The following is a 56531-nucleotide window of genomic DNA, read 5'->3' as shown; positions in this document are numbered from 1 at the left end:
ACGCGGCTGACACTGCCGCGACGCGCACGGCGATCCCGATGACCGAGCGTCGAGAGGCGAGGCGATCCGCGTCCTGGTCCGGCTCGCGACGGAGCGACCAACGTGCAACGGCATCGACGAGTCGATGCCATGTGGTGCCGATCATGCGGTCGCTCCGTCCCTTCCCGCGAAGCCGACCAGATCGGTCCACCGGGATTTCTTGGTGAAGTCTTGCAGGCCCCTTCGTACCGTCGTCAAACCGAACCGGGCAGCAGGCCCACGGCACGACGAGGAGCACGCCATGACCCATCTGACCGCCAGGCCCCGCCCGCTGCGCAACAAGGTCCCCGACCCGACCCCGTCGTTCTGGATCATCAAGGTCCTCGCCACGACCGTCGGTGAAACCGCAGCCGATCTGCTCAGCGACACCCTCGGGTTCGGTCTCCCGCTGACGACGGCCGTGATGGCCACAGTGCTCGTCGTGTTCCTGGTGCTGCAGTTCCGGACGCGGGCCTACCGGCCGGTCACCTACTGGGTCACGGTCGTGCTGATCAGCATCGTCGGGACCTGCATCACTGACAACCTCACCGACGGGCTCGGCGTTCCGCTGGGTGTGAGCACGACCGTGTTCGCGGTCGCTCTCGCCGTGGTGTTCATCGCCTGGTACCGGACCGAGCGCACGCTCTCGATCCACGAGATCGACACCATCAGGCGGGAAGCGTTCTACTGGCTGGCGATCCTGTTCACCTTCGCGCTCGGCACCGCGGCCGGTGACCTCATCGCCGAGCAGACCGGCCTCGGCTACCTGCCGTCCCTGCTGTTGTTCGCCGCAGCGATCGCCGCAGTCACTGCCGTCTGGTTCATCGGCCGTCGCGGTGCCGTCACCTGCTTCTGGATCGCGTACATCCTCACCCGTCCGCTCGGTGCGTCGACCGGGGACCTGCTCTCCCAGCCGACACACGACGGCGGGCTCGGCATCGGGACCATCACCACGAGCATCGTCTTCCTCGCCGTCATCGCAGCGCTCATCGCATGGATCTCCGTCGGCCGCCACGAACGCGTGCGGACCGGCGCCCACGAGCAGCTGTCGTCGTGATCGCCCGGTCCCGCTGACCGAGTCCCCTTCGCCCGCACCCAGCCGGAAAGGCCACGATGCTCACCGTCCCGCTCGCCGTCCACCTGTTCGACGCCGGATCCGTCCTGCACGCGTTCGGCCCCGCCGTCCTTGCGGGGATCGCAGTCCTCATCTTCATCGAGTCCGGGGTGCTGTTCCCGTTCCTGCCCGGTGATTCGCTCCTGGTCACCGCAGCGATCACGAGCGCTGCACTGGGCATCGCGCCATGGCAGGTCGCGGTCGTCGCGTCGATCGCTGCCGTCGCCGGGGACCAGGTCGGCTACTGGATCGGTCGACGCTTCGGCCGCCGGCTCTTCCGTGCGGGTGCACGGGTACTCACGACCGCTCGGTTGGACGAGGCCGAAGCGTTCTTCACCCGGTGGGGCGGGCTCTCCCTGGTCCTCGGTCGGTTCGTTCCGGTGGTCCGGACCTACGTCCCGCTCGCGGCGGGAACAGCGGACATGCACTACCGCAGGTTCATCCTGTGGAACGTCGTCGGTGCGGTGGGCTGGGCCTGCGGACTCACGGTGGTCGGGGTGCTGCTCGGCGGGATCCCGTTCGTGGCGCACAACATCGACGTCCTCATGATCGTCGTCGTCATCGTCTCGATCCTGCCCATCCTGATCGGGGTGGTCCGAAAGCGAGCGAGCAGCCGGACCGACCGGAGCCGCCCGGACGAGCAGCCCGTGGCGAGCGACGGACGAGCGTGACCGGCACTCGGACACTCCCGAACCGGGTCGCCGAACCGTCCGGGTCGTTCTGGGTGATCAAGATCCTCACCACGGGGATGGGTGAGGCGCTGTCGGATCGGCTCGTGACCCGCTTCGCCCCGGCCCCCACGGTCCTGATCACCGGGGTCGTGTTCGTCGTGGTGCTCGCTGTCCAGTTCCGGTCTCGCCGGTTCTCGCCGTGGAAGTACTGGTCGGCGGTGGCGATGGTCGCAGTCTTCGGCACGATGATCGCCGACGTCGCGCACGTGGTGGCAGGGATTCCCTACCTCGTCTCCACACCGGTGTTCCTCGCAGTCCTCGTCATCGTGTTCGCCGCGTGGCGACGAACGGAGGGGACCCTCGACGTGCACACCGTCACCACCACCCGACGTCAGGGGTTCTACTGGGCAACCGTGATCGTGACGTTCGCCATGGGCACTGCGGCGGGTGACCTCATCGCCTCGACGCTGCACCTCGGGTACCTGCTCGGTGCCGGCGTCTTCCTGGGCGGGATGGCGGTGGTCGTCGCGCTGCGGCGGACGAGGACCCTCGGCCCAGTCGCGGCGTTCTGGACCGCGTACGTCCTGACCAGACCGCTCGGCGCATCGGTCGCGGACTGGCTGGCCGTCTCCCCGCTCCGAGGTGGACTCGGCTACGGCACCGGCATGGTCAGCGTGATCGCGATGCTCGCGATCCTCGTCGTCATCGCGATCACGAGCGACCGCCGACGTTCTGGTCCACGCACGGCAACTGACGGCTGACACCGTTCCGGCCGTACAGTGCACCAGATGAGCGAGCAGCTGACATGACCGAAGACGTCCTGGTGCGCACGGTGCTCGGCGTCCTTGCGCTCGTCGCGACGGCGACCGTCGTCCTGCTCGCTGCTCGCGCGTCGGCACCCTGGGCTCCGGCAGCGGCGATCGCGCGAGGTGTCCTGCAGCTCGCTGCCGTCAGCCTCGTGCTCACCGGTGTCATCCGATCGCCCGTCCTGATCGGTCTTGCGCTCGGGGTGATGTTCATCGTGGCGACGTGCACGTCGGCCCGTCGGCTCGGGGACCTCCGGACGATGGTGCTGCCGGTCGCCGGAGCGATGGCGTCCGGCATCCTGGTCAGCGCGGTCGTCGTCTTCGGGAGCGGAGCCATCGCGCTCTCGCCCCGCTACGCACTTGCGCTCGGCGGCATCGTCATCGGCAACGCGATGTCGATCGCGACCATCGCCGGTCGTCGCTTCCGCGAACTCGTCGACGATCGGTGGGACGAGGTCGAGGGGTGGCTCGCGCTCGGAGCGACACCCGGCCGCGCCACCGCGGACCTGGTCCGACGCGCCGTGAGTGCCGCCCTGGTGCCGACGGTCGACCAGACGAGGACGACCGGGCTCGTCACCCTGCCCGGCGCATTCGTGGGGGCCGTGTTCGGTGGCGTGTCCCCGCTCGAGGCCGGGCGCTTCCAGATCGTGGTGCTCGCCGCGATCATGGCGACCGGCAGCATCACCGCCGTGCTGCTGACCCGTTGGCTCGCCCCGGTACGGACCAGGCCGGCCGTCGAGACGACCCGCTGACCGCTTCGCGAGGCCGGCAGCGTGCGCCGGTCCGGAGCGCGAGCGGTACTGCAGCGGGAGCGCCCCGACTACTGCAGACGCAGTACGTCAGCCATGCGCCGACGTGTGTGCCGTCGTGTGCTCGAGGACTCTCACCCACTCCCAGTCCGTGCCGCGCCACGCGCCTGCTCGCCGCGCCTACGCTCCGAACGTCCGGCCATCCCCGACGGAAGCGGCCTCCGTGTCCTCGTACCTGCTCTGCGCCCCGCCCGTCTACGGCCACCTCGCACCCCTCGTCGACGTGGGGCGCGACCTCGCCGAGCGCGGCCACGAGATCACCGTGCTGACGGGGTCCAAGTACCGCGACCTCGTCGTCGGCGCCGGGCTCCGCTTCGTGGCCCTGCCGGCCGACGCCGACTTCGACGACGCCGAGCTGCAGGACCGGCTCGCCGACGCCACGGCGGCCCGCGGGGTGGCCGTCGTCCGCGAGGGCATCATCGCGATGTTCGTGCGGCCGATCCCCTCCCAGTACCGCGCGTTGACGGCCCTGCTGGCAGCGAGTCGGTTCGACGCGGTGCTCGGCGAGGCGACGTTCACCGGGCTCGCCCCGTACCTCGCGCTGCCGCCGGGCGACCGCCTGCCCGTGCTCGGGATCGCGACCACCCCGGTGACGCTCACCAGCGTCGACGCCGCACCCTTCGGCACCGCGCTCTCGCCGGGTCGCGGGCCGCTGGCGCGCGTGCGCAACCGCCTGCTCACGGCGGCGATCCACCCCGTCCTCACCCGGCCGCTGCAGCAGGCCGTCGACGTCGTGCTCGCCGAGGTGGGGGCGCCGCCGTCGCAGACCGGGACCTTCGACTTCGCCTACCGCTGCTTCGACACCCTGTTCCAGCTGAGCGTCGCGGAGCTCGAGTACCCGCGCCGCGAGCTCCCCGACTCGGTCCGGTTCGTCGGGCCGGTCGTGGCCCGCGCGGCGCCGACACCCGAGGCCGACCTGCCCGGGTGGTGGGACGACCTGGACACCGACACCCCGGTGGTGCTCGTGACCCAGGGCACGATCGACACCGTCGACCTCGGCCGGCTCATCGCGCCGACGCTCCGCGCGCTGGCGGACGAGGACGTCCTCGTCGTCGCCACCACCGGTGGCCGCCCGGTCGACCAGGTCGAACGCGCGCTCGGCACGGGGCTGCCCGCGAACGCCCGGGGGGCGACCTTCCTGCCCTACGACCAGCTCCTGCCGCGGTGCAGCGTCGTCGTCACGAACGGCGGGTTCGGCGGGGTGCAGCGTGCCCTCGCGCACGGCGTGCCACTCGTGGTCGCCGGGTCGACCGAGGACAAGCCGGAGGTCGCCGCCCGGGTCGCGTGGGCCGGGTGCGGGCGGAACCTGCGCTCCGGGACGCCGCGGCCGGCGGCGATCCGTCGAGCGGTCCGCGAGGTCCTCGCCTCGCCGACCCACCGCGCCCGCAGCCGTCAGGTCGCGGCGTCGATCGCGACCCTGCCCGACCCCGTGGACGTCATCGAGGCCGGGCTGGCGGCGGCCGTCGCCGCCGCCGCGGACGGCTCACAGCGACGCTGATCCCGCCTGCCGGCCCACGCTGTGCGGTCGAAACGAGACGGACGGGAGGCACGGTGCCAGCTGACACCGGGCCTTCCGTCCGGCTCATCCCGCGTCGTCGTGCCCGGTGCCGGTCAGCGGTGTCGGTGCTGTTGCGGACGCCGTCCGGATCCGGAGCGGCACCGTCCCGGCGACGTACCGGTCGTCGCCCGCCTCGAGCGGGCGGCCGTCCTCGGCGGTGCTGGACCGGCGCACCTGCAGGAGCGCCGCGCCGGGCCGGACCCCGAGGAGCGCGGCGTCGGCGTCGTCCGCGAGCAGCGCGTCCACGGTGGTGACGGCGGAGCCCACCCGGATGCCGAACCGGTCCTCCAGGGTCGCCGACACCGACGTCTGCCCGCCCGGGATCGTCCGGATGACGGCGGCGACCCACGGCGCGTAGGCGGTGCGCTCGAGCATGACGTCGACACCGTCGAGGGAGCGCACCCGCACGACGTGCAGGACGGGCTCGTCGTGCGCAGCGCGGAAGAGGCGCCGCTCACGCACGGTGGCCGGCCGTTCGTCGACCGCCACGACCCGACCGCCGGGCTCGTGCCCACGTGCCCTGGCCAGCTGACCGAAGGACTCGAGCGCGCCGGCGTCGTGGCCGAGCGACGTGGTGCGGACGCGCCAGCGGGACCCGGCCCGTGCCGTCAGGACCCGGCGGTCGCGGAGCAGCCCGAGCGCGTTCCGCACGGTGCCACGGGCGACGGCGTAGTCGGCCGCCAGGTCGTGCTCCGCCGGCAGGACACCGGTGTCGTCGAACTCACCGCGGAGCACCCGGTCGGCGAGGTCCTCGGCGAGGTCCCGGAACAGTGGTCGCACCCGGTGATTCTCCCCCGCAGCAAGCCGAGCTGTCCAGGTGCGTCGTGGTTCTCGTGGCAGCGACCCCGGAAGCACCGGGCCGAGCCGCGGCGCACCTGGACAGGTCGATCCCGACTCCACCGGACGCGTTCACCCCGCTGCCACGACCGGGCAAGGCACGGTTCAGCGCACCTCGTTGTCATGCTGACGGGCGCTCCTCCCCCGCAGCGCCCGCACTCCCACCGACCTGGAAGGCCTGCGATGAGCACGAGGAAGCCCGAACACGGCGCACCCGACGTCAACCTGGACGCCGCACCACCGCTGACACCGGACGCCGCGTACACCGCCGCGGTCCGACCCGGAGTCAGTCGCCGGACCGTCCTGATCGGCGGCGCGGCCGCGATCATGGCCGGTGTCGCCGCCGGCTCCGCCTTCGGTCCGGGCGCGGCCGACCGTGCCAGCGCCGCGACCGCCCGTGCCGTCCCCACCGGCACGATCGCCGACGTGAAGCACGTCGTCGTGCTCATGCAGGAGAACCGGTCCTTCGACCACTACTACGGCACGATGCCCGGGGTCCGCGGGTTCTCGGACAAGCAGGCGCTCGAGCTGCCGACCGGACACGACGTCTTCCACCAGCCGTCGGCGGCCCGCACCGACGGTGGCGCGATGCTGCCGTTCCGGCTCGACACCACCCGGTTCAACGCGCAGAACGCCGACGGCCTCGACCACTCCTGGGGCGGTGGGCACACCGCCTGGAACGGCGGTGCCTGGAACCGGTGGGTCGACGCGAAGAGCGCCCAGACGATGGGCTACTTCACGAGCGAGGACATCCCCTACCAGCGCGCACTCGCCGGCGCCTTCACGGTCTGCGACGACTACCACTGCTCGCTCAACGGTCCGACCACGCCGAACCGCCTGTACCAGTGGTCCGGCACCATCGACCCCCGCGGCACCCAGGGCGGACCGGCGACCGACAACCCGGCGGACTACGAACCGGTGTTCGCCTGGACCACCTACGCCGAACGACTGCAGGCGGCCGGCGTCACCTGGAAGACCTACGCCAACGACGAGGTCGGCGACAGCGCAGCCGACCCGTACGTCGGCGACTACGGCGACAACCCGCTCTGGCTGTTCGAGCAGTACCACCGTGCGCTCGCGTCCTCCGACCCCGCCCAGCAGGAGCTCGCCGCGCGTGCCGGGCTGCACGACGGGTGGAAGCCGAACTCGGGCAAGGGCCTCGACGTCACCCACCTGCTCAGCCAGTTCGGGCAGGACTGCGCGACCAACAGCCTGCCCACCGTGTCGTACGTCGTCGCCCCCTACGGCTGGAGCGAGCACCCGGCGGCCAGCCCGGACTACGGGGCCCACTACACGAACGCCGTCGTGCAGGCGCTCTTCAGCAACCCGGACACCTGGGCCTCGACCGTCCTGCTCGTCAACTACGACGAGAACGACGGGTACTTCGACCACGTCGTCCCCCCGTTCGCCGAACCCGGCACACCCGACGAGTACGTCGACGGGCTGCCCATCGGCATGGGTGCCCGCGTGCCGATGACCGTGGTGTCGCCGTGGAGCCGTGGCGGGTGGGTCAACTCGCAGGTGGCGGACCACACGTCCGTGATCCAGTTCCTCGAGCACGTCACAGGAGTCCGCGAGCCGAACATCTCCGACTGGCGACGGACCGTCTCCGGGGACCTGACGAGCTGCTTCGACTTCAGTGCGCCGGACCCGAGCATCCCCGGCCCAGACATCGTTCCCGGCATCGAGCAGACCCGTGCGCTGGTGGCGGCCGCCGACGCCGACCAGGCGAAGCCGCCCATCGAGGAACCGGCGATCGGTGCGCAGACCCTGCCCGTCCAGGAGCCCGGCACCGTCCGCCGCCGGAGCCTGCCCTACCGGCAGCACGCCGACGCGACCGTCGACCACCGCACCGGCCGGGTCACCGTGACGCTCGCGAACGACGGCCGTCAGGGGGTCAACTTCCTGGTCTACCCGAACACCGCGATGCTGTTCGCCGCCCACCCGAAGACCGTCCCCGTCGGCGCCACCGCCGACTGGGCATGGGACACCACGACGACCGCCGGTGCCTACGACGTCAGCGTCTACGGACCCGACCGGTTCCTCCGTCGCTTCGCCGGCACCGTCGCTGTCGGTGGTCGGGCGACCGGCGGCGTCCCGCACGTCTCGGTCGTCCGGGACACCCGCGGCCGGCGCACCCTGCAGCTCCTGCTCGAGAACACCGGCGGGGCCGAGCTCCGCTTCGTGCTCCTGGCCAACGACTTCGTCGAGCACCGCGAGACCGCACACGTCCACGGCTCCGGGCACAAGACGATGCACTGGCCGCTCGACGAGTGGGGGTACTACGACGTGGTCGTCACCGCGGACGGTGTGCCCGGGTTCCGGTACCGCTTCGCCGGACGCGCGGAGCGCTGACCCGGGCCGACCCGCGTGGGTCGGCAGGGGCGGTCAGGCCGCGTCCACGACGAACGGGAGGCCCGGTGCCAGCTGGCACCGGGCCTCCCGTCCCGTCTCGTGACCGTCTCACGTCCGTCCCGCGTGCCGTCTCGCTCGTCGTCTCACGCGTCGGCGGCGGTCCCGGCGGGTGCCACCGGTGCGACCGGTGTCGCGGCGTGAGCGGCGTCGGCGTCGGCGTCGGCTCGCGCAGCCTGCCGGGCCAGCGCCGCGTCCAGGAAGCGTTCGACGAACGGCAACGCCACCACGATCGCACCGACGACGGCCGCGACGGGGACGATCACCGTCCAGCCGCGCAGGATCGAGTAGATGGTGGCACCGAGGACGACCCACACCACGACCGTGAGCGGCCGCACCGGACCGGCGTCGGCGAGCAGGTTGACCGCGTCGACGGCCGCGGGCAGCCCTCGCCGTCCGAGCAGTGTCAGCATGACCCCGATGACGATGAGCCCCATCGCCCGGACGGTGCCGACCCACGCGACGTCGCTCGCCGGATCCGCCAGCACACGCTGGATGAACACCACCGCCGCAAGGACCCCGACGGCGAACAGGGCGACGATCACGATGACGGTCAGGAGACGGACGGAGCGGCGCACGAGGACTCAGCCTAGGGACCCGTCGCAGCGCCCCGACGCGGCGGCCCGACGCGACGCTCCGTCTCACCGGCTCGACGGCTCGACGGCTCGCTAGGCGACGACCACCTGCGCGTTGACCAGGATGTCGTGCAGGTCGGGACGGAGCGCATCCTGCGAGGTCGTCCGGACCTTCACGATGAGCGCCGCTCCGGGCTTCGCGAAGGCACGCGCGACCGTCGCCGACCAGGACCCGTCCGTGTTGTGCCCGGCGATCGACAGGAACTGCGCGGTGCCGCCGGTGATCGTCGGCAGGAGCTGCTCCTCGAGCCGGTCGGCCGGCAGCCCCGCGGCCGTGAACAGCTGCTCGGTGGCGGCGCGGTCCCCGATCGTCGGGTCGAGGTCGGTCAGCCGCTGCTGCGTGATCGTCGCCACGGAGCCGTCGGCGTTCGTGTACTCCCGCGACCCGGTGGTCGGGTCCTCGCCGGTCTGCTCCCAGCCGTCGAGCGCCGAGACCTGGAGCCCGAACGCGGGCAGCGTGCTCGCCGAGAGCGCGGCGCCGTCCTCGAACGTGAGGTCCTTCGTGGCGGAGTCGGCGGTGGCCGGCGCGGTCGGTGCGGTCGGTGCGGTCGGCGTATCCGTCGGTGCCGGTGTCGGTGCCGATGACCGCGGTGTGGCCCGCTCCGCTCCCGGTGCCGTGGTGCCGGTCCCGGCGCAGCCGGAGAGTGCGATCACGGCGATCACGGTCGCCGTCCCCGCGGTGGTGATCCTGGATGTGATGGACATGTGGTTCCCCCTCGGATCCCGCCGTGCGCCCCGTGCACCGGTGGGTCCGACTGGAGCCTACGGGTCCCGGCGGCGGAGCGCCGCTCGGGTCACACGTCCGGGTTCTGTCCAGACGCGCCGAGCGATCTCCGGAGCACGACGAAGTGCAGCCCCGCGACGCGAGCGACGTGTGCCGGGAACGGTCGGGTCTCCCCCGTCGCGATGAACCCGCTTCGTTCGTACACGCGTCGCAGTCCCTCGTGCACGCTGAGCACCTCGAGCTCGACGGACTCGCACGCCAAGGCTTCCTCGGCGTACGCGATCGCCGCGGTCCGGAGCCGCCGGGAGATACCTCGGGACTGCCACGCCGGGTCCACAGCGAGCATGCCGAGGTGCGCCGTCGCCCGGTCGGAGGCCCGCAGGTGACAGGTCGCGACGATGGTGGCGTCGTGGACCGCGACGAGCACCACCGACCGCGGGGCACGGATCATCGCACGCACCTGGTCCGGGCTCGTCCGCTCCCCGGTGACCAGCTCGGCGTCGCTCACCCAACCCTGTTCGTTGGCGTACGCACGGACGACGACCGCAGCAACGGACGCCGCGTCCGTCTCGGACGCCGACCGGATCTCGAGCAGGGGTTCGTCTGTCACGACCGCATGCTCTCACGCAGCACACAGGCCTCTCGCCGAGCTCTGCGCACGCTCATGCACTGGCCGGGCGCGGGCGTGCTCTGGGCGCCTGCGTCGGGCCGGCTACGAGTCGTCGCCTGCGTTCCGAGCACGCTTCCGCGCCTGCGCACGGGCGTAGGACACCGAGCCGATCTGCACGGCGGCGAGGATGATCCAGAGGACCGCCATCTGCGTGTGGAACCGTGACGGTTCGACGACGGCCAGGACGAGCCAGACCAGCGCGATGACCGCCCACACCCACACGAGCCACGGCAAGGGCTTGCCGATCAGCCGTTCGAGCAGACTGCGTCGCTGCATCTCGGTCATGGCGCTGACGCTACCGGACGCCAGGGTGATCGCCGAGGACCCGGGGCGACGATCGGTTGGATCCTTCCGGATCTGGTGGCTGCCGTTCCGGGAAGCGGGTCGAAGCGGTCAACCCGCCGGCAGCTCGCGGCGTCAGGGTCAGCTCTGCACCGTGCACGGTCGCGATCATCGCCACGAGCGGCAGGCCGAGTCCGTGCCCGCTCCCGTTCGTCCGCGTGCGATGGCGGCGGCGGAACGGCTCCGTCAGCTCGTGCGCCTCGACGGTCTGGATCACCTCGCCGTCGTTCTCGACCCGGAGCTCGGACGACCGATCGTCGAGGACCACCCGCAGGCTCCCGCCGGAGACGTTGTGGACCACGGCGTTGCGGATCAGGTTGCCGACGAGTTGCCCGAGCAGCGGTCGGTTGCCCAGCACGACGACGTCGTCGAGCTGGACCGACACGACGATCCGCCGGGCGAGGCGTTCCGCGTCCACTGCCAGCAGCGCGGCCGCGACCTCGTCGCGGAGCGACACCGGGCGCGCGTCGATGGGTTCGTCCCCCCGTGCCAGGTCGAGCAGCGCCGTCGTCATCCGGATCATCTGGTCCGTGGTGACGAGCAGTCGTTCGAGGGTCTGCGTCCGGTCCGGACCGTCGGGTGTGCGGAGGGCGACCTGGAGCATCGTCTTCATCGTGGCGAGCGGGGTCCGGAGCTCGTGCGAGGCGTTCGCCGCGAACCGCGACCGACTGACGAAGGCGGTCTCCAGGCGGTCGAGCATCCGGTTCAGCGTCGCACCGACGTCGCGGATCTCGTCCGGTGGCCCGGAGACGTCCACGCGGGCGTCCAGCGTCCCGGCACCGAGCCGGTCGGCGGTCGTGATGATGTCGCGCAGCGGGCGGAGGAGTCTGCCCGCGACGAGCCAGCTGACGACACCACCGATGCCCCCGACCACGAGCAGCGCCGGGACCGAGACGATGACGAAGAGGCGGAGGACGTCGTCGCGGCCGGTGATCTCGTACACGTCGTGCGTCGACCCGTAGGGGAACGGGCCTGCCGTGAACGCGTAGCCGGGCACGATGGCGAGGACCGCGAAGACGACCGCGAGCATGACGGCGCCGGTGAGCAGGATCAGGGCCGTGTAGGTCAGGGTGAGCCGCGCCCGGATCGACAGACGGTGCAGCGCGGGGATCCTCATGCTTCGTGACCCTCGCGTGCAGGACCCTGTGCGATCGCGTACCCGACACCGGGCAGCGTGCGAATGGCGTCGGGACTGCCGAGCTTCTTCCGCAGGGTCGAGATGGTCAGCCGGACCGCGTTGGTGAACGGGTCAGCATGCTCGTCCCAGACCTGTTCGAGCAGTTGCTCGGCACTCACGACGCCGCCGTCCGCACGCAGCAGGACCTCGAGGACCGCGAACTCCTTCCGCCCCAGGCGCAGGTAGCGTCCGTCGCGGTAGGCCTCACGTCGGAAGGGGTCGAGCCGGAGGCCAGCCGTCTCGAGGACCGGCGCGACCGCGCGACGTGCTCGCCGGTTGAGCGCGCGGAGCCGTGCCACGAGCTCCTCGAAGTCGAAGGGCTTGCCCAGGTAGTCGTCGGCCCCGAGCTGGAGGCCGTGGACCCGCTCCGCGAGTGTCGTCGACGCCGTCAACATGAGGACGCTCGGCGCTTCCGGGTCAGCGACGATCCGGGCACAGACCTCGTCGCCGTGCAGACCGGGGATGTCCCGGTCGAGCACGACCACGTCGTACGCATGGACGGCCAGCTGATCGAGCGCGGTGAAGCCGTCGCCCACCGTGTCGGCGGCGATCGCTTCGAGCCGCAGGCCAGCGCGGATCGCCTCCGCCAGGAACGGCTCGTCCTCCACCACCAGTACCCGCACGTCGCTCCTCGCTGCCCCGGCCGATCCGGACCCGGTCAGCACAGCAGATCGGATGTATGCGGAGCGTATGCGCTCGACCAGACGCTCGGCTGACGTGCCGACTGTTCCGATGAGGGCATGTCCAGAACCGACCCCGCGCTCGAGACCCCTGTCCTGCCGTCGTTGACCGGCCTGCGCTGGGTCGCTGCGTTCGGGGTCTTCGCCTACCACGTGCGGAACCTCGGGTACTTCGACGGGAACACGCAGACGACCCTGAGCGCTGTGGTCGGCAGCGGGGACACCGGCGTCTCGCTGTTCTTCATGCTCTCCGGCTTCGTGCTGGCCTGGTCGGACCGCACGGACGGGGACCGCGCAGGACCGCTACGAGCAGCACTGCACTTCTGGTGCCGCCGTGCCGCGCGGATCTGGCCGCTGCACCTGGTCGCCGTCCTCGCCGCGATCGTCGTGGGAGCGACACTGATGCCGAGCATCCGGACGACGTCGCCGGCAGCCCTCGTGGCGAACGTCCTGCTCGTCAACGCCTGGCACGCCCCGTGGTGGCAAGCCGGGAACCCGGTGTCGTGGTCCCTGGCCTGCGAAGCGTTCTTCTACCTGACGTTCCCGTTCCTCATCCGGCCGCTCCGACGCGCTCACCCTGCCGTGCTCGCGGCCCTCGCCGTGCTCGCAGCCGTCCTCGTCCTGGCCGCACCGGTGCTCGTGCCGCACCTCCCGGGTTCTCCCGTCCCGGCGAGCTGGCCCCCGGCACGGTTCCCCGAGTTCCTGCTCGGCGTCCTGACCGCTGCCCTGGTGCGCTCGGGGGCCTGGCGTGGACCACGACTCACGGTCCCCGTCCTGCTGACGGTCGCAGGACTCCTCGCCGCAGACCTGCATCCCACCTCGGGCTTCGCGCTGACCGGCTGCACGGTGGTGGGGTTCTCTCTGCTCCTGCCCGCGCTCGCCAGGGCGGACGCCGAAGGACGCTCCACCGGCCTGTCGTCTCCGCTGCTGGTGCGCCTGGGGACCAGGTCGTTCGCGTTCTACCTCGTCCATCTCCTGACGATCGACGCCGTGCTGCGCTTCCGACCCCAGGGTCCCGCCGGAGGCCTGACCAGCGCCCTCCTGACCCTGCTCGCGTTGGTGGTCGCGCTGGCCGTCGCGACCGTGCTGCACGACGCGGTCGAGGTGCCGGCGCGCCGACTCCTGCTGCACGGCCTCAGGAACGGCGCGGCACGCGCTGGCATCAGCTCCCCAAGCGTCCCCACCAGCATCGCCACGACCCCGTCGAGACAGTGACCGCTCGTGCCTGGATCAGGTCTGGGTGCTGTCGGAACGGACGAGCGAACGTGCTGCACGCGACGATACGGTCCCCTGCATCGACGTGCCGACGAGGACGGCTCCGAGGGCGTCCATGGCTGGTGTGAGTTCGACACCCTCCAGCTGCGCACGGAGCCAGACCCGGAACTGTTCCTTCGCCGCAGTGGCCGCCGCGGCGAGCTGCCGTCCCGCAGGCGTGCAACTGAGATGGATCCGGCGCCGATCATCCGCACTTTCCTGACGATCGACCATCCCCGCCGTGACCATGCGGTCGACGAGCCTGCTCGGGTGCCCGCCTTCGAAGAGCACCAGCCCGCCGAGCTCTCCCAACGACATCGGTCCGTGCTGATCGAGGAGTTGCAGGACCTCCGCCTGGCTGGGCGTCACGCCGAGCGGTTTGAGGAGCTCGGTCAGGCGCCTGTCCGACTCCCGCGAGACAGCCTTCGTCAGCAATCCCAGTCGTTCGAGGTCATCCATCCCCCGATCCTCCCACAGCAGGCATATGCTGTAGCACATGATGACATCGCACATGAATCTCCCTCGCCTCGCCATCACCGGCGCGAACAGTCGCACTGGTCAGCAGATGCTCGCCGAACTGCACGGAGACGCCATCGCGCTCGTTCGCCGGAGTGGCCGGGTCGATGCCGCCACGGTGATCACGGACTGGACGACGTCGACTGCCGCCGAGACCGCCCTCGGCCAGGTCGACGCCGTTGCGCACCTCGCCGGCAACTTCGGCGCGCCGCACTGGGAGGACTACCTCGCCGGCACGGTCGAGACCACCCGCCTGGTCGCGGATTCGGTCAGCGAAGGCACCCGCATCGTCTACCTCTCCCAACTCGGCGCGGACTCCTCCGCCGAGAACTGGTACGAGCGCGCCAAGGGCATGGCGGAAGAGATCCTCGCCCCGATGAACGCCACCGTGTTCCGCATCAGCGCGATCGTCGGCGGCCGAGACAACCCCCAGCCGTTCGACTTCATGGTGCGTGGCGGCACGGACGGCGATCCGGTCCCGATCGCCGGGGACGGCTCCCAGGTTTTCCGTCCGATCCACATTGACGACGTCGTCAAGGCGATCCTGCTCGCGACCCGGCCCGGTGCACCGAGTGGCGTGTTCGACCTCGTCGGGCCCCAGCAGCACACGATGCAGGAGTGGGTCGACATCGCCCACGGCGGCCCGACTCCCACGACCCGGCGGGATGATCTCCCGCCAGCGATCGACGACCTCCTCGCCAACCCGGTCACTCCTGGCGATCCCACCGCGCTGCTGGCTGCCTTCCCGGAGCTCCAGCTGACCGACTGGCGTCCCTGAGCGCGGATCACACCGGCGTCGTCAGGCACGTGACCGAGCGTTCAGCACGATGCTGGGGCCACGATGGCGTCCCGCTACGGTGATCCCATGACGCGTCGAACAGCTTCACGCCGGTGGGCGATCGGCCTCATCGCGCTGAGCGCTGTTGCACTCGTGATCTGCGTCGGAGCGACCGTCGAGGCCGGCCAGGTTGCGCCGGTGTTCTTCTGGCCCACCCCGGAAGGCACCGACGTGGTCCTGACGAAACGGCAGTACGAGTCGGCGCTCGCTGCGCGGCAGGTGGGCAGGCTTGCCGCAGCCGCAGCGGTCGTCCTCGCTCTCGCCGCGGTCACCCTTACCCACCGGGCACGCCGAGCCTCTCGCGTTCGATGAGGATCGCCGATCGAGACATGGCCCTCCCGTGGTGACGGCCACGCGTCGAGCCTCGCCCGGCGGCTCGCTGCGACACTGCGGAGCAACTCAACGCTGGGCCGCAGGCCGCACGACGATCTCGTTCACGTCGACATCGGGTCGCTCGGCCACCGCGTAGGAGACGGCGCGGGCGATCGCGTCGGCGGAGATCGACTCGGCACGGTAGACGACCATCGCTGCGGCGGCGGCGTCGGTGATCGTTGCGGCGAGCTCGGACTCGGTGACTCCGGGCGACACAGTGGTGACACGGATTCCACGCGGTGACTCCTGGCGCAGCCCCTCGGTGATCGCCCGTGCTGCGAACTTCGTGCCGCAGTAGACGGCAGCGGAGGGCGAGACGTCGTAGGCGCCGACGGATGCGATCGTCACGACGTGGCCGGTGCCCTGCGCGAGCATGGTGGGTAGGGTCGCCGTGATGCTGTGGAGGAGGCCGCGGACGTTGACGTCGATCATCCTGTCCCACTCGTCGACGAGGCCCGCGGCGAGGGGTGACAGCGGCATCGCGCCAGCGTTCGCGACGAGCACGTCGATCCGCCCGAAGCGTGCCCGGGCAGCAACCGCGAACTCCTGCACCGAGGCGAGGGCGGTGACGTCGAGCGGCACTGCCATCGCCGTACCGCCCGCCCCCTCGATCTCGGTGACGAGCTCGTCGAGCCGGTCGGTGCGCCGGGCCCCGAGCACGACGGGGTGGCCGGCCGCGGCGAGGCGGATCGCCGTCGCGCGACCGATGCCACTCGAGGCGCCCGTCACGAGGACGACCTTCCGTCGGTGCAGCACCATGCCGGCGTGGTGCAGGACGTCGTCCCTGAAGTCGCCGTCCGCGGTGAAGCCGGTGTCGTCTCGGTAGTCGATGTGGTCTCCGTCGACCTCGTAGGTGCCCACGTAGGCCGCCTCACGGTCACCTCGGGCCTCCACGTAGCGGCCGTCGGGCCGCAGCTCGTGGCGGATGCGACCATCGGCGGTGACCCAGAGGCCGAGGTAGGGGTGAACGGGCTGGGATGCGCTGCTGGTGTCCATGCTCCCAGCCTCGACGCCGCGCAGTCCCGGACCATCGCCCTGTCCTGCCGGGGTGCGGCAGGACCAGGGAGACGGAACTCCTGCCACCTACCCTGGTCCCGTGCCCGCCGACGACCTCACCCTCGCCGCGTACCTGCGCGCCGTCCGCGGCCGCCTCGCCCCGGAGTCGCTCGGACTGCCAGGCGGAGGTGTCCGCCGGGTTCCCGGGCTCCGCCGCGAGGAACTCGCGGTGCTGGGTGGCGTCAGCGTCGACTACTACACACGCCTCGAGCAAGGGCGGGAGGTGAGCCCCGGAGCCGCCGTGCTCGAGGGCATCGCCGACGGGCTCGAGCTCGAGGGCGACGAGCGCGCCCACCTGTTCGCGTTGGCAGGACTGGTTGCTTCCCCGCGAGTCCCCCGCGTGGCGACGTCGGTGACGCCGGCTCTCGGGCAGCTGCTGGACTCGTGGTCGACACACCCCGCCTTCGTGATCGACCCCGCGCACGAGGTCCTCGCCGCGAACGCCCTGGCCCGTGCGGTGTACGCACCCTTCGGACGGTTCGACAACCTCGTGCGGATGACCTTCCTCGACCCGACGGCGCGGCACTTCCACGCCGACTGGGCCCGCGCCGCCGACGCAACCGTCGCGAGCCTGCGGGCGGCGACAGCGGAGTTCGGGAGCGACCCGCGCCTCCTCCGTCTCATCGCGGGAGTGAACGACGCCAGCCCGGAGTTCGCCGAACGGTGGAGCACGCAACGGGTACGGCGCAAGACGACCACCGCGAAGCAGTTCGCGCACGGGGAGGTCGGGCGACTGGAGTTCGACGCACACACCTTCGCCGTCGAGGGGTCACCCGGCCTGCAGCTCGTCGTCTACGGCTGCGAGGCCGGCTCTGCAACGGCGCGCGCGCTGATCCTGCTCTCCATGGGCGCGGCGAGCACATCGACGATCAGCGAGTAGTGCTCCCGTCAATCGGGGCGCTCACCTGCGCGGGCGACCGTTCGGTACCGCCCGGGCGGGAGCGACCGTTCACGACTGAACGCTCGGCTGAATGCGTAGACGGAGGTGTACCCGACGTCGGCGGCGATCTTCTGGAGGCCGTCGTCGGTGTCACGGAGTCGACGCGCTGCGAGGTCCATCCTCCAGCGGGTGAGGTACTCCCCCGGCGTGGTGCCTGCGAACGTCCGGAAGCGGCGCACCAGCGTCTGCTTCGACGTCGCGATGTCACGTGCGAGCGCCTCGGTCGTCCAGGGGTGACCGGGAGCCTCGTGGATCCTCGTGACAGCCCGCATCAGGAGCGGGTCGCGGAGGACTCCCCACCACGAGGCGCCGGGTTCTGGCGAGGAGGCGAGCCAGGTCCGCAGGATCGCGACGAGGAGGACGTCGACGAGACGATCGAGGACGAGGTGGGTCGCGAGGCCGGGACGAGCGAGTTCGTGCCCGATGAGTCGGACGATGTCCGCGAGGCTCGCGTCGAGCTGCTGTGCTCGGAGGTGGATCACCGGAGGAAGCAGGGCGAAGACCGGTGTGGATCCAGCGGGGTCGTGCGAGTACGAAGCGCCCAGGATCTGCGTCTGCTCGTCCCCGTGACCCAGGCGCAGGAGGCCACCACCGCGGCGTGCCTCGTCGGCGGCCGCGACGTCGCAGGAGTGGATGCCGACGCCGGGCGCACTGGAGAGCGCATGGGCGGCGCCGGTGGTGAGGACGACGACGTCGCCCGTCGTCATGAGCCTTGGAGCCCCGCCCTCGACCGTCAGGTAGGCGACACCGGCAGTGACCGCGTAGACGACGGCGTCGCGATCCCGGACCCACTCCACGCCCCAGTCTCCGGCGGCCGCGATCCGGGCGCCGGCACTCCCTCGGACTCCGGAGACGTCGAGCACTTCGGAGAGGACGTCCACTTCGACGAATGTACGCCGGACTTCCCGGATGGACCAGGGAACGATTCCGGATGGTCCTCGCGGACATGAACCTGGTCCTCAGGGTCATTGAACGTCCCACCGGCCGCTCCTAGCGTTGGCGACGTCCCGAGCACTCGTTCGGGACGGCAACGACACGAAGGAAGCAGTCACCATGAGCACGACCGAAGACACCGTCCCCGATGGCCTGATGCCCGCTGACGTCCTGGCCTCGACGACCCCGGTGGCCGTCTACGGGTTCGCCCGCGCCCGGGCCGGCAAGGAGCAGGAACTCGAAGACGCGATCCGCGCGATCATCCCCGCGGTGCGATCCGAGCACGGCTACGAGCAGTACTCGGTGCACACCACCAAGGAGCAGCCCGGGGCGTTCGCGTTCTACGAGCGGTGGTCCTCCGGGGCGGACATCGCGCGCCACGTGCAGCAGCCGCACATGCAGGACTACTTCGGCAAGCTCGCGGACCTCGTCGAAGGCGACCTCGAAGCCGAATGGCTGTCGCCCCTCAGCGACTGACTGACCGCTGGCCGGTCCCGCTGGGAGACCGGCCAGCGGTGACTCGGTGGGCCCTGCCGGGATCGAACCGACGACATCCACGGTGTAAACGTGGCGCTCTACCAGCTGAGCTAAAGGCCCTCACCACGATCCTAGGGCGTCGGCGCTCGATCGTCGTCGAACCAAGTGGGCACGTCACGACACCCCGCACCGGGGTCGGTCGCAGCGGATCACGAGTCCTTGCACGTCCTCGTCCCGGTCCTCCGACACGCCCCCCGACAGCACGATGGGGGTGTCGTCGGCGCTGAGGCCGATCGCCAGCGTGCTGGTGCCCGACCGTTCGTCCTGCACCGGCGGGAACCGGGCGATCGTCGTCTGCTCGGATTTGGTGCACCGCGCGTCACGGCACGAGAGCAGTCCCAGAGTGCCGCGTTCCTCGTCACGGACCGCGACGAGTGGCCGCCCCGATCGGTCGATGACGAACGCCGGAAGCAGGTTCGTCGGCCCCTTCGGCGTGATGTCCGTGTGCGACGAAGACGAGCACGACGCATCCGCGCAGAACGTCAGCCGTTGGGTCGAGACACCGTTCGACCGCGCGAGCACGACCGGGTTCCCGTCGCCGCCGATCGCCACCCGCGCGTCGTACGCCTCGTCCCACTCCCGGACCGGCTCCCCCGGCGGGATCGCGTGCGACAGGTCGCGGACGACGGGCTGACCACCGTCCGGGCTGAACGACACCAGCCGAAGGGCGGTGAAGGTCGGCGAACGAGCGTCGGTCTCCGACACCAGCGAGACCACCGCGGTGCCGTCCGGCGCGACGGCGACGTCCACGCCCTGGTGGTCCAGCGGCGGGATCCACGGCAACGCCACCTGCCGAACCGTGTGTTCGACGCAGGACACGTCCTCGCAGAACACGGCGACCAGGTGCGAGCGTCCTTCCGGTTCACCGCCGCGGGCGATCCCGACCACGACCGGCCGGTCGCCGGAACTCGCGACTGCGACGTCGGTCATCCAGTAGCTGACGCGGTCCCGGTCGGTCTCAACGATGTCGACGGCGGCGACCGTGGTGCGACGCCCTTCGGGGCGATCCACGGCCGGTGCCTCGTCGGCGGAGTCGCGCTTCTCCGCCCGTCTCCCCGCGGGCCAGGCGGCACCGTCCGACTTCGGCGCCGCATCGAGTTGGTCCGCGCGTGAGTGCACGACTTCGAGCTCGTACTGCTGCGCGACCTCGTCCTCGAACCGCACCTTCCAATGGGCAGTGAGCAGCCCGCCGTCGCCGGCGCTCCCGATCGCGGAGCCGCCGGTCAGGCCGGGCATCTCCACGGGGGTGTCGCACGACGCATCCCCACACATCCGCAGACGGCTGGGCGGTGTCGACGGCGTGCTCACGACCGCCGTCCGGCCTCCGACGTCCGCGATGTCGCCGCCGAGCAGGCCGCGCGCATCGACCGACGCGGCGTCGTACTGCACAACGGCGAGCGGATTACTCGAGACGACCACCGCGAACACCACCGCCGGCACGAGCAACGCCGCTGCTCCAATGAGGCCGGGACTCGCCCGTCGTTCCCCGGCCGCCGAGTCCGCCGCCAGCGGTGACCGAAGCCGACCGCCTTCGTTCCGCGTTGCGGCGCCGCGCACCGCGATCGCGACGACGAGCAGCACCAGTCCGGTCGCGGCCATGCAGCACCAGGCGACGATGACGCTGCTCCGGAGCGCGGACGGCGGCAACAGGCGCAGCAGCAGCAGGACGCCGACCCCGAGCACCGTCGTCAGTGTCACTCCCCCGACGAGCGCGCGACGCGGCGTCGCCGTCGCCTCGTGCCCACCGCGGACGACGACCCGACCAGATCCCCAGGCGCGACGGAACGCCGATCGACGGGGCACACCGGCCACGAGCAACGCCCAGCCGAGCAGCAGGGGCGCCGCGATGACGGCACCGACCAGCAGCAGCACGACGATCACGAGGGCGCCCCATCCACCTGCCCGCCACGACACAGCGGTGACTGTCCCCGCCGCCACCGCCACCAACGCGACGAGAGCGGCTTCGGCGACGAGCCACCGGTGGTGGACCGACCACCGCCAGGCGTCGCGCGGCCCCGCCACCGCGTCGTCTGCGGCCGCGAGCATGACCACGGTGGTTGCGGTCACCCCGAAACCGAGCCCGAGCGCCGCGATGACCGTGCCCACGGCGAGCAGGGCCACGGGTACCCCGGCCCCGTCGAGCGCCACGAACGTACCGTTCACCAGGGCGACTCGACCACCAGGGACGCCGAGCAGCAGCACCACCCCGGCCAGCAGCAGCCCGGCAGCGAACGGCACGACGAAGGCGAGCACCGCGCGGCCCCCGCTCCACGCGATCAACGGCACGGGTGGCGGACCGTACTGCCGCCGCACCGCGGTCTCGGTCCGTCCCGCGCTGGCGACACCCGTCCCCGGTCGTGCACCATCCATCTGCTCGTCCCCCTCCGACAGCGTCCGCCCATGCTGTCAGGTTCAACGCCGGACGTCCAGAAGGTGACATTTCAGCCGCATTCCCGCGCGGTGGCGGGAGTGGCCGACCCGAATGGTTTAGCCCGAGGCTTACTTTCGACGATATGAAGCTCTACGCTTAACCCATGCAGTCCGAGCCCGTGATCGCCGTGATCGTCGACCTGGTCGACTCCCGCACGCTCGAGGACCGCTCCGCAGCCCAGCAGGACGTCGAGCACGCCTTCGACAGTACCGCGGACGTCACCGCGCTCGACCCCCTCCGTGCCACGGTGGGCGACGAGTTCCAGGTCATCTACGGCACGCTCACCGACGCCCTCGTGGCGACGACGGCCGCGACCCTCGCACTCCCCCCGACCGTGCAGATCCGCCTCGGCATCGGCCGCGGGCAGGTCCGGACGATCGGCACCGGCGGCACCGGACCGCTGCAGGACGGTCCGGGCTGGTGGTCGGCACGGGACGCCATCAACGAGACCCACCGGCGCGAGGACGGCCGGACCGCGTTCCTGCGGTCCTGGTACCACGACGCCGACGACCGCCACGGAACGACGGAGCGACTCGTGAACGCCTACTTCCTCAGCCGCGACCACGTCGTCTCGCGACTCGCACCCCGCGCCCGCCGGATCGCACTCGGTCTGGTGCAGGGCCGGACGCAGGCACAGATCGCCGCGGACGAGGGGATCACCCCGTCGGCGGTGTCCCAGTCCGTGCAGAAGTCGGGCGTCGCCGCCTTGGTCGAGGGCCTGCGTGTCCTCGGGGACGGGGGCCGCTGATGCTCGCCGGAGTCCTCCTGACCCTCGTCGGGCTCGCCGACGTCGTCCGCGCACGGACCGGGACCGACGCGGCACCACGGCGCGTGCTGACCACCACGGTGATCGTCCTGCTCTGGGCCGCCGTGGCGACTGTGGCGGTGCTCGGCCTCGGCCTCGCGGTCTGGTCGGTGCTGGTCGCGGTCGTCCTCGCAGCCCTGTGGGTCGCGACGACGATCCCGGTGCGGTCCGGCGGTGCACCCGGCGGTCGGGATCGGGCACTCCCCTGGCTCCGACGCTCCGGGTCCTGGCCGGCCGTCCTGCTCGCGGTCGCCGTCGCCGTGCTGCTGCTCTGGGCGCCGACTGTCGACCCCTCGGGCTTCGTGGTCGACTGGCACCGTGACGCCGGCCCGGCGTTCGTCGGAGCGGTGCCGCTCGCGGCGCTCGTCGCCGGCATTGGGTCCGCACTGTTCCTGGTCGACTCGGCCAACGTGGTCGTCGCCCAGGCGCTGCCCCCGGGGCTGTCGCCCGACGCACGGCTCGGTGCAGTGGCGGCCGAACCGACCCGCCGGAAGCGCTTCGACCGGCGCCGCACCACCCGGGCTCCCGGGGCAGACACGGACACGGACGGCACGGTCACCCTCAAGGGCGGACGCATGATCGGCCCGATCGAGCGTCTGCTCTTGGCCGGGTTCTCGTTGGCCGGCGCCTTCCCCGTCGTGGCGGCGCTGATCGCCGCGAAGGGGATCGTCCGCTTCCCCGAGATCCGCCGCGAGACGACCGGGTACCAGGCCGAGTACTTCCTGATCGGCAGCCTGGTGAGCTGGGCGATGGCGTTCGCCGCCGCCGGCATGTGCTGGTTGCTGGCACTGGGCTGACGAACAGCCCCGCCCCCGATCACCGCAGGTACGCTCTCCCCGTGAACGGTGTCGGAGTCGGTGTCCTCGACGAAGCCGGGCGGCTCCGCCTGCTCGGTGCGGGTGTGACGGGCGCGGCCTTCGCCGTCGTCCTGGTCATGCTGGTCCTGTCCTCGTGGACCGAGGCGACCACCGCCGTCCTGGTCTCGGTCGGCATCCCGACCGCTGTGGCGGGTGCCGCGATCGCCGTCGTCCTGCAGCGCCGCGCCTGGCGCGCCGAGGGCGGCTACGAGCGGTCGATCGTCGTGCGCGAGTGGATCGCCGACGGCCAGGTGCCCGACGGTGTGCCGGCCGACCAGTGGATCCCGCTCGTGCAGGCCCAGGCCGACCGTGAGGGCGCCGGCTGGGGCAAGGTCGTCCTCGGCGTGCTGTGGATCGCGATGACCTGGTCGATGCGCGACCAGCACGGCACGCTCATCACGACGATGCTCATCCTGCTGTGGAGCGCGATGGCCCTGTGGGCAGCCGTCTGGGTCATCCCCCGCGCCCGGGCGGCGCGAGCGCTCCTGCGCCGCGGCGTCACCACGATCGGCTGAACCCCGCGCGGCTGAACCCCGCTCGGCTGAACGCTCGGCTGAACCCCGCCCGTGCCCCTCTGACTACGCTCGGATCCATGCAGAGTCGCACCCTCGGCCGCACCGGCCGCTCCGTCTCCCCCATCGGTCTCGGCACCTGGCAGTTCGGCGGTGACTGGGGTCCCGTCTCCGAAGCCGACGCGAACGCCGTCATGGACGCCTCCGTCGAGTCGGGCGTCACCCTGTTCGACACCGCCGACGTCTACGGCGACGGCCGGAGCGAGCAGCTCATCGGCGCGTGGCGTGCCGCGAACCCCGACGTGCCGCTGACGATCACCACGAAGATGGGTCGTCGCGCCGACCAGGTCCCCGAGAACTACGTCGCCGCGAACTTCCGCGAGTGGGTGGACCGCTCGCGGAAGAACCTCGGGCAGGACACCCTCGACCTCGTGCAGCTGCACTGCCCGCCGACCCCGGTCTACGAGGACGACGCCGTCTACGACGCCCTCGACGCGCTCGTCGCCGACGGCTCGGTCGCCGCCTACGGCGTCAGCGTCGAGACCGCCGACCAGGCCCTCACCGCGATCGCCCGGCCCGGCGTCGCGAGCGTCCAGATCATCCTCAACGCGTTCCGCCTCAAGCCGCTCGACCGCGTGCTGCCGGCCGCCCTGGAGGCAGGGGTCGGCATCCTGGCGCGCGTCCCGTTGGCCTCGGGGTTGCTCTCGGGCAAGTACACGACCGACACGTCGTTCGCCGAGGGCGACCACCGCAACTACAACCGCCACGGCGAGGCCTTCGACCAGGGCGAGACCTTCAGCGGCGTCGACTACGACGACGGCGTGCGCGCCGCGCAGACCTTCGCGGCGTCCCTGCCGGACGCCGTCTCGGTCCCGCAGGCTGCGCTGGCGTGGATCATCGCGCAGGACGGCGTCACCGCGGCGATCCCCGGCGCACGCAACCCGGAGCAGGCGCGCTCGAACGCCGCCGCCGGCGACCTGCCGCCGATCGAGGGGCTGGACGCCACCGTGCACGACCTGTACGACACGTGGTTCCGCGCGAGCGTCCACGACCGCTGGTGAGACGCCGGAGCGTCGCGGTCGCGGTGGCCGCACTCTTGCTGCTGTCCGGGTGCGCCGCATCCGGACCGGCCACCGCCCGCGACGCTCCGCCCTGGCCACGGCCGACCGACCTGACGGCCCGCGCCGAGTCCGCAGGGCTCCGGAACGTCTGGGGCGAACGGCTGGCCGAGCACGTGCACACGCACCTGACGATCCTGGACGGCGACGAACCGGTGACCGTCCCGGCGAACGTCGGGCACTCGGACAGCCGGAAGTTCGCCGCCGAGATCCACACGCACGACACCTCGGGCATCGTGCACGTCGAGTCCCCGACGGAGCAGACGTTCACGCTCGGGCAGTTCTTCGACGAGTGGGGCGTCTCGCTCGGTCCGGAGCACGTCGGTGGCCTGCGCGGCGAACTCACGGTGTGGGTCGACGGGCACCGGAGGATCGGCAACCCGCGCTCGATCGAGCTCACGGACCTGCGCCAGATCGTCCTCGTCGTCACGACCGTCGGCGAGGTCCCGCACCTGCCGGCCCCCTTCGACTGGCCGCCGCAGTACGACTAGCGCCGGAACCGGCTCGGCTCAGGTCTCCTTCGCCGCGACCCACGACAGGTCGAGGTCCCACTGCTCGACCGATCCGGCCGGCAGCTGCCACACGTACTCGTTCTTGAGCTTCTTGCCGTCCTCGCGGAACGGCCCCGTCCGGTACGGGTAGAACGCCACCGTCGGCAGCGTGCCGGGCGGCGCCGTGCGGATCGCGTTCGAGAAGTCCTTGTTCAACCGCCGCAGCTCGGCGATCACGTCGCCCCGGGCGGCATCCGCGTCGAACCCGCCGGCACCCGAGGCGAGCTGGAACGCGATGTGCAGCTGCCGGTCACCGCGGTCGTCCTCGTAGCTGATCAGCCGGTGGTTCTCGACGGCCTCGAGCAGCTCCGGGTCGCCGTACACGACGTCCCGCACCACGTCGGGTGCGACGACGGCGCCGTTGTAGTCGACGGACAGGTCGGACCGGCCGTAGTGGAACAGCAGCGGTAGGTCGAGCTCGGCCTCGGCGGCGAGCGCCGCGTGTCCGGTCGCCCGCAGCACGGACCGCAGCTCCTTCATCCGCACCACGTGTCCGCGGTCGTGGATGTTGTAGCGGATGCGTGGGCTGATGTTCTCGGAGCGGGCGATGGTGACGACGAGTTCGCCGAGGTCGTTCGTCTCGATCAGGTAGCCGAACGGGTTGAACTGGAACACCATCGGCAGCACCCCGTACTCGCCCTGCTTGGTGAGGGCGGCGGAGAGTTCCGGTGAGGCGGCGATCGCCCGGCGCAGCTGCACGCTGAACGGGGTCTCGATGCCGAGGTTGATCTCGAGGTCGCTCGCCCCGTAGGAGCCGAGCACGGCCTGCGCGTACTGCTCGATGTGGGCGCGCATGTTCTCGCTGATGCCCTCGCCCCCGAACGCGGCGACGATCGTGTACTGGCTCCAGTCGAGCCGGTCGTCCTCGAACAGGGCCTTCAGGAACGGTGGGTAGCTGCAGATGATGTAGGTGAAGTCGGTGCCGAACTCGCGCATCGTCTGCACGATCTTGTCGCGGTCCGGGCCGATCGACTTGATCATGGAGGACTCGGTGAGCGAGGCGGTCACGTTCATCCCGGTGGCCCAGGCCCCGAGCGAGAAGGCGTTGAGCACGAACGGCTGCTTCGACAGGTCCTTGGCGGTGCGGGAGAACCCGAGCTGTAGCAGCTGTCGGGTGGCCTGGCGTTCGTCGGGGCCGCGCACCCAGCTGGTCGGGGTGCCGCTCGACCCGCTGGACTCGTCGACGACGACGCCGCGTCGGGGCAGGCGTCCGTCGATGCAGCGCTCGGGGATGCTCCAGCGCTTGACGTAGGAGTCCTTGTCCATCTCGGGCAGTCCCGAGATCGCCGCGGTGATCCCGCCACGGGTGTCGAGCCTGGAGGCCCGTCCGGACTCCGCCAGGAACGCCCGGTACGCGGGGACCCGCTTCGCAGCCCGTTCCGCGGTCCGCCAGGCGCGCCAGCGTCCGAGGGTCCAGCGGAGTGGCTCGATGCCCGGCGTGAGCAGGAGCTTGTGGGTGCCGACGCGGGGCATGAACAGTGCGACGAAGGTCTCGACCACCCACACCACCGAGAAGACCGCTGCGCGCTTCACCGGGTCCCCCCGACGGTCATCGCTGCGGCGGGTCGGCGGTGTGCCAGGGGTGGTGGGTCGCTGTGTCCGAAGCGGAACAGCATCCAGGCCATCCGCCCGTCGGACTCGTCGACGCCCGCGCGTTCGACGAACGCGGCGTGTGACCGCGGGTTGGTGATCACGGTCCCGAAGGGGTGCACGGCGATGCCGCGTGCGGAGAACTCGAGCCAGATGCGCATGAAGACCCGTCCGGCCTCGACGTACTCGGCGGGGGTGCTGAACGGTCCCTCGAGCCAGGCGAGCTGGCGGACGCCCCGCATGGTGGACAGGTACACCCTGCGGAAGACCCCGCCGATGCCCGGGGCCTGCCAGAGTCCGCGGTGCTCCATGGCGAACCGGAGCACCGGGCCGGGCATGAGCATCGTCTCGGCGGACAGCCCGTCGCCGGTGGCCGCTGCCTGTCGCTTCGAGAACCGCAGCCAGTGCAGGATCTCGTCGTGCACGGCGTCGTGCTGCAGGTCGTCGAACAGGGTCTCCTGGTTGACGCGCACGATCTCGTCGACGGTGGCCCGGTCGTCGGTGGTGCGGAAGCGTTGTCCGGCCGCCGATGCGATGGCGGACGCGGCCTCGATCGCGGTGGCGTCGACGAGCGTTGCGTCGTAGGGCCTGCGTGAGGTGCGCCGTGCGAGGAAGCCGGCCAGGGCCTCCCGGTCGTCCGTGGTGACCACGTGCGGGCGCAACGTCACCGTGCCCAGCCGGTGCAGGTGGTCGTCCGCACCGGCGTCGAGCCGACCGAAGTCCATCTCGGCGTGGTCGGGCCGTTCCTGCACGGTGAACCCGTGCGCTCGTGCCACCACGTCGAGCCCTGCCAGGAACACCCCGGCGCAGACGTGCCCGAACGGGATGCCGAACGACTCCGCCGGCAACCCCCGTCGCAGGTCGTAGAACACGGTCGCGGTGCGGTCGTCCTCGACGCGCACGACGATCGGTTGCGAGTTGTGCGGCGACGGGTAGTGCCGCGCGTCCTCGATGATGCCCGTCCACGGTGATGCCATCGTTCCCCCTCGGTGGTCCCTGGCGACGATCATACGAACCCCCTCGGCGCCCCATGCCCCTCGGGGAATGCGCTGTGGAGAACTCGTGCGTAGCCTGCTCCTCGTGATGACCATCCGCACCGGCACCGACCTCGCCGCGGTCGAGGACGTCGTCGACGCCGTGACGGCGCACGGCGAGCGGTACCTGGACCGGGTGTTCACCCTGCGGGAACGCACCGACACCGGCGACGACCCGGAGCGCCTCGCTGCCCGGTTCGCGGGCAAGGAGGCCGTCGTGAAGCTGCTCCGGCCGGCTCCGGACCAGGCGATCCCGCTGCGGGACGTCGCCGTCGTGCTCGATGCCGGCGGGGCCCCCACGGTCGAGCTGTCCGGGGCGGCCGCGGCCCTGGCGGAGTCGATCGGGTGCGGCCCGATCGCGGTCTCGTTGGCACACGAACGGGGGCTCGCGGTGGCGACGGCGGTGGCCCTCTCGGAGCGCTGACCCGGCGCTCCGGACAGGGGTGCGGTTTCCCGCACCGGCACGGCGGTTTCCCGAGGGCCGTTCCTCTTTACGGTTGCAGTCATGGAACAGGACCCGAACCCCTCCAGCACCACCGCGACGATCGCCGACCCGGCCACCGACCGGGCCGTCCGTCGCGCCCTCGCCGAGCACGGCCGGCTGACGGTCGACGCGTGGGACGTCGCGTCGATCGCCGACCTCTACGCCCTCGGCCTGACCTCGCACGCCACCGTCAACGTGATGCTCGCGGTGGAGTCGGACCTCGACGTCGAGTTCCCCGACTCCGTGCTGAACCGGTCCACCTTCGCGAGCGTCGAGTCGATCACCGCGGCCGCGGAGCTCGCGTCGTGACCCTGGTCCTGCCCGCTCCGTCGGTCATCGACCGCTTCGCCGAGCGTGCGAGCGCGGTGGCCGAGGTCGCCGCGCAGTTCGCCGACGAGGTCGACCGCGACGCCCGACCCCCGCGCGAGGCCATCGCCGCGATGCGGGAGTACGGCCTGCTCGCGGCAGCGGTGCCGACCGAGCACGGTGGCGAGGGTGCCTCCGTGGCCGAGCTCTCCGCGATCGCGACCGAACTCGGCCGGGCCTGTGCCGCGACCGGCATGGTGTTCGCGATGCACCAGGGCCAGGTCATGGCGCTCTGGCGGCACGGCGGCGACGGTGCCGGCGTGCTCGAGACCATCGAGGCCGTCCGTGGCGGTGCGCTCGTCGCGTCGGCCACCACCGAGCGCGGCGTCGGCGGCGACGCGCGGCGGTCCACGTGTTCCATCGAGCCGACCGACGACGGCCGGATCCGCCTGCGCAAGGACGCGCCGGTGATCTCGTACGCCACCGAGGCCGACGCGGTGTTCGTCACCGCCCGACGCGACCCGGACGCCCCGGCGTCGGACCAGCGACTGCTCATCTGCCGCACCGACACGATGGTCCTGTCGCAGACGTCCACCTGGGACACCATGGGGCTCCGCGGTACGTGCAGCAACGGGTGGATCCTCGACACCGAGACAACGACCGACCGGGTGTTCCGCGACGACTACGCCACGATCTCCGCCCAGACCGTCCTGCCGGTGTCGCACGTGCTCTGGGCCTCGGTCTGGCTCGGCATCGCGGTCTCGTCCGCCGAACGTGCCCGCAGCGCCGTCCGCAAGCAGGCCCGCGCCGCGGTCGGGACGACCCCGCCCGGTGCCCTCCGGCTGGCCGAGCTCCTGGTCGACCTGCAGGCCCTGGCCGACTCGGTGCGCCACGCCGCCGAACGGTTCGACGCCGCCGCCGACGACCCGGACGTGCTGGCCTCGAGCGCGTACGCCCTCGCCGCGAACGCCCTGAAGATCGGTGCGTCCGAGCGCGTCACCGACATCGTCACGAAGGCGCTGCGCATCGTCGGGATCGCGGGCTACGCCGCCTCGGGTCCGATGAGCATCGCCCGACACCTCCGAGACGCCCACGGGGCCGCCGTCATGGTGAGCAACGACCGTCTCCTCAAGAACGACGCCGACCTGGCCATCATGACGGGAGTGATCCTGTGACCATCACGGACACCACCACGCACACCACCGACACCAGCACCGCGGACACCGCCGCTGCGCTCGACGCCGCCCGCGCCGCCCTCCGCGCCCGCCTGCTCACCGACGGCGTCCTCCTCGACCTCGGCACGCCCGGCCTCTACGGCCGCACCGGGGTCTTCGAGCGCGTGTACGCCGCGGTCGACGCCGCAGCGGTGCGCAGCCAGCAGCACCTCGGCGCCGAGGTCCTGCGCTTCCCGCCGGTCGAGCCGCTCGCGTCGTTCGAGCGCACCGACTACATCGCGTCGTTCCCGGACCTCGCCGCGTCGATCTCCGGGTTCACCGGCGACGACCGCACCCACCGCGCACTGCTCGCCGCCCGCGAGCGCGGTGAGCGCTGGGAGGGGTTCCTCGAGCCGGCCGACCTCATGCTCACCCCCGCGGTCTGCCACCCGGTCTACGGCCTGATCGGCGACACCGTGCCCCGGCAGGGCCGGTTCTTCGACGTCCTCGGCGACTCCTTCCGCCGGGAGCCCTCGCTCGACCCGATGCGCCTGCAGGCCTTCCACATGCACGAGTTCGTGCACGTCGGCACGCCCGCGTCCGCGGCGGACCACCGCGACGGCAGCATCCCGGTGATGCGCGCGCTGCTCGAGTCGTTCGGGCTCGAGATCGACGTCGTCCCCGCGAACGACCCCTTCTTCGGCCGCGTCGGGCAGATGCTCGCCCGCAACCAGGTCGAGCAGGCGCTCAAGTTCGAGTTCGTGACGAAGGTCTACGGTCCCGACCACGACGCGACCGCGATCAGCTCCGCGAACCTGCACGAGGACCACTTCGGCACCTCGTTCGGCCTCCGCACCGAGGACGGACAGGTCGCGCACAGCGCCTGCATCGCGTTCGGCCTGGAGCGCGTCACCATCGCCCTGTTCGCCGCCCACGGCACGGACCTCGACGCCTGGCCGGCGTCCGCCCGCGCGGCCCTCGCCCTGTGACCACGCTCCACGGCTGGTCCGGATCGCCGGCGATCCGCGCCGCGGTCCAGCTCCCCGCCGCCGCGCGCGCCGGCGTCGTCATCTGCCCGCCGCTCGGGCAGGAGGGCGTCATCGCGTACCGCACGCTCCGTCTGCTGGCCGACCGCCTGGAGGCCCGTGGCATCGCCTCGGTGCGCTACGACCCGTCCGGACGTGGTGACGGCGCCCCCGACACCACGCCGGACGCGCAGGTCCGGTCCGCACGCCACGCCGCCTCCGTGCTCCGCACGACGGGGGTGCAGCACGTCGCCTTCGTCGGGCTGGCCTCGGCGGCCCTCGTCGCGGCGAACGCGGCCGCGGACTCCGACGGCCTCGTCGTCTGGGACGCCCCGGCATCGGGCAAGGGCTGGCTCCGTCGGCAGCGCGCCCTCGCGACCATCACCATCGGTGCCGACCGCGTGGTCGACGGCGTCGAGAGCCTCATCGGGTTCGACGTCGAGCCGGACGAGGCCGCCGCACTCTCGGACCTCGCCTTCGCCCCGCGCACCGGGCCCACCGTCGCGCTCGTCCGCCCGGGTGCCCGGCCACCGAAGCCCCTCGGCGGTGTCGACGTGACCGAGGTCACCGGCAGCGCCGAGCTCCTCGACGGCACGAGCATCCACGCCCGCATCCCCGGAGCCGCCGTCGACACCGTCGTCGCCTGGCTCGACACCTGGGCACCCGAGACGGCGGTGCCCGTCCGCGCGCCCGTCCTCGACGAGGTCCTCGACGTCGACGGCCGCGTGTCGGAGCGGATCGTCCACCTCGGTGATCAGGGGTTGTTCGGGATCGAGACCGTCTCGTCCGCCCAGCACCACGACGCCCCCGTCGTCGTGCTCCACAGCGGCGGCGCCGAGCACCGCGTGGGCGCCACCGACTACCAGGTCGAACTCGCCCGCGCCCTCGCCCGCGACGGCGCCCGGGTCGTCCGGGTCGACCGCCGTGCCACCGGCGAGAGCACCGGCGTGCACGAGGACGAGCGGAGCTTCCTGTTCGCGCAGGAGTGGGTCGAGGACCAGTCCGCCGTCGTCACCGCACTCGCCACACCCTCGGACCGGCTCGTGCTCGTCGGCATGTGCGCCGGCGCCTGGGTCGCGGGCCGCGCCGTCGAGGAGGCCCCGCGCCTGGTCGTCGAGATCAGCCCGAACGACTACCGTCGCGTCCCGGCCGAGCCCGGCTCGTACGCCGACGGGGTCCGGGCGATCGACGCCCCGTCGCCCGCCCGGATGTGGGTGCGCGAGCGGTACAACCGGTTCGTGCCGAAGGCCGTCCGCGACCGGATCGCCCGTCGCGACCGGATGGGCGGGGTCGTCGGCCACGTCCGCCCGCTCGTCGAGCACGGCACCGACGTCGTCGTGATCGTCGCTCCCGAGGACGCAGCCCTGTTCGACCGGCTCGGTGGGCAGAAGGCCGTTCGACGCTGGCCCGGTGACGACCGTCGCGGCTCGGTGTCCGTCGTCCGCGTCGAGGACGGCGACCACGCGCTGTTCTCCCCGGCCATGCGCGAGGCCGTCGTCGCCGAGGTGCGCTCCCGCGTCGCGGCGACGTTCCCCGTCCACACCTGACGCGGCCCGACCGGCTCAGCGGAGGCCGAGCTCCCGCGCGACGGCGTCGGGACGCTCGACGTGTGCGAAGTGCCCGCAGTCGTCGAGCAACACCTTCCGGACCTGTGGCACGAGCACCCGCAGCGCCTCGAGGTCCGAGACGCGGGCGAACACGTCGTCGCGCCCGGCGATCGCCGTCACCGGGCAGGTGACGGCGCGCCACCGGTCGACGTCGTACGCAGCCGCCGACCGTGCCGCCTCGGTGAACTGCTCCGGCCGGAGCTCCTCGACGAAGGCCTCGAGCACGGTCGGGTCCAGGCGTCGCACGTGCGTGAACACCGGCGCCGCGACGAGCGGCAACAGACCGACCCGGGCGATCCCCCGGAGCAGCGGACGAGCGGCGCGACCGGTCACCGTGAGGCCCGCACGCAGCAGGGTGAACGCCGGCAGGGTGCCGAGCGCCCGCACCGGGTGCCGAGCCGCACCGGCGGTCGCGACCGTGGTGCCGGACACCAGGGCGAGCGACCGCACCCGCTCGGGCGCCACCACCGCCAGGTGCAACCCGACGAACGCGCCCATGGAGTGCCCGACCACGTCGACCGCGCCGAGACCCAGCGCGCCGAGGACCGCCGACACGGCACCCGTGACGGCGTCCAGTCCGAGCGGACCGTCCGGAGCCGGCGAGGACCCCCAGCCGGGCAGGTCGACGAGCACCAGGCCGCGGTCGCCGACGCCCTGTGCGGCGTGCAGCAAGGGCGTCCACGTCGACCAAGAGCCGGCGACGCCGTGCAGCAGCAGGAGCGGGTCCGGACCGGCGCGGTGGTGCACCACGACGGGGCCGGTCGGGGCCTCCACGACCGTGCGGGTCAGCCCCCAGGTGCCGGGCGTGACGCGCACCGGGTACGGGGCGTACGCATCCGCGGTGACCCCGTGACCACGTGGGTCGGTGTCGATGGCGTGCACCGGGCCTCCTGTCCGACCGTCGACGCGGACGCGTCCGTCAGGAGGGATTCGGAACGCTAGCCGACGGGGACGGGTGCCGAGCAGGCGGCGAGCCGGTCGAGGGCAGCCTTGTACTCGGCGACGTCGCGCTGCAGGCCGGGCTCGGTGATGATCGAGGCCTTGATCCGACCCTGCACGTCGATGACGAAGGTCGCGCGGGTGGCGAAGCCCTTGTGCTCGAGGAACACGCCGTACTCCTTCGAGACCGCGCCGTGCGGCCAGAAGTCGGCGAGCAGCTCGAAGTCGTAGCCGTTCGTCTCGGCGAACGACCGCAGCGTGGCCTTCGAGTCGACCGAAATGCCGAGGAGCTCGATGCGCTGGTCCTGGAACATCGTGATGTTGTCCTGCAGGGTGCAGAGCTCGTTCGTGCACCCGGACGAGAACGCCAGCGGGAAGAAGACGAGTGCGACCGGGCGGTTGCCGCGGAAGTCGCTGAGTCGGACGTGCTCACCGAACTGGTTCGGGAGCTCGAAGTCCGGCGCGAGTGAGCCGATCTCCAGTGCCATCGCTACGTGTGCTTCTTCCTCGGGCGAGGGGTGTGCCCGTCGGGTCCGTGCGCCGCAGATCGCGTGTGCACGATCGGCCATGCTACGCCGACGACACGCGAATGCAAGCACCCGTCCACCTGCACGTCACCATCAGCATCAGCGTCGGTCCTGGGGCCTAGAGTGGACGGGGCCCCAGCCGGTCGCGACCCGACCACCGGAGCCACCATGTCCACCACCACGAGAACGAACGAGGTCAAGGGTGACGGTGAACGACCAGGACCCGTACAGCGCCGGGGCGAACGACCAGGATCCGCAGGAGACCGCCGAATGGCGTGAGTCCCTCGACGGGCTGGTCCAGACCCACGGACACCAGCGCGGTCGCGAGATCATGCTGAGCCTGCTCAAGCGGTCCAAGGAACTGCACCTCGGTGTGCCGATGGTCCCGACGACGGACTACGTGAACACCATCGCGCCGGAGAACGAGCCGGAGTTCCCCGGCGACGAAGAGCTGGAGCGCCGGTACCGCCGCTGGATCCGCTGGAACGCGGCCATCACGGTGCACCGCGCACAGCGTCCCGGCATCGGGGTCGGCGGGCACATCTCGACGTACGCGTCCAGCGCTGCGATGTACGAGGTCGGCTACAACCACTTCTTCCGCGCGCAGGACCACCCCTCCGGTGGCGACCAGGTCTTCTTCCAGGGCCACGCCTCCCCCGGCATGTACGCCCGCGCGTACATGGAAGGGCGCCTCTCCGAGGACCAGCTCGACGGGTTCCGGCAGGAGAAGTCGCACGCCGGCGGCGGCCTGTCGTCCTACCCGCACCCGCGCCTCATGCCGCACTTCTGGCAGTTCCCGACCGTGTCGATGGGCATCGGCCCGATCAACGCGATCTACCAGGCGCAGCAGGCCAAGTACCTGTCGAACCGCGGCATCAAGGACGCCATGGACCAGCAGGTCTGGGCGTTCCTGGGCGACGGCGAGATGGACGAGGTCGAGTCCCGCGGGCAGCTCCAGGTCGCCGCGAACGACGGCCTCGACAACCTGAACTTCGTCATCAACTGCAACCTGCAGCGACTCGACGGTCCGGTCCGTGGCAACGGCAAGATCATCCAGGAGCTCGAGGCGTTCTTCCGCGGTGCCGGCTGGAACGTCATCAAGGTCGTCTGGGGTCGCGAGTGGGACGACCTGCTCGCCCGTGACACCGAGGGCGCGCTCCTCAACCTGATGAACCAGACGCCGGACGGCGACTACCAGACGTACAAGGCCGAGAACGGTGCCTACGTGCGCGAGAACTTCTTCGGGCGCGACCCGAAGGCGCTCGAGCTCGTCAAGGACTACACCGACGACCAGATCTGGAACCTCAAGCGCGGTGGCCACGACTACCGCAAGGTCTACGCCGCGTTCAAGGCCGCGACCGAGCACAAGGGCCAGCCGACCGTCATCCTGGCGAAGACGGTCAAGGGCTACGGCCTCGGCCCGAGCTTCGAGGGCCGCAACGCGACCCACCAGATGAAGAAGCTCACGCTCGACAACCTCAAGCAGTTCCGCGACGAGATGCGCATCCCGATCTCCGACGCGCAGCTGGAGGAGAACCCCTACACGCCGCCGTACTACCACCCGGGCAACGACGACGAGGCGATCCAGTACATGCACGAGCGTCGTCGCGCGCTCGGTGGCTACGTGCCGGAACGTCGCACGAAGTACACGCAGTTCACGCTGCCGGACGACTCGAAGTACCAGGTCGTCAAGAAGGGCTCCGGCAAGCAGGAGGTCGCCACCACCATGGCGTTCGCGCGCCTGCTGAAGGACCTGCTGCGCTCGCCCGACTTCGGCGACCGCGTGGTCCCGATCATCCCGGACGAAGCACGCACCTTCGGCATGGACGCCTACTTCCCGTCGGCGAAGATCTACAACCCGAACGGCCAGCACTACACGTCGGTCGACCGGGAGCTCCTGTTGGCCTACAAGGAGAGCCCGCAGGGCCAGATCATCCACGTCGGCATCAACGAGGCGGGCGCCCTCGCGGCGTTCACCGCGGTCGGCACCTCGTACTCGACGCAGGGCGAGCCGCTCATCCCGGTCTACGTCTTCTACTCGATGTTCGGGTTCCAGCGCACCGGCGACGCCATCTGGGCCGCCGGCGACCAGATGACCCGTGGCTTCATGATCGGCGCCACCGCCGGCCGCACCACGCTGACGGGCGAAGGCCTGCAGCACGCGGACGGCCACTCGCCGCTCCTCGCCACGACGAACCCGGCCGTCGTCTCGTACGACCCGGCCTACGGCTACGAGATCGGCCACATCGTCAAGGCCGGCCTCGACCGCATGTACGGCACGAACGAGGACGGCTCGCCGAAGCACGCCGACCCGAACGTCATGTACTACCTGACGGTCTACAACGAGCCGCTGGTGCAGCCGGCCGAGCCCGAGGGCGTCGACGTCGAGGGCATCCTCAAGGGGATGTACCTGCTCAAGGCGAGCGAGCACGACGGCCCGAAGGCCCAGCTGCTCGCGTCCGGTGTCGCCGTGCCGTGGATCCTCGAGGCGCAGCAGCTCCTCGCCGAGGACTGGGGTGTGTCGGCCGACGTCTGGAGCGTCACGAGCTGGGGTGAGCTGTACCGCGACGGTGTGGCCGCCGAGCAGCAGGCGTTCCTCAACCCGAACGAGCCGGCCCGCACGCCGTTCGTCACCGAGCGTCTGCTCGGCACCGAGGGCCCGGTCGTCGCCGTGAGCGACTTCATGCACCTGGTGCAGGAGCAGATCCGCCCGTTCGTGCCGACCGACTACGCCACGCTCGGCGCCGACGGCTTCGGCTTCTCGGACACCCGTCCGGCCGCTCGCCGCTTCTTCCACATCGACGGCCCCTCGGTCGTCGTGCGGACGCTGCAGCAGCTCGCCCGCCAGGGCAAGGTCGACGGCGCGCTCGTCCAGCAGGCGATCGACAAGTACCGCCTGCACGACGTGACCGCCGGCACCACCGGCAGCGCGGGCGGCGAGAGCTGATCAACCCGTGACGACGGTCCGCCCGGACCACGAGAGCCAGGAGAGCGCGCGCGAGCGTGCGCTCTCCTGGCTCCGTCAGGTGTCCGGAGAACTCTCCACCGCCACCATCAAGCGGCTCGAGGACACGCTCCCGTGGTACAGCGAGATGCCGCCGGGGCGCCGCTCCGCCGTGGGCCTCGTCGCCCAGGCCGGCATCACCTCGTTCATCAGCTGGCTCGAGGGCACCGCGTCGACGCCGTGGATCGCCGCGGCCGACGTCTTCGGGTCCGCCCCGCGGGAACTCCTGCGCTCGGTGAGCCTGCAGCAGACCCTGCAGCTCATCCGCGTCGTGGTGACCGTGGTCGAGGAACGCGCCGCCGACGACGAGATGCTGCAGGAGGCGATCCTCAAGTACTCCCGTGACATCGCCTTCGCCGCCGCCGACGTCTACGCCCGCGCGGCCGAGGCCCGTGGCCTGTGGGACGCCCGGCTCGAAGCGCTCGTGGTCGACTCGATCCTCTCCGGCGAGTACGACGACGAACTGCCCTCCCGCATCGCCGCCCTCGGGTGGCACGGCCACGGCGAGGTCGCGGTGCTCGTCGGCACCGCACCGAAGCAGCTCGAGGTCGACCAGGTCCGGCGCACCGCACGGCACATGGACGCCGACGTGCTCGTCGGGGTCCAGGGATCGCGGCTCGTCGTGGTGATCGGCCGCGCCACCCCGCGCGACGACGTCCCCGAGGGCGAAGAGCCCGTCTCCTTCACGACCATCGCGCAGGCCCTCGAACCGCTGTTCGGCGAGGGCCACCTGGTGCTCGGCAACGAGGTCCCCGGGGTCGTCGACGCCTCGACGAGCGCGAAGGCCGCCCTCGCCGGGTTCGCCGTCGCGCGTGCCTGGCGTGGCGTGCCCCGCCCGGCCCTGGCCGACGACCTGCTGCCCGAACGGGCCCTGGCCGGCGACCCCCTCGCCCGGTCGGCCCTGGTGCAGCGCATCTACGTCCCGCTCAAGGACCAGTCCACCGAGCTCCTGCAGACGCTCTGGTGCTACCTGGACACCGGGCGGTCGCTCGAGGCCACGGCGCGCGAGCTCTTCGTGCACCCGAACACCGTGCGCTACCGCCTGCGCCGAGTCGCCGACATCATCGGCTGGGACGCCACGCACGCCCGTGACGCCCTGATCGTGCAGTCGGCGCTCATCCTCGGCGCGATGTCCGAGTCCGCGACCGGACGCCGCCGCATCACCCCACGGCGGTAGAGAACCAACAATGTCCCGCGGGGATTCGTGTGGGAAGTCCACACGGGCCCCGCGGGACGAGAACGCGAGGATTGTCCGGTGATCGTCGTCGTCGCGCCCGGACAGGGCTCCCAGACCCCCGGCTTCCTCGCCCCCTGGCTCGAGGACCCCACCGTTCGTGAACGAGTCGGGCAGTGGTCGGAGTCGATCGGCGTCGACCTCGCCGAGCACGGCACGAACTCCGACGCGGACACCATCAAGGACACCGCGCTCGCACAGCCCCTCATCGTCGCCGCCGGCCTGGTGACCGCCGACGCACTGCTCGCCGAGGGCCGTCGCGCCCTGGTGGGCGGGGTCGCCGGACACTCGGTGGGCGAGTTCACCGCCGCCGCGGTCGCCGGGATCCTCGAGCCGACCGACGCCGTCGCCCTGGTCGCCGAGCGCGGCCGAGCCATGGCCGACGCCGCCGCGCTCGAGCCGACCTCGATGGCCGCCGTCCTCGGTGGCGACGCCGACGCCGTGGCCGCAGCCCTCGCCGAGCACGGCCTGGTGCCCGCGAACCACAACGGTGGCGGCCAGACCGTCGTCGCCGGTGCGGCCGACGCGATCGCGGCCCTCGCCGCCGACCCGCCCGCCAAGGCCCGCGTGATCCCGCTCGCCGTGGCCGGTGCGTTCCACACCCGGTACATGGCCCCCGCCGTCGAGCGGGTCGCCCCGGTCGCGGCCGCTGCCACCGTGCAGGACCCGACCCTGCCGATCTGGACGAACGCCGACGGCTCCCGGGTCGACGACGGCCGTCGCTTCGTCGACCTGATGGTCCAGCAGATCGCGAACCCCGTGCACTGGGACGCGGTCATGGAGTCCTTCTCCGCCGCCGGCGTGACCGGCATCATCGAGCTCGCACCCGCCGGTGCCCTCGTCGGCCTGGCGAAGCGCGGCCTCCGCGGCACGCCGACCGTCGCGATCAAGACCCCCGACGACCTGCCTGCAGCGATCGACCTGCTGCAGCGCGCGGGCCAGGAAGCAGACGCAACCGCATGACCGACCCGACCACCCCGACGGACGTCCCCACGGGCCTCCCGACCGGATCCGCGCGCCCGCTGCTCCAGCAGCGCCGCGGCCACGAGTTCACCCGCATCCTGGCGTTCGGCGCCGCCCGCGGCGAGAACGTCGTGCCGAACGACGACCTCGTCGGCCCGATCGACTCGTCCGACGAGTGGATCCGGCAGCGCACCGGCATCATCACCCGCAAGCGCGCGGGCAAGGACGTCGAGGCCGTCGACCTCGCCGAGGCCGCCGCGCGCGAGGCCATCGAGAAGGCCGGCATCGAGCCGTCCCAGATCGGCGTCGTGCTCGTGAGCACCGTCACGCACACCGTCGCGACCCCGTCGATGGCGTCGCTGCTCGCCGAGCGCATCGGGGCCACCCCGGCGGCCGCGTACGACATCAGCGCCGCCTGCGCCGGGTACGCCTACGGCATCGCCCAGGCCGACTCGTTCATCAAGTCCGGACTCGCCGACCACGTGCTGGTCGTCGGCGCCGAGAAGCTCAGCGACGTCGTCGACCCGACCGACCGCTCGATCTCGTTCCTGCTCGGGGACGGTGCCGGCGCCGCCGTGATCGGCCCGAGCGACTTCCCGGGCATCGCCCCCACCATCTGGGGTTCCGACGGCTCGAAGTGGGACGCCATCGGCATGACCGCGACCTACAACGAGTGGGAGGCCGGCGCACCGCGTCCGACCATGCGCCAGGCCGGGCAGACGGTGTTCCGCTGGGCCGTCTGGGAGATGGTCAAGGTCGCCCGCCAGGCACTCGAGACCGCCGGGGTCCGCCCCGAGGACCTCGCCGCCTTCGTGCCGCACCAGGCGAACATCCGCATCATCGACGAGTTCGCCAAGCAGCTCGGCCTGCCCGAGACGGTGACGATCGCCCGCGACATCACCACCACCGGCAACACCTCCGCCGCGAGCATCCCGCTCGCCACGCACCGCCTGCTCGAGGAGCACCCGGAACTGTCGGGCGGCCTCGCCCTGCAGATCGGCTTCGGCGCCGGACTCGTCTTCGGCGCGCAGGTGGTCGTCCTCCCCTGATCCCCGCCCGGTCGCGCAGCCGCGCGCCCGGTCCCCATCCCGACGAGCCTCCGCGCACCCGGACCCCGCGTGCCCTAGGCTGGTCAACGGTCAAACGACACCCCCCTTCAAGGAGAACACTCATGGCCCTGTCCAACGAAGAAGTCCTCGCCGGCCTGGCCGAGCTGATCAACGACGAGACCGGTATCGCCACCGACACCGTCGCCGCCGACAAGTCCTTCACGGACGACCTCGACATCGACTCCATCTCGATGATGACCATCGTGGTCAACGCCGAGGAGAAGTTCGACGTGAAGATCCCGGACGAAGAGGTCAAGAACCTCAAGACCGTGGGCAACGCGGTCGACTACATCGTCAAGGCCCAGGCCTGACACGAGCTTCCTGAGCGCCGCGGCCCGCGGACCCCTGCGGGCCACGGCGCTCATCTTGTTCACACCAACGAAAGAACACGTCGTCCCATGACCAAGAAGACCGTCGTCGTCACCGGGATCGGTGCGATCTCACCCCTCGCCGCGACCGCCCCGGACACCTGGGACGCGCTGCTCGCCGGCAAGTCCGGCATCACCCGCATCGAGGACCCCCGCTACGCCGAGCTCGAACTCCCCGTGGAGTTCGCCGGCCAGGCGCGCCGGTTCCTCACCGACCAGCTCACCCGCCCCGAGTCGAAGCGCCTCGACCCCTCGTCGCAGCTGTCGCTCGTCGCGGCGCGTGAGGCCTGGGCCGACGCCGGCATCGACGACGAGTCGGTCGTGCCCGAGCGCCTGATCGTCGACTGGGCGACCGGCATCGGCGGCGTGAACACGCTGCTCGACGCCTGGGACACCCTGCGCGAGAAGGGCCCGCGTCGCGTCCTGCCGATGACGGTCCCGATGCTCATGGCGAACGGCCCCGCCGCCGCCATCGAGATGGAGTTCGGCGCCCGTGGCGGCGCCCGCACCTACCTGTCGGCCTGCGCGTCCTCGACCGAGTCACTGGCCGAGGCGTACCGGCACATCGCCGACGGCGACGCCGACATCGTCATCACCGGTGGCGCCGAGGCCGCGCTGCACCCGCTCCCGCTGGCCGCGTTCGCCGCGATGCAGGCCCTGTCGCGCCGCAACGACTCCCCCGAGACCGCCTCGCGTCCGTACGACGTCACGCGTGACGGCTTCGTGCTCGGTGACGGCGCAGCAGCGCTCATCCTCGAGTCGAAGGAGCACGCGGAAGCCCGCGGCGCGACCATCTACGCCGAGGTCGCCGGCTCCGGCATCACCTCCGATGCCTTCCACATCACTGCGCCGGACCCCGAGGGCAGCGCCGCCGCCCGTGCGGTCCTGCAGGCCCTCGAGCACGCCGACGCGAGCATCGAGGACGTCGTGCACGTCAACGCGCACGCCACCTCGACCCCCGTCGGTGACGTCGCCGAGTACCACGCGATGCGTCGGGTCTTCGGCGACCACCTGGACGACGTCGTGGTGTCCGCCACCAAGGCGTCCACGGGCCACCTGCTCGGTGGTGCCGGTGCGATCGAGGCGGTCTTCACCGTCCTCGCGCTGCACAACCGCGTCGCCCCGCCGACGATCAACCTGCACGACCAGGACCCGGAGATCGTCATGGACGTGGCCCGCGAGCCGCGTGCGCTGCCCGAGGGCGACCTGCTCGCGGTCAGCAACTCGTTCGGCTTCGGCGGCCACAACGCCGTGGTCGCGTTCCGCAGCGTCTGATCCGTCACACCCTCTGCCAGGAGGCCCGTCCCGCGTCGTCGGGGCGGGCTTCCGTCGTTCCGGTGGTCGGGTCGCAGTCCCGCCAACACGCCGTCGTGTCGCTGAGGCGCCCCGGGAACGACGAGACGCCGCCGTGTTCGGCGGCGTCTCGAGTCTTCGGCGGTGTCAGGACAACACGCCGGCGTGTTGCGCACCCGACGCCGGCGTCCGCGCACCCGAGACGCCGGCGTGTTGCGAGTCGGGTCAGCCGACGCGGTGCAGCCAGACGACCGGGTTGCCCTCGGCCGCGTGGCGGAAGGGCTCGAGCTCGTCGTCCCAGGCCTGCCCGAGGGCGAGTCGGAGCTCACGGTGCAGCTCGAGGGCGTTGCTGCCCGCGACCTCCATCGCGTAGCGCACCCGGTCCTCGGGGATGACCATGTTGCCCGTGACGTCGGTCTGGGCGTAGAACACACCGAGGTCGGGCGTGTGCATCCAGCGGCCGCCGTCCGAGGCGCTCGTCGGCTCCTCGGTGACCTCGTACCGCAGGTGCTCCCACCCGCGCAGGGCCGACGCGATCGCGGCACCGGCGCCCACCGCACCGGTCCACGTGTACTCGGTCCGGCGCGCACCGTCCTGTGCGGGCTGGTCGAGCCACGAGAAGTTCACGGCGCGGTTCATCGCGCGACCTGCAGCCCATTCGACGTGCGGGCAGAGCGCGCGGGGTGAGGAGTGCACGTAGAGCACTCCTGTCGTCGTTCCGTTCACGGTTCCTCCGATACGTCAGGTGCGACTTCCCCATCGACCTGGTGCGGAGGATCCTGACCCGAGGGGCCACGGAACCATCGGTATGCGATTGTGATGTCCCGACGGGACACGCCCATTATGCAGCGCCACGCCTGGGAACGGCAAGGACCCGACCGGATCAGTGCCACCGCAACCCGTCAGTGCAGGACGGCACCGTTCGCGTCGACCGGGTGCCGCTCCCCCGCCGTGATCGGCGCCGGGACGCGGTTGTCCTCCGGTGGGATCGGGCAGGCGTACTGGTACGAGAACGCGCACGGCGGCAGCACCAGCCGGTTCCAGTCGAGCTCGACCGTGGCCTCGGCGCCGGGGTCGTCGAGGTACAGGAACCGACCCATCGAGTAGGTGCTGCCCGGGTCGTCCTCGGGCAGGGCACTCGTGGCGTCCTGCACGATGAGCTGCAGCCGGGCGGCTCCGCGGTGGGCAGCCGACCGGACAGCGACGAAGCGCACCGCGGCACCACCCACGACGGTCTCGACGTGTCCGGCGACCGGCAGGGCGTCGCCGGCGGCGTCACGGACGCTGCCACGGGCCTCCGGGGCGTCCCCGACCAGCGGGACGTACGTGCCGGACGTCACCCAGTCGCCGGACCACGCGAAGCGGGCGATCTGCGCGAAGCGGGCGATCGCCTCGGACGACGGGTCCCAGACGCGCAGGGTGTCACCGCTGACGGTGCCGGCGAAGCCGTCCGGCAGCGCGACGGTCGACGGCACGACGGCGGTGTCCCCGGCCACCAGGACCGTGCCGTCGACCGGGACGCCGTCGACGACGACGCCGTCGGATGCCTCGGCCGTCACGGTGAGTCCGCCGACGGCCGGGGCCCACGTCCCGGGGACCGGCCAGACCGGCTGCGGGTGGTCGACGTGCTGGGCGTTCACCAGGGCGAGCGGCCCACGGGCACTGCGCGCCCAGCGGTCACGGTCGTGGACGTGCTCGGCGAAGGCGGCGACGACCGCGTCGTCGGGTGCGCCGGTGCCGCTCGTCACGCCTGCTCCTGGCGGGGGTAGATGACCTTCTGCACGATGATGATGACCGACGCCGCGACGGGCAGCGCCACGAGCGCGCCGAGCACGCCGCCGATCGTGCCGCCCGCGACCGCCGCGATGACCACGAGGGCGCCGGGCACCTGGACCGCCCGCGACATGATGCGCGGGGAGATCAGGTAGGCCTCGACCTGCATGTAGACCAGGTAGTAGATGCCCGAGAACAGGGCGGTGGCCGGCGACGCGAAGAAGCAGAGCAGCGAGATCACGATCGCGGCGGCCAGCGTGCCGACCAGCGGGATCAGCGAGCCGAGGAACGCGATGAACGCGAGCAGCACGGGCAGCGGTGCACCGATGATGAGCAGGAAGATGAAGCTCAGGATGCCGTTGATGAGCGCCTGCGACACCTGCCCGACGACGTACCGGCCGACCGCTTGCGTGATCTGCTCGCTCACGTCGATGAAGTTCTGGCGACGCGACGCCGGGACGAACCGGTAGGCCGCGCGCTTCATGCCCCGCATCGACGCGAGGAAGTAGAGCATCAGGATGATGACGATGAGCGCCCCGGTGACCCCGGACAGGATCCCGCTGCCGACCGCCAGGATCCCGCCGCCGACGCTGAGCAGGTTGCCCGGCTTCTCGACGAAGGACTGCAGCGACTGCAGCGCGTGGTCGATGTCGAACGACCCCGCGAACTGCTTCGACAGGTCCTGCACCCACGGCTGCTGCGAGATGTCCTGCACGATCTCGGGGAAGTTCTGGACCAGGTTCGAGGTCTGCTCCACCAGGATCGGGACGACGGCGAAGACGATGCCGGCGAAGGCCCCGAGGACGACCACCACGACGATCGTGATCGCAGACCAGCGCGGGATGATCCGCTCGAGGAACGACACGAGGGGGTCGATGCCGAGCGCCAGGAACAGCGCGACCCCGATGTAGACCAGGACCGTGCTCAGCTCGTTGATGATCGACCCGGCGAGCAGCGCGACGAGCACCCCGATGGCGCCCATGAACCCGATGCGGAAGGCGTTCACGCGCACGCCGGTACCGCCACGGGTCACCTCGAAGGTGACGTTCGGTGTCGGTGCGTGGTCGTCCTGCGACGTGTCGCGCTTCCTTGGCATGTGCACGTAGGGCGGGCGGGACTCGAACCCGCGGATCGTTCGGTTATGAGCCGACTGCCTTGACCAGCTTGGCTACCGCCCCTCGCCGGAGACCCTCAGGCCACCGGCTCACCACGATACAGCGACTCGAACGTCGACAGCGTGCGGTTGATGTCGTGTGCCTCGATCATGGCCAGGCTGCGTTCCCGCATCGCCACGTACTCCGACTCGGGCGCGGTGAGCACCGTCGTGAGCTTCGCCGCCAGGTCGTCCACGTCGCCCGGGGTGAACAGGTACCCGTTGCCGTCGATCAGGTGCGGCAGCGCCATCGAGTCGGCGGCGACGACGGGCAGGCCCGAGGCCATCCCCTCGAGCGACGAGATGCTCTGCAGTTCCGCCGTGGACGGCATCGCGAACACCGTCGCGTTGGTCAGGGCCTCCTGCTTGCGCTCGTCGGAGACGAAGCCCAGGAACCGCACGCGGTCCTCGAGCCCGAGCTCCTTCGCCAACGCGGTGAGCTTCGGGATCATCTCGCCGTCGCCGACGATCGTCAGCGTCGCGGACAGCTCGGCGGGCAGCAGCGCCACCGCGCGGACCAGCACGTCGAGGTTCTTCTCGGGGGCCACACGACCCACGAACACGATGTCGTTGTTGACCGGGCGTCCCTCGCGCGCCACGTACCGGGACGCGTCGATGCCGCACGAGATCGCGAGGACCTGCTGTCCGGCGATGGCCTTCCGCAGGTAGTCGGCGGCCAGGTTCGTCGGCGTGGTGATGGTGTCGGCCAGTCGGTAGGTCTTGGCGGCGTCGCTCCACGCGATCTTCAGCGCGAGGGGCAGCGTCCACTTGCCGAACGGCGTGTACTCGAGCAGGTTCTCGGGCATGAAGTGGTTCGTCGCGATGACCCGGATGCCGCGGTCGTTCGCCTCGTGCACGATGCCGCGACCGATGACCACGTGCGACTGGATGTGCAGCACGTCGGGCTTGACCGCGTCGAGGATCGGGCCGGTCCACTTCCGGACGCTCCACGGCCACACGAAGCGCAGCCACGGGTGCAGCGGCCACTTGTACGACTTCAGCCGGTGCACGACGAGCGTGACGCCGTGGTGCTCCTCGTCGAAGGTGCCGTACTGGCGGCTCGAGGCCGGGGCCACGACGTGCACCTCGTGCCCGCGCTCGGCGAGACCGACGGCGAGCTGCTCGGCGAAGGTGGCGGCGCCGTTGACGTCGGGGGCGAAGGTGTCCGCTGCGATCAGCACGCGCAACGGTCGGTGACCGCCCGTCGCACCCGTCGGTCCGGCGGTGGCGGTGGTGGCGTCTCCTGACACGGCTGAGTTCGTCCTCTCGTGGGCGATGGCTGGTCGGCAGTGACGCTATCGCACCAGGATCGACGGTCGCGTCAGCCGCGCGGATGAGGGCGGCGACCACCGGGCGCGCGGCGTCAGGCCCGGGTCTGCGGGTGGTGCTTGGCGAGCAGGAACACCCCGGTGATGGCGATGCCCGCGGCGACCACGAACCCCGCCACCGCGAACCACGGCGCCCCCGAGGCCTCGCCGAGCACGATGACGCCGATGCCGACCGCGACGATCGGGTCGATCACCGTCAGCCCCGCGATCACGAGGTCGGCCGATCCGCTCGAGTACGCGTTCTGCACGAAGTACCCGCCGAGCGACGCCGCCACGATCACGCCGGCGATGGCGAGCACGGTCAGCCAGTCGAAGGTGCCGTTCACGAACCGGTTGAGCACGACCTTGGCCAGTGTCGCCACGAACCCGTAGAGCACCCCCGCCCCGACGATGTAGTAGAGCGCACTGCGGTGCTTGGCCACCAGGCGGAACGACACCAGCACGAGGACCAGCACGACGGCCAGGATCACCAGCACGGTGACGAGCTGCTGGCGGGTGATCGCGCTCTCATGCCCGACGAACGCCGCGATGCCGACGAAGATGCCGACGCCGATGATGCACGTCCACACGGCCCGCCGCGCGCGACGACCGAGCGGTACGCCCGACGACCGCGACGAGAACCACGTCGTGATGACCAGGGCGACGGCGCCCAGCGGCTGCACGACGATCAGGGGGGCGAACGTGATGCTGATGAGCTGGAGCACCACCGCGATGCCGAGCATGAGCGTGCCGAGCACCCAGTAGCCGCTCGAGACGAGCCCGACGACGTGCCGGACGCTCAGCCCCTTCGACTGCCGACCGAGACGTGCCTCGACCCGCTGCACCCCGCGGCTCTGGAACTGCGCCCCGAGCGACAGGAAGACCGCACCGATCAGGGCCACCGGGATCATCAGCGCCTGGAACGGCGTGAGGTTGCTCACGGCGTCCGGCAGCTGGAGGTCCGTCGTCACGCGTCGAGGCTACCGTCCCCCGCCGGATAACCTGGGTGAATGGCCGTTCTCCCGATCCGCATCACCGGCGAACCCGTCCTGCACGAGCGTGCAGCCGAGGTCACCGCGTTCGATGACGACCTCCGCACCCTCGTCGCCGACATGCTCGAGACCATGGACCTGGCCCCCGGCGTCGGCCTGGCCGGACCGCAGGTGGGCGTCGGCAAGCGCCTGTTCGTGTACTCCTACACCGATGACGACGACGTCCTGCACCGGGGCGCCGCCGTCAACCCGGTCCTGTGGATCACGCCCCCGGTCCCCGAGTCCGTCGAGGAACTCGACGAGGACGAGGAGTCCGAGGGCTGCCTGTCGATCCCGGGTGAGCGGTTCCCACTCCGCCGCTCCGAGAGCGCCCTGCTGCGGGCCTTCGACGAGCACGGCACCCCGTTCGAGGTCGAGGCGCACGGCTGGCTGGCCCGGATCTTCCAGCACGAGTACGACCACCTGGACGGCTGGCTCTACGCCGACCGCCTGGTGCACCCCTACGGCAAGCAGGTCGCCAAGGCGATCCGCAAGAGCAGCTGGGGCGGACCCGGCCAGTCCTGGTTGCCGGGTCGCGACCACCCCGAGGGCTGACGCCCGTCCTGCCGCCGTCGGCCCGTCGCGGGTGCCGCGGTCGGTCTGGAGGCCCGGCTCAGCCCCGGTAGGCCGCCAGTGCGTCCCGCAGGTGGTCGGTCTCCGGGTGTCCGGGGCAGTACCGCAGGAGGCCTGCGGCAACGTGCGCCCCCCGCTCGTCGGCGACCGCCGACGTCCACGGGTCCGAGCCGCGCACCGCGCAGGCGCTCGCGAGCTCGACCAGGGTCGCGTCGCCACGCGCCGCGGTCACCGCGGCCTGCTGCTGGCTCGACGGCACCGAGCCGGTGAGGCGCTTCGCCGAGCAGTCGGCACGCTCGGCATCCCACACCGCCGAGTAGGTCGTGTAGGTCTCGCTGTCCGATCCGCCGCGGTCGCAGACGAACGCGAAGACCACCGGCGACGCGCCCGAGCCGAGCCCGGTTTCCGAGCTCGTCGGGTCCTCGGAGGCATCGGTGTCCGGGCCGACGCTGCTACAGCCGGTGAGCACCGTCGTCGCGGCCACGACCACGCCCAGGAGCGCGAGTCGAGGCGAACGGGAACGGTGCACCTGTGAACGCTAACAGCATCGACCGGGCACGAGCCGCGCGAACGCTGCGGATCCGGTGCACAGGTGTGCTGGTGCGCTGGTGCAGTTCGGCAGCGTGAACGCAAAAGGTCCCCACCCCGAAGGATGAGGACCTGTCGCTCCCCGAGTTGGACTCGAACCAACAACCTGCCGGTTAACAGCCGGCTGCTCTGCCAATTGAGCTATCGAGGATCACTGTTCGCTGGCGAATGACGTGCGAACAACGGGTAACAGCATAGCAGGACCCTGGCGCCCTCCACCGCATCGGACACGCCGCCCGGGCGCGCCGCGCGGTGGAGCCCCCGGGTCAGTACCCGGCGACCGGGTCGACGACGCCGACGAAGCCATCGCCGTCGCCCCAGAGGAACGCCGTGGCGTTCAGCCGGACACGCTCGGCGAGCAGGGGCGCGACCATGTCCGGGGTGTCGGCCTGGTGCGGGGTGATGACGGCTCCGGGCTCGGACCACAGCGGGTGCCCGTCGGGCAGCGGTTCGGGGTCGGTGACGTCGAGGCCGGCCGCGGCGATCTCCCCGGCGCGCAGCGCGGCGACCAGGGCGTCGGTGTCGACGAGTCCACCGCGCGCGATGTTCACGAGCCGGGCGGAGGGCTTCATGATCCGGAACTGCCGCTCGCCGAAGAGCTTCGCGGTGCCCGAGGTCATCGCCGCCGCGATCAGCACCACGTCGGCGTCGGGCAGGACCTGGTCGAGCTCGTCGGTGGTGACGGTCCGCGCGGCTCCCGGGACGGGGTCGGGCGAGCGGCGCACGACGGTGACGTCGACGTCGAACGGCGCGAGCAGCCGGAGGTACTCGAGCGCGATCCCGCCGGCACCGATCACGACGACGTTCCGCCCGTAGAGCGAGACACCCTCGGGCTCGGTCGCCCACGACGACGCACGAGCGCGCTTCTGCAGGACCCGGAGCGTGCCGAGGGTCAACGCCAGCGCGTGCTCGGCGACCGGCTCCGCGTAGGCACCCTTGGCCGAGGTGAACAGCACGCGGTCGCCGTGCTCCTGGATCAGGTGTGCGAAGGCGTCGACACCGGCGAACGGCAGCTGCACCCATCCCACCCCGGGTGCGGACGACAGGGCGTCGGCGAGACCGGACGGGTCGCGGGGGTCGAGCCAGACGACCCCGCGGGTGTCGGCGTCGAGCGGCGCGACGGTGCCCCCGGCCTCGGTCACGGCGTCCACGTGCAGGTCCGTCGGCTCCGGCAGCACGGCGACGGGCCCGGGCTGCGGGGCCTCGATCGGCAGCGGTGCACCCGACGTGGGGACGACGGCGCGGTGACCCCGTGGACCCTGGTTCGTGGTGCTCACGCGTTCTCCTGACGGTCGGTGCGCGGGCCGGTGCCGGCGGCGAGCGGACGACGCGGCGCCGACGAACGGCGGGACGTGCTCGGTGCCGGACGACGCTTCACCCCGCGGGCCGCGGTCGAGGCGAGGGTCTTCACGTAGGGGTCGACGGGGTTGTCGAGGACCTCGTCGAAGGTGCCGAGCCCGACGAGCCGGGCATCGGCCATCACGGCGACGCGGTCGGCGAGGGCGCGGGCCTCGCGCAGGTCGCTGGACACGACGACGGCCGAGAACTGCCGGCCACGCTGCAGCGTCGCCAGGGCCTCGAGCACGGACTGCCGCACGAGCACGTCGACCCCGCGTGCCGGTTCGTCCGCGACCAGCAGCCGGGGTTCGAGCACGAGCGCCTTCGCCAGGGCGACACGCTGGCGCTGCCCGCTCGAGAGCTCCCACGTGTTCAGGCGCATCGCCCCCAGCGGCAGGTGCACCGCGTCGAGCAGCCGGGCCACGATGAGCCCGGCCTCGCGCCGGTCGAACCGGCGGTCGCGTGCGTAGATCGGTTCGGCGACGGCCTCGCCCACGGTCAGGTCCGGGCTGAGCCGGTCGGCGCCGTCCTGCGGCAGGTAGCCGATCCGGCCGCTCAGCCGTTCGAGCTTGCGCGACGAGGGGCGGAGGCCCCGGGTCTTCTGGCCGAGCACCGTGAGCTCGCCGCCGACGATGTGCCGACGGAGGGCTCCCTCGCCCTCGCCGTGGGATCCGAGCTGGCCTGCGATGGCGGCGGCGAAGGTCGACTTGCCCGAGCCCGACTCACCGAGCAGGGCGAGGATCTCCCCCTGCCGGACCGTCAGGCTCACGCCGTCGACCGCCCGGATGGACTCGCCCCCGCGTCCGCCCCGGTACTCGATCGACACGTCGTCCGCGACGACCGCCGGTCCGTTGACCGCGATCATGAGTCCCCTTCCACGCCGCCCCCTGGCGGCGGTTCGCGACGGACCGCCCTGGCAGGTCCGTCGTGCGTACAGCAGTGGAGCCGACCACCCTGGAGGCCCGGCGTGCGTCGACGACGCTGGCCGGGCCTCCAGGGTGGGTCACGTCGGGTCAGGACCCGGCTTGCTCCAGTCGCTCCAGGGTACGCCGTCGCTCCGCCTGCTCCGCTGGGTCCGGCACCGGCAACGACGCGAGGAGCCGCTGCGTGTAGGGGTGCTGCGGCGCGCCGAGGACCTGCGCCGTCGTGCCCGTCTCGACCAGGTCACCGCGGTACAGCACCGCGATCCGGTCGGACAGCGCGCCGACGACCGCGAGGTCGTGGCTGATGAACAGCGACGCGAAGCCGAGGTCCTGCTGGAGCTCGAGGAAGAGCTCGAGCACGCGCGCCTGCACGGACACGTCGAGCGCACTCGTCGGCTCGTCGGCGATGAGCAGCTTCGGCCGGAGCGCGAGCGACCGAGCGAGCGACGCGCGCTGGCGCTGCCCACCGGAGAGCTCGTGCGGGTAGCGGTCGCCGTACGCGGCTGGCAGCTGCACGGCCTCGAGCAGCTCGTCCACCCGCTTGCGCGCAGCACGCGGACTCGAGACCTCCCGGTGCACGACCAGCGGCTCGGCGACGCACTCGGCGATCGTCAGCAGCGGGTTGAACGAGGTCGCCGGGTCCTGGAACACGAACCCGATGTCCTTCCGCAGGTGCTTGAAGTCGCGTTCGCGGTACCCGAGCATCTCGGCGCCGAGGACCTTGAGCGAGCCGCCGGTGACCTTCGTCAGGCCCGCCATGGCCCGGCCGATGGTGGTCTTGCCGGAGCCGGACTCCCCCACCAGGCCGAGGACCTCTCCCGGACGGATCGCCAGGTCGACACCCTTGACCGCCTTGAACGCCGGCGAGCCGAGCCGCCCGGGGTACTCGATCTCGAGCCCCTTCGCCTCGACCAGCGGGGTGACGTCCTCGGCGATCGCGGCGCGCCGGGCCACCCCGGTGGACGCCTCGAGCCGAGGCACCGCCGCGAGCAGCCGCTTGGTGTAGTCGGCCTGCGGCGTCGCGAACAGCGCCGTCGCCGTGGCCTCTTCGACGATCTCGCCCTGGTACATCACGGCGACGCGGTCGGCCAGGTCCGCGACCACGCCCATGTTGTGCGTGATGACGACGATCGCGGTGCCGAACTCGTCACGGCAGCGACGCAGCAGGTCGAGGATCTCGGCCTGCACCGTCACGTCGAGCGCCGTCGTCGGTTCGTCCGCGATGATGACGCTCGGCTCGAGGGCCAGAGCGCTCGCGATGACCACGCGCTGCTTCTGCCCGCCGGAGAACTGGTGCGGGTAGTGGTCGACGCGAGTCTCGGGGTCGGGGATGCCGACGCGACCGAGGTAGTCGATGGCCTTCGCCCGTGCTTCCTTCCTGGACACGCCGCCGTGGGCACGGAGCCCCTCGGCGATCTGCCACCCGACGGTGAAGACCGGGTTGAGGGCGGTCGACGGTTCCTGGAACACCATCGCCCCGGCGGTTCCGCGCAGGCTGCGGAGCTTCTGCGCGCCGACGCTCACCACGTCGGTGCCGTCGAGCAGCACCGCGCCGCCGAGCGTCGCCGTCTCCGGCATGAGCCGCAGCATGCTGCGCGCCGTGACGGACTTGCCGGAGCCGGACTCGCCGACCAGGGCGAGCACCTCGCCGGGGCGGACGTCGAGGCTGACGCCCTTGACCGCGTCGACGGCGCCGCCGTCGGTCGCGAACGTGACGGTCAGGTCGTCCACGACGACGACCGGTTCGGTGGTGGTGTCGCCCGGTTGCAGGCGGGTGGTCGGGGTCATGCGCCCGTCCCTTCCGTGTCGTTCCCGGCGGTGCGCGGTGCCTCGGGGTCGCGCGTGTCGCGCGTGGACACGAGCTGCTTCAGGCGTCGGCGTGCACGCAGGCGGGGGTCGGAGATGTCGTTCAGGCTCTCGCCGATGAAGGTCACGCCGAGCACGAGCACCACGATCGCGACACCCGGGTAGACACCGGTCCACCAGACACCGCTCGCGACGTCCGAGAGCGCGCGGCTCAGGTCGTAGCCCCACTCGGCGCCCGACGTCGGGCCGATGCCGAACCCGAGGAAGCCGAGGCCGGCCAGGGTCAGGATCGCGTCGCTCGCGTTGAGCGTCAGGATGAGCGGCAGGGAACGGGTCGAGTTCCGCAGGACGTGCCGCGTCATGATGCGCCACGGGTTCGTGCCCATCACGCGAGCCGACTCGACGAACGCGTCGTTCTTCAGCCGGACGGCCTCGGCCCGGACCACGCGGAAGTACTGCGGCACGTACACGACGGTGATCGAGATCGCCGCCGCGATGATGCCGCCCGAGTAGCTCGAGTTGCCGCCGGAGATGACGATGGACACGATGATCGCGAGCAGCAGCGACGGGAACGCGTAGATGGCGTCGGCCACGACCACCAGGACGCGGTCGAGCCAGCCGCCCAGGTACCCGGAGACCATGCCGAGCAGGACGCCCACGATGATCGAGACGATCACGGCGACGATGACGACGAGCACGGCCGTGCGGGCGCCGTAGAGCACGCGGCTGAACACGTCGAAGCCGCCGACCGTGGTTCCCCAGATGTGTTCGGCACTCGGTTCGCCGGTGCGCGGGAAGCTCTGCCCGTCCGCGCCCTGCAGCTGACCGAAGCCGTACGGGGCGAGGAGCGGTGCGAAGACCGCGACGAGCAGGTAGAGGGCGCAGATGACCACGCCGACGATGAGCATGGCGCGCTGCCAGCCGGTGCTCCGGCGGAGCTGGACCACCACGGGGAGCCGCTTCCAGAGCGGCTCGTGGCGGTCGACGAGGGTGGTGTCGACCATCGTCAGAACCTCACTCTCGGGTCGATCAGGGCGGCGACCACGTCGACGATGAAGTTGGTCACCGCGACGATCACCGCCAGCATCGCGACGATGCCCTGCACCGCGACGAAGTCACGGGCCGACAGGTACTGGTTGAGCTCGAAGCCCAGCCCGCGCCACCCGAAGGTCGTCTCGGTGAGCACCGAGCCACCCAGGAGCATCGCGATCTGCAGCCCCATCACGGTGATGATCGGCACGAGGGCCGGACGGAACGCGTGGGTGCGGACGAGCCGCGACTCGCGCACGCCGCGGGACCGGGCGGCGTCGACGTACTCCGAGCCGAGCGACCCGATCATGTTCGCGCGCACCAGGCGCAGGAAGATGCCCGCCGTCAGCAGACCGAGCGTCAGCGCCGGCAGGACGGCGTGCTGCAGCACGTCGCCGATGACCGCGGCGTTGCCGGTTCGGAGCGCGTCGATGATGTAGATGCCGCTCGCGCCCGGGATGCCGTCGAGGATGAGCGACACCCGGGTCGAGGCACGGTCGCCGAGGGGCAGCCAACCGAGCCACACCGAGAAGACGAGCTTGAGCAGCAGACCACCGAAGAACACCGGCGTGGCGTAGGTCAGGATCGCGAGCGCACGGAGCAGCACGTCCGGCCACTTGTCGCGCGTGTACGCGGCGAGCATGCCGAGCGGGATGCCGAGCACGAGCGCGACGATGAGCGCGTAGAACACGAGCTCCGCGGTCGCGCCGCCGTACGTGACGATGATGTCGGTGATCGGACGGTTGTCCGTCGACGAGGTGCCGAAGTCACCGCGCAGGATGTTGCCGAGGTACTCGAAGTACTGCACGAGCACCGGCCGGTCGTACCCGGCGGCGTGCAGGCGTTCCTGCAGCTGGCTCGGCGTGAGACGACCGCCGACCGATGCGGTGATCGGGTTCCCGATGACGCGCATCAGGAAGAACACGAGCGTCACCAGGATGAAGACGGTCGGGATGATGAGGAGGAACCTGACGAGGATGTACCGGCCGAGTCCGCCGCCACTGTTCTTGGCACTGCGTTGTGCCTGTGGCTTGGTGGGATCGGTGCCGTTCACGTCCTGCGTCGCCTCGGGAGTGCTGAGGGTCACGGGGTGTGTGCCTTTCGTCGCCGTTGCACAGGCACGCGGGCGTTCCTCGTGGGAACGCCCGCGGCCTGCACGTGGGGCTTGGTGCTACTTGCTCAGGGTGGCGTACCGGAACTTGAACGAGGCGTCGAGGGTCAGGCCCTTGACGTCCTTGCCGGCGACCGCGACGGACTTGCCCTGCAGCAGCGGCAGCGTCGAGATCTGGGTGGCTTCGCGTTCCTGGGCCTGCTCGATCAGGGCAGCACGCTTGTCCGTGTCGGACTCGGCCTGCTCCTTCGCGATGAGGTCCTGGATCTCCGGGTCGTCGTAGTGGTTCTGGACGAAGTTCTCCTTGGTGAAGAACGGCGACAGGTAGTTGTCGGCGTCGGAGAAGTCCGGGAACCAGCCGAGCTGGTACACGGGGTAGGCGTCCTTGGTGCGCTCCTGCGCGTAGGTCGTGTAGACCGTCGACTGGATGTTGACGGTGAACAGACCGGAGTCCTCGAGCTGCTGCTTGAGCAGCGCGTACTCGTCGTCCGAGGCCGAACCGTAGTGGTCGGGCGCGTACTGGATGTCGAGCTGCACCTTGCCCGTGACACCGGCGTCCGACAGCGTCTTCTTGGCCTTCGCCACGTCCGCGCCGCCGTCGCCGTCGCCGTACATCTCCTTGAACGGCTGGACCGCGCCGGTCAGGCCGTCCGGGACCATCGAGTAGAGCGGGGTGAAGGTGTCGTTGTAGACCTCCTTCGCGAGCTGGGCACGGTCGACCACGTCGGCGGCAGCCTGGCGCACGGCCAGGGCCTTCGCCTCGTCGGCGTCGTCCTGCCCGGTGCCGAACGGCTGGGTCTTGAAGTTGAAGACCACGTAGCGGATCTCGCCGCCGGGGCCGTCGGTGACCTTGAGGGAGTCGTCCTTGCGCAGGTCCGAGATGTCGGTCGGCGTCAGGGAGCGGTACGCCACGTCGACGTCACCCTTCTGCACGGCGAGCTTGAGGTCGGTCTCCTTCGTGTAGTAGCTGGCGGTGACCTCGTCGGTCTTCGCCTTGCCGAGCAGGCCGTCGTACTTCGGGTTGGTCTTGTACTGGATCGTGTCGTTCTCCTTGTAGGAGCTGATCTGGTACTGCCCGGCGAAGGCCTTGCCCTTGACGATGTCGTCGGCGCTGGTGAGCTTCGTCGCGCTGAAGACGTCCTCGTCGACGATCGGACCCGCGGGGCTCGAGAGCACCTGCGGCCAGGTCTGGTCGGCGTGGTCCAGGTTGAACACCACGGTGGTGTCGTCCGGGGTGTCGATGCTCTTGAGGTTGGCCAGCAGCGACTGCGGACCGTTCTCGTTGTTGATCTTCAACTCGCGGTCGAACGAGAACTTCACGTCGCTCGACGTGAGCTTGTTGCCGTTCGCGAACTCGAGCCCGTCCTTGAGGGTGACCTTATAGGTCGTCGGGTTCGTGAACTCCGCCTTCGTGGCGATGTCCGGCTCGACGTCCGGGCTCCCCACGGGAGTGTTCATCAGGAACGGGAACACCTGGTTCTGCACGGCGAAGGAGCCGTTGTCGTAGGAACCAGCCGGGTCGAGGGACGTGATCTTGTCCGTCGTCCCGATGCTCAGGCCGTTCAGTTCGGTGTCACTCACGCTGCTGCTCGCGCAGCCGGTCAGCACCAGCGCCGTCGCTGCTGCACCGGCGCCGAGCGCGATGCCGCGCTTGCCCCACTTGGTCACGGATGCCATGTCCGCTGCCTCTCTGGTCATGATTGCAAGAGTCCTGAGCCGGAGGGTGGAACGTCTGTGTGCCCGGCCAGGAACGCTCATTGGTATCACCCTGTCACGGAACAGAACGAACCGGGGGCGATTTGTTTACACCGCTGTAATGCACGGGCCCGCCGCGTGATGCATGATTCCGCCGGAGTCGAGCGGCGCGTCACGCACAAAAGTTGCGTGGTGCAACCTGGGGCGTCTGGCGGTGCTTACCGGCCGTTCGGGCCCTTCCCGCCCTGAAAGTGCCCGTCCCACGGGACGCCCGGCGACGGTTCCCGCGACCTCGGGGGTGCGCCGGGCGTCCCGTGGGACGGGCACTTTCAGGGCGGGAAGGGCCCGAACGGCCGGTAAGCACCGCCAGACGCCCCAGGTTGCACCACGCAAC

Annotated in this window: 56 protein-coding genes and 3 tRNA genes (1 of these 59 running past the window's edge); 28 read left to right on the top strand and 31 right to left on the bottom strand. The window is 71.2% G+C overall.

Annotated features, from left to right (window positions below):
* A protein-coding gene (locus tag DEJ00_RS13355; protein ID WP_181440187.1) for a HAMP domain-containing sensor histidine kinase crosses the window boundary here: on the bottom strand, positions 1-145 show its beginning. 938 nt of this gene lie to the left of the window's left edge; the window shows 145 of its 1083 coding nt (coding positions 1-145); it begins with the start codon at positions 143-145; its stop codon lies off the left edge, out of view.
* Between the two features lie 135 nt (positions 146-280).
* On the opposite strand from DEJ00_RS13355, the gene DEJ00_RS13350 reads away from it, so the two are divergent.
* From DEJ00_RS13350 to DEJ00_RS13330, 5 genes are all read left to right on the top strand, one after another.
* Positions 281-1075 carry a hypothetical protein gene (locus DEJ00_RS13350; RefSeq protein WP_111057674.1) on the top strand — a complete coding sequence of 265 codons (795 nt, stop codon included), beginning with the start codon at positions 281-283 and terminating at the stop codon, positions 1073-1075.
* A 56-nt stretch (positions 1076-1131) separates the two neighbouring features.
* Entirely contained in the window at positions 1132-1803 is a 672-nt protein-coding gene (locus tag DEJ00_RS13345; RefSeq protein ID WP_111057673.1) for a DedA family protein, read from the top strand.
* Complete coding sequence (locus tag DEJ00_RS13340; protein WP_258373687.1) at positions 1800-2564, top strand: hypothetical protein; 765 nt, start codon at positions 1800-1802, stop codon at positions 2562-2564. The genes DEJ00_RS13345 and DEJ00_RS13340 overlap by 4 nt, the downstream gene beginning before the upstream one ends.
* Positions 2565-2608: 44 nt before the next feature.
* Positions 2609-3361, top strand: a complete 753-nt coding sequence (locus tag DEJ00_RS13335) for an ABC transporter permease (protein WP_027465364.1) — start codon at positions 2609-2611, stop codon at positions 3359-3361.
* Between the two features lie 220 nt (positions 3362-3581).
* The gene (locus DEJ00_RS13330; protein WP_111057672.1) at positions 3582-4916 is read left to right on the top strand and encodes a glycosyltransferase; all 1335 of its coding nucleotides are present in this window, start codon (positions 3582-3584) and stop codon (positions 4914-4916) included.
* Positions 4917-5000: 84 nt separating this feature from the next.
* On the opposite strand, the gene DEJ00_RS13325 is transcribed toward DEJ00_RS13330, so the two are convergent.
* A complete protein-coding gene (locus DEJ00_RS13325) occupies positions 5001-5756 on the bottom strand; it encodes a GntR family transcriptional regulator (RefSeq protein ID WP_181440186.1) in 756 nt (251 codons plus the stop codon).
* A gap of 240 nt (positions 5757-5996) precedes the next feature.
* On the opposite strand from DEJ00_RS13325, the gene DEJ00_RS13320 reads away from it, so the two are divergent.
* On the top strand, positions 5997-8168 hold the full coding sequence (locus DEJ00_RS13320) for a phosphocholine-specific phospholipase C (RefSeq protein WP_111057670.1): 2172 nt from the start codon (positions 5997-5999) through the stop codon (positions 8166-8168).
* Positions 8169-8311: 143 nt separating this feature from the next.
* Here DEJ00_RS13320 and DEJ00_RS13315 read toward each other — a convergent pair whose 3' ends face one another.
* The 6 genes from DEJ00_RS13315 to DEJ00_RS13290 form a co-directional block, all read right to left on the bottom strand.
* Positions 8312-8803: a hypothetical protein gene (locus DEJ00_RS13315; RefSeq protein WP_111057669.1), complete on the bottom strand. Its 492-nt coding sequence runs from the start codon at positions 8801-8803 to the stop codon at positions 8312-8314.
* A gap of 90 nt (positions 8804-8893) precedes the next feature.
* Complete coding sequence (locus tag DEJ00_RS13310; RefSeq protein WP_111057668.1) at positions 8894-9565, bottom strand: hypothetical protein; 672 nt, start codon at positions 9563-9565, stop codon at positions 8894-8896.
* Positions 9566-9654: 89 nt separating this feature from the next.
* On the bottom strand, positions 9655-10194 hold the full coding sequence (locus tag DEJ00_RS13305; RefSeq protein WP_111057667.1) for a GNAT family N-acetyltransferase: 540 nt from the start codon (positions 10192-10194) through the stop codon (positions 9655-9657).
* A gap of 102 nt (positions 10195-10296) precedes the next feature.
* Positions 10297-10539, bottom strand: a complete 243-nt coding sequence (locus DEJ00_RS13300; RefSeq protein WP_027465359.1) for a hypothetical protein — start codon at positions 10537-10539, stop codon at positions 10297-10299.
* 10 nt (positions 10540-10549) lie between these two features.
* A complete protein-coding gene (locus DEJ00_RS13295; RefSeq protein ID WP_111057666.1) occupies positions 10550-11713 on the bottom strand; it encodes a HAMP domain-containing sensor histidine kinase in 1164 nt (387 codons plus the stop codon).
* A complete protein-coding gene (locus tag DEJ00_RS13290) occupies positions 11710-12396 on the bottom strand; it encodes a response regulator transcription factor (RefSeq protein WP_111057736.1) in 687 nt (228 codons plus the stop codon). Before DEJ00_RS13290 ends, DEJ00_RS13295 begins: the two co-directional genes overlap by 4 nt.
* A gap of 117 nt (positions 12397-12513) precedes the next feature.
* On the opposite strand from DEJ00_RS13290, the gene DEJ00_RS13285 reads away from it, so the two are divergent.
* Positions 12514-13668 (top strand): acyltransferase, encoded by a 1155-nt coding sequence (locus tag DEJ00_RS13285; protein WP_111057665.1) that lies wholly within the window; start codon positions 12514-12516, stop codon positions 13666-13668.
* Between the two features lie 15 nt (positions 13669-13683).
* Here DEJ00_RS13285 and DEJ00_RS13280 read toward each other — a convergent pair whose 3' ends face one another.
* On the bottom strand, positions 13684-14166 hold the full coding sequence (locus DEJ00_RS13280; RefSeq protein WP_181440185.1) for a MarR family winged helix-turn-helix transcriptional regulator: 483 nt from the start codon (positions 14164-14166) through the stop codon (positions 13684-13686).
* A gap of 52 nt (positions 14167-14218) precedes the next feature.
* Between DEJ00_RS13280 and DEJ00_RS13275 the strand changes: the two genes are divergently transcribed.
* Both DEJ00_RS13275 and DEJ00_RS13270 read left to right on the top strand, forming a co-directional pair.
* Entirely contained in the window at positions 14219-15001 is a 783-nt protein-coding gene (locus DEJ00_RS13275) for an NAD(P)-dependent oxidoreductase (protein ID WP_181440184.1), read from the top strand.
* An 87-nt stretch (positions 15002-15088) separates the two neighbouring features.
* Entirely contained in the window at positions 15089-15373 is a 285-nt protein-coding gene (locus DEJ00_RS13270; RefSeq protein ID WP_146247973.1) for a hypothetical protein, read from the top strand.
* 87 nt (positions 15374-15460) lie between these two features.
* On the opposite strand, the gene DEJ00_RS13265 is transcribed toward DEJ00_RS13270, so the two are convergent.
* Entirely contained in the window at positions 15461-16429 is a 969-nt protein-coding gene (locus tag DEJ00_RS13265; RefSeq protein ID WP_111057662.1) for an SDR family NAD(P)-dependent oxidoreductase, read from the bottom strand.
* Between the two features lie 100 nt (positions 16430-16529).
* On the opposite strand from DEJ00_RS13265, the gene DEJ00_RS13260 reads away from it, so the two are divergent.
* Entirely contained in the window at positions 16530-17369 is an 840-nt protein-coding gene (locus tag DEJ00_RS13260; RefSeq protein ID WP_111057661.1) for a helix-turn-helix transcriptional regulator, read from the top strand.
* A gap of 8 nt (positions 17370-17377) precedes the next feature.
* Here DEJ00_RS13260 and DEJ00_RS13255 read toward each other — a convergent pair whose 3' ends face one another.
* Positions 17378-18310, bottom strand: a complete 933-nt coding sequence (locus tag DEJ00_RS13255) for an AraC family transcriptional regulator (RefSeq protein ID WP_111057660.1) — start codon at positions 18308-18310, stop codon at positions 17378-17380.
* A 172-nt stretch (positions 18311-18482) separates the two neighbouring features.
* Between DEJ00_RS13255 and DEJ00_RS13250 the strand changes: the two genes are divergently transcribed.
* Positions 18483-18839 carry a putative quinol monooxygenase gene (locus DEJ00_RS13250; protein WP_110864707.1) on the top strand — a complete coding sequence of 119 codons (357 nt, stop codon included), beginning with the start codon at positions 18483-18485 and terminating at the stop codon, positions 18837-18839.
* A 47-nt stretch (positions 18840-18886) separates the two neighbouring features.
* On the opposite strand, the gene DEJ00_RS13245 is transcribed toward DEJ00_RS13250, so the two are convergent.
* Both DEJ00_RS13245 and DEJ00_RS13240 read right to left on the bottom strand, forming a co-directional pair.
* Positions 18887-18959, bottom strand: a tRNA-Val gene (locus DEJ00_RS13245).
* Between the two features lie 54 nt (positions 18960-19013).
* On the bottom strand, positions 19014-21185 hold the full coding sequence (locus DEJ00_RS13240; RefSeq protein WP_146247972.1) for a hypothetical protein: 2172 nt from the start codon (positions 21183-21185) through the stop codon (positions 19014-19016).
* A 248-nt stretch (positions 21186-21433) separates the two neighbouring features.
* Between DEJ00_RS13240 and DEJ00_RS13235 the strand changes: the two genes are divergently transcribed.
* The 5 genes from DEJ00_RS13235 to DEJ00_RS13215 all read left to right on the top strand — a co-directional run bounded on the left by DEJ00_RS13235 (position 21434) and on the right by DEJ00_RS13215 (position 25113).
* Positions 21434-22078, top strand: coding sequence for a SatD family protein (locus DEJ00_RS13235; protein WP_111057658.1), 645 nt, complete (start codon positions 21434-21436; stop codon positions 22076-22078).
* Entirely contained in the window at positions 22078-22932 is an 855-nt protein-coding gene (locus tag DEJ00_RS13230) for a hypothetical protein (RefSeq protein WP_111057657.1), read from the top strand. Before DEJ00_RS13235 ends, DEJ00_RS13230 begins: the two co-directional genes overlap by 1 nt.
* Positions 22933-22973: 41 nt before the next feature.
* Positions 22974-23507 (top strand): hypothetical protein, encoded by a 534-nt coding sequence (locus tag DEJ00_RS13225; RefSeq protein WP_027465351.1) that lies wholly within the window; start codon positions 22974-22976, stop codon positions 23505-23507.
* Positions 23508-23584: 77 nt separating this feature from the next.
* Positions 23585-24565 (top strand): aldo/keto reductase, encoded by a 981-nt coding sequence (locus DEJ00_RS13220; RefSeq protein WP_071248013.1) that lies wholly within the window; start codon positions 23585-23587, stop codon positions 24563-24565.
* A 23-nt stretch (positions 24566-24588) separates the two neighbouring features.
* Positions 24589-25113: a hypothetical protein gene (locus DEJ00_RS13215; protein ID WP_146247971.1), complete on the top strand. Its 525-nt coding sequence runs from the start codon at positions 24589-24591 to the stop codon at positions 25111-25113.
* Positions 25114-25131: 18 nt separating this feature from the next.
* On the opposite strand, the gene DEJ00_RS13210 is transcribed toward DEJ00_RS13215, so the two are convergent.
* Entirely contained in the window at positions 25132-26706 is a 1575-nt protein-coding gene (locus DEJ00_RS13210; RefSeq protein WP_258373686.1) for a phenylacetate--CoA ligase family protein, read from the bottom strand.
* Positions 26703-27740: a hypothetical protein gene (locus DEJ00_RS13205; protein ID WP_111057733.1), complete on the bottom strand. Its 1038-nt coding sequence runs from the start codon at positions 27738-27740 to the stop codon at positions 26703-26705. The genes DEJ00_RS13210 and DEJ00_RS13205 overlap by 4 nt, the downstream gene beginning before the upstream one ends.
* Positions 27741-27846: 106 nt before the next feature.
* Between DEJ00_RS13205 and DEJ00_RS13200 the strand changes: the two genes are divergently transcribed.
* The 5 genes from DEJ00_RS13200 (at position 27847) to DEJ00_RS13180 (ending at position 32313) form a co-directional block, all read left to right on the top strand.
* Positions 27847-28221, top strand: a complete 375-nt coding sequence (locus DEJ00_RS13200) for a holo-ACP synthase (RefSeq protein ID WP_171907809.1) — start codon at positions 27847-27849, stop codon at positions 28219-28221.
* Between the two features lie 81 nt (positions 28222-28302).
* The gene (locus DEJ00_RS13195; RefSeq protein ID WP_051596691.1) at positions 28303-28590 is read left to right on the top strand and encodes an acyl carrier protein; all 288 of its coding nucleotides are present in this window, start codon (positions 28303-28305) and stop codon (positions 28588-28590) included.
* A complete protein-coding gene (locus tag DEJ00_RS13190) occupies positions 28587-29762 on the top strand; it encodes an acyl-CoA dehydrogenase family protein (RefSeq protein WP_111057655.1) in 1176 nt (391 codons plus the stop codon). The genes DEJ00_RS13195 and DEJ00_RS13190 overlap by 4 nt, the downstream gene beginning before the upstream one ends.
* Positions 29759-30730 carry an amino acid--[acyl-carrier-protein] ligase gene (locus DEJ00_RS13185; RefSeq protein WP_220038877.1) on the top strand — a complete coding sequence of 324 codons (972 nt, stop codon included), beginning with the start codon at positions 29759-29761 and terminating at the stop codon, positions 30728-30730. Before DEJ00_RS13190 ends, DEJ00_RS13185 begins: the two co-directional genes overlap by 4 nt.
* The gene (locus tag DEJ00_RS13180; RefSeq protein ID WP_111057654.1) at positions 30727-32313 is read left to right on the top strand and encodes an alpha/beta fold hydrolase; all 1587 of its coding nucleotides are present in this window, start codon (positions 30727-30729) and stop codon (positions 32311-32313) included. Before DEJ00_RS13185 ends, DEJ00_RS13180 begins: the two co-directional genes overlap by 4 nt.
* A gap of 15 nt (positions 32314-32328) precedes the next feature.
* Here the strand turns inward: DEJ00_RS13180 and DEJ00_RS13175 are convergent, their stop codons facing one another.
* Both DEJ00_RS13175 and DEJ00_RS13170 read right to left on the bottom strand, forming a co-directional pair.
* Positions 32329-33255 carry an alpha/beta fold hydrolase gene (locus DEJ00_RS13175; protein ID WP_181440183.1) on the bottom strand — a complete coding sequence of 309 codons (927 nt, stop codon included), beginning with the start codon at positions 33253-33255 and terminating at the stop codon, positions 32329-32331.
* A 56-nt stretch (positions 33256-33311) separates the two neighbouring features.
* Positions 33312-33800: a peroxiredoxin gene (locus DEJ00_RS13170; RefSeq protein ID WP_017886715.1), complete on the bottom strand. Its 489-nt coding sequence runs from the start codon at positions 33798-33800 to the stop codon at positions 33312-33314.
* Between the two features lie 241 nt (positions 33801-34041).
* Between DEJ00_RS13170 and aceE the strand changes: the two genes are divergently transcribed.
* From aceE to DEJ00_RS13140, 6 genes are all read left to right on the top strand, one after another.
* The gene (gene aceE / locus DEJ00_RS13165) at positions 34042-36786 is read left to right on the top strand and encodes a pyruvate dehydrogenase (acetyl-transferring), homodimeric type (protein ID WP_071405343.1); all 2745 of its coding nucleotides are present in this window, start codon (positions 34042-34044) and stop codon (positions 36784-36786) included.
* Between the two features lie 7 nt (positions 36787-36793).
* On the top strand, positions 36794-38020 hold the full coding sequence (locus DEJ00_RS13160) for a CdaR family transcriptional regulator (RefSeq protein WP_027465341.1): 1227 nt from the start codon (positions 36794-36796) through the stop codon (positions 38018-38020).
* Positions 38021-38098: 78 nt separating this feature from the next.
* Entirely contained in the window at positions 38099-39040 is a 942-nt protein-coding gene (locus DEJ00_RS13155; protein ID WP_111057653.1) for an ACP S-malonyltransferase, read from the top strand.
* On the top strand, positions 39037-40089 hold the full coding sequence (locus DEJ00_RS13150; protein WP_258373685.1) for a beta-ketoacyl-ACP synthase III: 1053 nt from the start codon (positions 39037-39039) through the stop codon (positions 40087-40089). The genes DEJ00_RS13155 and DEJ00_RS13150 overlap by 4 nt, the downstream gene beginning before the upstream one ends.
* A 122-nt stretch (positions 40090-40211) precedes the next feature.
* Positions 40212-40460 carry an acyl carrier protein gene (locus DEJ00_RS13145; RefSeq protein ID WP_017886710.1) on the top strand — a complete coding sequence of 83 codons (249 nt, stop codon included), beginning with the start codon at positions 40212-40214 and terminating at the stop codon, positions 40458-40460.
* A gap of 87 nt (positions 40461-40547) precedes the next feature.
* Complete coding sequence (locus tag DEJ00_RS13140) at positions 40548-41792, top strand: beta-ketoacyl synthase (protein WP_027465338.1); 1245 nt, start codon at positions 40548-40550, stop codon at positions 41790-41792.
* Positions 41793-42035: 243 nt separating this feature from the next.
* On the opposite strand, the gene DEJ00_RS13135 is transcribed toward DEJ00_RS13140, so the two are convergent.
* The 6 genes from DEJ00_RS13135 to DEJ00_RS13110 form a co-directional block, all read right to left on the bottom strand.
* Positions 42036-42536 carry a DUF3145 domain-containing protein gene (locus DEJ00_RS13135; RefSeq protein WP_027465337.1) on the bottom strand — a complete coding sequence of 167 codons (501 nt, stop codon included), beginning with the start codon at positions 42534-42536 and terminating at the stop codon, positions 42036-42038.
* Positions 42537-42712: 176 nt separating this feature from the next.
* Entirely contained in the window at positions 42713-43558 is an 846-nt protein-coding gene (locus DEJ00_RS13130; RefSeq protein WP_111057652.1) for a DUF1684 domain-containing protein, read from the bottom strand.
* Positions 43555-44679: an AI-2E family transporter gene (locus DEJ00_RS13125; protein ID WP_173033412.1), complete on the bottom strand. Its 1125-nt coding sequence runs from the start codon at positions 44677-44679 to the stop codon at positions 43555-43557. Before DEJ00_RS13125 ends, DEJ00_RS13130 begins: the two co-directional genes overlap by 4 nt.
* Before the next feature lie 7 nt (positions 44680-44686).
* A tRNA-Ile gene (locus DEJ00_RS13120) sits at positions 44687-44761 on the bottom strand.
* Between the two features lie 13 nt (positions 44762-44774).
* Positions 44775-45986 (bottom strand): glycosyltransferase, encoded by a 1212-nt coding sequence (locus DEJ00_RS13115; RefSeq protein ID WP_027465335.1) that lies wholly within the window; start codon positions 45984-45986, stop codon positions 44775-44777.
* Positions 45987-46099: 113 nt separating this feature from the next.
* Positions 46100-47014: a DMT family transporter gene (locus tag DEJ00_RS13110; RefSeq protein WP_181440182.1), complete on the bottom strand. Its 915-nt coding sequence runs from the start codon at positions 47012-47014 to the stop codon at positions 46100-46102.
* A 39-nt stretch (positions 47015-47053) separates the two neighbouring features.
* On the opposite strand from DEJ00_RS13110, the gene def reads away from it, so the two are divergent.
* Positions 47054-47629: a peptide deformylase gene (gene def, locus DEJ00_RS13105; RefSeq protein WP_071248054.1), complete on the top strand. Its 576-nt coding sequence runs from the start codon at positions 47054-47056 to the stop codon at positions 47627-47629.
* 58 nt (positions 47630-47687) lie between these two features.
* Here the strand turns inward: def and DEJ00_RS13100 are convergent, their stop codons facing one another.
* From DEJ00_RS13100 to DEJ00_RS13065, 8 genes are all read right to left on the bottom strand, one after another.
* Positions 47688-48176, bottom strand: coding sequence for a hypothetical protein (locus DEJ00_RS13100; protein ID WP_146247969.1), 489 nt, complete (start codon positions 48174-48176; stop codon positions 47688-47690).
* 137 nt (positions 48177-48313) lie between these two features.
* Positions 48314-48386 (bottom strand) — tRNA-Asn (locus DEJ00_RS13095).
* 115 nt (positions 48387-48501) lie between these two features.
* Positions 48502-49512: a D-isomer specific 2-hydroxyacid dehydrogenase family protein gene (locus DEJ00_RS13090; RefSeq protein ID WP_258373684.1), complete on the bottom strand. Its 1011-nt coding sequence runs from the start codon at positions 49510-49512 to the stop codon at positions 48502-48504.
* Positions 49509-50438 carry an ATP-binding cassette domain-containing protein gene (locus tag DEJ00_RS13085; protein WP_111057650.1) on the bottom strand — a complete coding sequence of 310 codons (930 nt, stop codon included), beginning with the start codon at positions 50436-50438 and terminating at the stop codon, positions 49509-49511. Before DEJ00_RS13085 ends, DEJ00_RS13090 begins: the two co-directional genes overlap by 4 nt.
* Positions 50439-50586: 148 nt before the next feature.
* Positions 50587-52284, bottom strand: a complete 1698-nt coding sequence (locus tag DEJ00_RS13080) for an ABC transporter ATP-binding protein (RefSeq protein ID WP_111057649.1) — start codon at positions 52282-52284, stop codon at positions 50587-50589.
* Complete coding sequence (locus DEJ00_RS13075) at positions 52281-53306, bottom strand: ABC transporter permease (protein WP_111057648.1); 1026 nt, start codon at positions 53304-53306, stop codon at positions 52281-52283. Before DEJ00_RS13075 ends, DEJ00_RS13080 begins: the two co-directional genes overlap by 4 nt.
* Before the next feature lie 2 nt (positions 53307-53308).
* Entirely contained in the window at positions 53309-54385 is a 1077-nt protein-coding gene (locus tag DEJ00_RS13070; RefSeq protein ID WP_083404423.1) for an ABC transporter permease, read from the bottom strand.
* Positions 54386-54502: 117 nt separating this feature from the next.
* On the bottom strand, positions 54503-56119 hold the full coding sequence (locus DEJ00_RS13065) for an ABC transporter substrate-binding protein (protein WP_027465328.1): 1617 nt from the start codon (positions 56117-56119) through the stop codon (positions 54503-54505).
* Between the last annotated feature and the right edge of the window lie 412 nt (positions 56120-56531).

The sequence above is a fragment of the Curtobacterium sp. MCLR17_039 genome (assembly GCF_003234745.1).
Classification (GTDB): domain Bacteria; phylum Actinomycetota; class Actinomycetes; order Actinomycetales; family Microbacteriaceae; genus Curtobacterium; species Curtobacterium flaccumfaciens.
Note: the sequence above shows the minus strand (reverse complement) of the source record. Positions and strands in the feature narration are given on the sequence as shown.

Coding starts and splice junctions, on each gene's coding strand:
- DEJ00_RS13205 (WP_111057733.1), bottom strand. CDS start 27,740: ATGGCATCACCGTGGACGGGCATCATCGAGGACGCGCGGCACTACCCG.
- DEJ00_RS13320 (WP_111057670.1), top strand. CDS start 5,997: ATGAGCACGAGGAAGCCCGAACACGGCGCACCCGACGTCAACCTGGAC.
- DEJ00_RS13195 (WP_051596691.1), top strand. CDS start 28,303: ATGGAACAGGACCCGAACCCCTCCAGCACCACCGCGACGATCGCCGAC.
- DEJ00_RS13075 (WP_111057648.1), bottom strand. CDS start 53,306: ATGGTCGACACCACCCTCGTCGACCGCCACGAGCCGCTCTGGAAGCGG.
- DEJ00_RS13080 (WP_111057649.1), bottom strand. CDS start 52,284: ATGACCCCGACCACCCGCCTGCAACCGGGCGACACCACCACCGAACCG.
- DEJ00_RS13065 (WP_027465328.1), bottom strand. CDS start 56,119: ATGGCATCCGTGACCAAGTGGGGCAAGCGCGGCATCGCGCTCGGCGCC.
- DEJ00_RS13275 (WP_181440184.1), top strand. CDS start 14,219: ATGAATCTCCCTCGCCTCGCCATCACCGGCGCGAACAGTCGCACTGGT.
- DEJ00_RS13145 (WP_017886710.1), top strand. CDS start 40,212: ATGGCCCTGTCCAACGAAGAAGTCCTCGCCGGCCTGGCCGAGCTGATC.
- DEJ00_RS13085 (WP_111057650.1), bottom strand. CDS start 50,438: ATGATCGCGGTCAACGGACCGGCGGTCGTCGCGGACGACGTGTCGATC.
- DEJ00_RS13170 (WP_017886715.1), bottom strand. CDS start 33,800: ATGGCACTGGAGATCGGCTCACTCGCGCCGGACTTCGAGCTCCCGAAC.
- DEJ00_RS13310 (WP_111057668.1), bottom strand. CDS start 9,565: ATGTCCATCACATCCAGGATCACCACCGCGGGGACGGCGACCGTGATC.
- DEJ00_RS13230 (WP_111057657.1), top strand. CDS start 22,078: ATGCTCGCCGGAGTCCTCCTGACCCTCGTCGGGCTCGCCGACGTCGTC.
- DEJ00_RS13345 (WP_111057673.1), top strand. CDS start 1,132: ATGCTCACCGTCCCGCTCGCCGTCCACCTGTTCGACGCCGGATCCGTC.
- DEJ00_RS13335 (WP_027465364.1), top strand. CDS start 2,609: ATGACCGAAGACGTCCTGGTGCGCACGGTGCTCGGCGTCCTTGCGCTC.
- DEJ00_RS13280 (WP_181440185.1), bottom strand. CDS start 14,166: ATGGATGACCTCGAACGACTGGGATTGCTGACGAAGGCTGTCTCGCGG.
- DEJ00_RS13350 (WP_111057674.1), top strand. CDS start 281: ATGACCCATCTGACCGCCAGGCCCCGCCCGCTGCGCAACAAGGTCCCC.
- DEJ00_RS13200 (WP_171907809.1), top strand. CDS start 27,847: ATGACCATCCGCACCGGCACCGACCTCGCCGCGGTCGAGGACGTCGTC.
- DEJ00_RS13300 (WP_027465359.1), bottom strand. CDS start 10,539: ATGACCGAGATGCAGCGACGCAGTCTGCTCGAACGGCTGATCGGCAAG.
- DEJ00_RS13150 (WP_258373685.1), top strand. CDS start 39,037: ATGACCGACCCGACCACCCCGACGGACGTCCCCACGGGCCTCCCGACC.
- DEJ00_RS13125 (WP_173033412.1), bottom strand. CDS start 44,679: ATGCCAAGGAAGCGCGACACGTCGCAGGACGACCACGCACCGACACCG.
- DEJ00_RS13285 (WP_111057665.1), top strand. CDS start 12,514: ATGTCCAGAACCGACCCCGCGCTCGAGACCCCTGTCCTGCCGTCGTTG.
- DEJ00_RS13295 (WP_111057666.1), bottom strand. CDS start 11,713: ATGAGGATCCCCGCGCTGCACCGTCTGTCGATCCGGGCGCGGCTCACC.
- DEJ00_RS13235 (WP_111057658.1), top strand. CDS start 21,434: ATGCAGTCCGAGCCCGTGATCGCCGTGATCGTCGACCTGGTCGACTCC.
- DEJ00_RS13250 (WP_110864707.1), top strand. CDS start 18,483: ATGAGCACGACCGAAGACACCGTCCCCGATGGCCTGATGCCCGCTGAC.
- DEJ00_RS13140 (WP_027465338.1), top strand. CDS start 40,548: ATGACCAAGAAGACCGTCGTCGTCACCGGGATCGGTGCGATCTCACCC.
- DEJ00_RS13220 (WP_071248013.1), top strand. CDS start 23,585: ATGCAGAGTCGCACCCTCGGCCGCACCGGCCGCTCCGTCTCCCCCATC.
- def (WP_071248054.1), top strand. CDS start 47,054: ATGGCCGTTCTCCCGATCCGCATCACCGGCGAACCCGTCCTGCACGAG.
- DEJ00_RS13265 (WP_111057662.1), bottom strand. CDS start 16,429: ATGGACACCAGCAGCGCATCCCAGCCCGTTCACCCCTACCTCGGCCTC.
- DEJ00_RS13270 (WP_146247973.1), top strand. CDS start 15,089: ATGACGCGTCGAACAGCTTCACGCCGGTGGGCGATCGGCCTCATCGCG.